Origin of the sequence: Rhodobacter sp. NTK016B, assembly GCF_017303295.1 — a bacterium.
Taxonomy (GTDB): domain Bacteria; phylum Pseudomonadota; class Alphaproteobacteria; order Rhodobacterales; family Rhodobacteraceae; genus Pararhodobacter.
Genome location: NZ_JAFKOK010000015.1, coordinates 112,646 through 156,740, shown reverse-complemented (window position 1 = coordinate 156,740; position 44,095 = coordinate 112,646). Strand labels below are relative to the sequence as shown.

Annotated in this window: 42 protein-coding genes and 1 tRNA gene; 19 read left to right on the top strand and 24 right to left on the bottom strand. The window is 64.5% G+C overall.

Annotation, left to right across the window (positions count from 1 at the left end):
- The first annotated feature begins 297 nt into the window (after positions 1-297).
- On the top strand, positions 298-1,812 hold the full coding sequence (locus tag JI664_RS19120) for a replicative DNA helicase (protein WP_207015374.1): 1,515 nt from the start codon (positions 298-300) through the stop codon (positions 1,810-1,812).
- 273 nt (positions 1,813-2,085) lie between these two features.
- Here JI664_RS19120 and JI664_RS19115 read toward each other — a convergent pair whose 3' ends face one another.
- Positions 2,086-2,931: an AAA family ATPase gene (locus JI664_RS19115; protein WP_207015373.1), complete on the bottom strand. Its 846-nt coding sequence runs from the start codon at positions 2,929-2,931 to the stop codon at positions 2,086-2,088.
- Between the two features lie 299 nt (positions 2,932-3,230).
- Between JI664_RS19115 and dksA the strand changes: the two genes are divergently transcribed.
- Positions 3,231-3,653, top strand: coding sequence for an RNA polymerase-binding protein DksA (gene dksA / locus JI664_RS19110; RefSeq protein ID WP_207015381.1), 423 nt, complete (start codon positions 3,231-3,233; stop codon positions 3,651-3,653).
- A 93-nt stretch (positions 3,654-3,746) separates the two neighbouring features.
- The gene (locus JI664_RS19105) at positions 3,747-4,973 is read left to right on the top strand and encodes an FAD-dependent monooxygenase (RefSeq protein WP_207015372.1); all 1,227 of its coding nucleotides are present in this window, start codon (positions 3,747-3,749) and stop codon (positions 4,971-4,973) included.
- A gap of 54 nt (positions 4,974-5,027) precedes the next feature.
- On the opposite strand, the gene JI664_RS19100 is transcribed toward JI664_RS19105, so the two are convergent.
- A complete protein-coding gene (locus JI664_RS19100) occupies positions 5,028-6,365 on the bottom strand; it encodes an ATP-binding protein (RefSeq protein ID WP_286174178.1) in 1,338 nt (445 codons plus the stop codon).
- Between the two features lie 73 nt (positions 6,366-6,438).
- Between JI664_RS19100 and JI664_RS19095 the strand changes: the two genes are divergently transcribed.
- Complete coding sequence (locus JI664_RS19095) at positions 6,439-7,350, top strand: MBL fold metallo-hydrolase (protein ID WP_207015371.1); 912 nt, start codon at positions 6,439-6,441, stop codon at positions 7,348-7,350.
- 94 nt (positions 7,351-7,444) lie between these two features.
- Positions 7,445-7,519 (top strand) — tRNA-Asn (locus JI664_RS19090).
- Positions 7,520-8,245: 726 nt separating this feature from the next.
- Here JI664_RS19090 and JI664_RS19085 read toward each other — a convergent pair.
- Genes JI664_RS19085 through JI664_RS19070 form a run of 4 tightly spaced genes read right to left on the bottom strand, consistent with a single transcriptional unit; the run spans position 8,246 to position 10,612 of the window.
- Positions 8,246-8,722: a hypothetical protein gene (locus JI664_RS19085; RefSeq protein ID WP_207015370.1), complete on the bottom strand. Its 477-nt coding sequence runs from the start codon at positions 8,720-8,722 to the stop codon at positions 8,246-8,248.
- Between the two features lie 17 nt (positions 8,723-8,739).
- A complete protein-coding gene (locus tag JI664_RS19080) occupies positions 8,740-9,267 on the bottom strand; it encodes an anthrone oxygenase family protein (RefSeq protein WP_207015369.1) in 528 nt (175 codons plus the stop codon).
- Between the two features lie 55 nt (positions 9,268-9,322).
- On the bottom strand, positions 9,323-9,817 hold the full coding sequence (locus JI664_RS19075) for a hypothetical protein (protein WP_207015368.1): 495 nt from the start codon (positions 9,815-9,817) through the stop codon (positions 9,323-9,325).
- A 45-nt stretch (positions 9,818-9,862) separates the two neighbouring features.
- On the bottom strand, positions 9,863-10,612 hold the full coding sequence (locus JI664_RS19070) for an SDR family oxidoreductase (RefSeq protein ID WP_207015367.1): 750 nt from the start codon (positions 10,610-10,612) through the stop codon (positions 9,863-9,865).
- A 177-nt stretch (positions 10,613-10,789) separates the two neighbouring features.
- Here JI664_RS19070 and JI664_RS19065 point away from each other — a divergent pair, with 177 nt between their 5' ends.
- A complete protein-coding gene (locus tag JI664_RS19065) occupies positions 10,790-11,803 on the top strand; it encodes a helix-turn-helix domain-containing protein (RefSeq protein WP_207015366.1) in 1,014 nt (337 codons plus the stop codon).
- A 299-nt stretch (positions 11,804-12,102) separates the two neighbouring features.
- On the opposite strand, the gene JI664_RS19060 is transcribed toward JI664_RS19065, so the two are convergent.
- Both JI664_RS19060 and JI664_RS19055 read right to left on the bottom strand, forming a co-directional pair.
- A complete protein-coding gene (locus tag JI664_RS19060; RefSeq protein WP_207015365.1) occupies positions 12,103-12,627 on the bottom strand; it encodes a hypothetical protein in 525 nt (174 codons plus the stop codon).
- A gap of 951 nt (positions 12,628-13,578) precedes the next feature.
- Positions 13,579-14,469, bottom strand: coding sequence for a LysR family transcriptional regulator (locus tag JI664_RS19055; protein ID WP_207015364.1), 891 nt, complete (start codon positions 14,467-14,469; stop codon positions 13,579-13,581).
- Positions 14,470-14,612: 143 nt separating this feature from the next.
- Between JI664_RS19055 and JI664_RS19050 the strand changes: the two genes are divergently transcribed.
- The 4 genes from JI664_RS19050 to JI664_RS19035 all read left to right on the top strand — a co-directional run bounded on the left by JI664_RS19050 (position 14,613) and on the right by JI664_RS19035 (position 18,802).
- On the top strand, positions 14,613-15,926 hold the full coding sequence (locus JI664_RS19050) for a gallate dioxygenase (protein WP_207015363.1): 1,314 nt from the start codon (positions 14,613-14,615) through the stop codon (positions 15,924-15,926).
- A gap of 77 nt (positions 15,927-16,003) precedes the next feature.
- Positions 16,004-16,990, top strand: a complete 987-nt coding sequence (locus JI664_RS19045; protein WP_207015362.1) for a TRAP transporter substrate-binding protein — start codon at positions 16,004-16,006, stop codon at positions 16,988-16,990.
- Positions 16,991-16,995: 5 nt separating this feature from the next.
- Entirely contained in the window at positions 16,996-17,505 is a 510-nt protein-coding gene (locus JI664_RS19040) for a TRAP transporter small permease (protein WP_349768747.1), read from the top strand.
- A complete protein-coding gene (locus tag JI664_RS19035) occupies positions 17,498-18,802 on the top strand; it encodes a TRAP transporter large permease (RefSeq protein WP_207015361.1) in 1,305 nt (434 codons plus the stop codon). The genes JI664_RS19040 and JI664_RS19035 overlap by 8 nt, the downstream gene beginning before the upstream one ends.
- Positions 18,803-18,903: 101 nt before the next feature.
- On the opposite strand, the gene JI664_RS19030 is transcribed toward JI664_RS19035, so the two are convergent.
- Complete coding sequence (locus JI664_RS19030) at positions 18,904-19,215, bottom strand: ETC complex I subunit (RefSeq protein WP_207015360.1); 312 nt, start codon at positions 19,213-19,215, stop codon at positions 18,904-18,906.
- Positions 19,216-19,404: 189 nt separating this feature from the next.
- Here JI664_RS19030 and uvrB point away from each other — a divergent pair, with 189 nt between their 5' ends.
- Entirely contained in the window at positions 19,405-21,606 is a 2,202-nt protein-coding gene (gene uvrB, locus JI664_RS19025; protein WP_207015359.1) for an excinuclease ABC subunit UvrB, read from the top strand.
- Positions 21,607-21,670: 64 nt separating this feature from the next.
- Positions 21,671-22,138: a YdcF family protein gene (locus JI664_RS19020; protein WP_207015358.1), complete on the top strand. Its 468-nt coding sequence runs from the start codon at positions 21,671-21,673 to the stop codon at positions 22,136-22,138.
- A 22-nt stretch (positions 22,139-22,160) separates the two neighbouring features.
- On the opposite strand, the gene JI664_RS19015 is transcribed toward JI664_RS19020, so the two are convergent.
- From JI664_RS19015 to JI664_RS19005, 3 genes are all read right to left on the bottom strand, one after another.
- Complete coding sequence (locus JI664_RS19015) at positions 22,161-22,409, bottom strand: excalibur calcium-binding domain-containing protein (protein WP_207015357.1); 249 nt, start codon at positions 22,407-22,409, stop codon at positions 22,161-22,163.
- Entirely contained in the window at positions 22,406-22,807 is a 402-nt protein-coding gene (locus tag JI664_RS19010) for a universal stress protein (RefSeq protein ID WP_207015356.1), read from the bottom strand. The genes JI664_RS19015 and JI664_RS19010 overlap by 4 nt, the downstream gene beginning before the upstream one ends.
- 111 nt (positions 22,808-22,918) lie before the next feature.
- Positions 22,919-23,521: a rhodanese-like domain-containing protein gene (locus JI664_RS19005; protein WP_207015355.1), complete on the bottom strand. Its 603-nt coding sequence runs from the start codon at positions 23,519-23,521 to the stop codon at positions 22,919-22,921.
- A gap of 152 nt (positions 23,522-23,673) precedes the next feature.
- Here JI664_RS19005 and gyrA point away from each other — a divergent pair, with 152 nt between their 5' ends.
- The 5 genes from gyrA (at position 23,674) to gluQRS (ending at position 29,351) form a co-directional block, all read left to right on the top strand.
- The gene (gene gyrA / locus JI664_RS19000) at positions 23,674-26,370 is read left to right on the top strand and encodes a DNA gyrase subunit A (protein ID WP_349768746.1); all 2,697 of its coding nucleotides are present in this window, start codon (positions 23,674-23,676) and stop codon (positions 26,368-26,370) included.
- Between the two features lie 53 nt (positions 26,371-26,423).
- Positions 26,424-26,774: a DUF6614 family protein gene (locus JI664_RS18995; RefSeq protein ID WP_207015353.1), complete on the top strand. Its 351-nt coding sequence runs from the start codon at positions 26,424-26,426 to the stop codon at positions 26,772-26,774.
- A 50-nt stretch (positions 26,775-26,824) separates the two neighbouring features.
- The gene (locus JI664_RS18990) at positions 26,825-27,067 is read left to right on the top strand and encodes a hypothetical protein (protein ID WP_207015352.1); all 243 of its coding nucleotides are present in this window, start codon (positions 26,825-26,827) and stop codon (positions 27,065-27,067) included.
- 75 nt (positions 27,068-27,142) lie between these two features.
- Positions 27,143-28,501: a methylenetetrahydrofolate--tRNA-(uracil(54)-C(5))-methyltransferase (FADH(2)-oxidizing) TrmFO gene (trmFO, locus tag JI664_RS18985; RefSeq protein ID WP_207015351.1), complete on the top strand. Its 1,359-nt coding sequence runs from the start codon at positions 27,143-27,145 to the stop codon at positions 28,499-28,501.
- Between the two features lie 10 nt (positions 28,502-28,511).
- Positions 28,512-29,351: a tRNA glutamyl-Q(34) synthetase GluQRS gene (gene gluQRS / locus JI664_RS18980; RefSeq protein ID WP_207015350.1), complete on the top strand. Its 840-nt coding sequence runs from the start codon at positions 28,512-28,514 to the stop codon at positions 29,349-29,351.
- A 192-nt stretch (positions 29,352-29,543) separates the two neighbouring features.
- On the opposite strand, the gene hisI is transcribed toward gluQRS, so the two are convergent.
- Entirely contained in the window at positions 29,544-29,903 is a 360-nt protein-coding gene (gene hisI / locus JI664_RS18975; protein ID WP_207015349.1) for a phosphoribosyl-AMP cyclohydrolase, read from the bottom strand.
- 34 nt (positions 29,904-29,937) lie between these two features.
- On the opposite strand from hisI, the gene JI664_RS18970 reads away from it, so the two are divergent.
- A complete protein-coding gene (locus JI664_RS18970) occupies positions 29,938-30,390 on the top strand; it encodes an iron-sulfur cluster assembly scaffold protein (RefSeq protein WP_349768745.1) in 453 nt (150 codons plus the stop codon).
- Between the two features lie 140 nt (positions 30,391-30,530).
- On the opposite strand, the gene JI664_RS24070 is transcribed toward JI664_RS18970, so the two are convergent.
- The 5 genes from JI664_RS24070 to JI664_RS18950 all read right to left on the bottom strand — a co-directional run bounded on the left by JI664_RS24070 (position 30,531) and on the right by JI664_RS18950 (position 36,238).
- Positions 30,531-30,659, bottom strand: coding sequence for a hypothetical protein (locus JI664_RS24070; protein WP_286174177.1), 129 nt, complete (start codon positions 30,657-30,659; stop codon positions 30,531-30,533).
- Positions 30,660-30,736: 77 nt separating this feature from the next.
- On the bottom strand, positions 30,737-32,824 hold the full coding sequence (recG, locus tag JI664_RS18965) for an ATP-dependent DNA helicase RecG (protein WP_207015347.1): 2,088 nt from the start codon (positions 32,822-32,824) through the stop codon (positions 30,737-30,739).
- Positions 32,821-35,061 carry an NAD-dependent DNA ligase LigA gene (gene ligA, locus JI664_RS18960; protein ID WP_207015346.1) on the bottom strand — a complete coding sequence of 747 codons (2,241 nt, stop codon included), beginning with the start codon at positions 35,059-35,061 and terminating at the stop codon, positions 32,821-32,823. The genes recG and ligA overlap by 4 nt, the downstream gene beginning before the upstream one ends.
- Positions 35,062-35,154: 93 nt before the next feature.
- Positions 35,155-35,868 carry a response regulator transcription factor CtrA gene (ctrA, locus tag JI664_RS18955; RefSeq protein ID WP_207015345.1) on the bottom strand — a complete coding sequence of 238 codons (714 nt, stop codon included), beginning with the start codon at positions 35,866-35,868 and terminating at the stop codon, positions 35,155-35,157.
- A gap of 91 nt (positions 35,869-35,959) precedes the next feature.
- Positions 35,960-36,238, bottom strand: coding sequence for a DUF1153 domain-containing protein (locus tag JI664_RS18950; protein ID WP_207015378.1), 279 nt, complete (start codon positions 36,236-36,238; stop codon positions 35,960-35,962).
- 154 nt (positions 36,239-36,392) lie between these two features.
- On the opposite strand from JI664_RS18950, the gene mnmA reads away from it, so the two are divergent.
- Positions 36,393-37,532: a tRNA 2-thiouridine(34) synthase MnmA gene (gene mnmA / locus JI664_RS18945; RefSeq protein WP_207015344.1), complete on the top strand. Its 1,140-nt coding sequence runs from the start codon at positions 36,393-36,395 to the stop codon at positions 37,530-37,532.
- A gap of 197 nt (positions 37,533-37,729) precedes the next feature.
- Here the strand turns inward: mnmA and lpxB are convergent, their stop codons facing one another.
- From lpxB to bamA, 6 genes are all read right to left on the bottom strand, one after another.
- Positions 37,730-38,890: a lipid-A-disaccharide synthase gene (gene lpxB, locus JI664_RS18940; RefSeq protein ID WP_207015343.1), complete on the bottom strand. Its 1,161-nt coding sequence runs from the start codon at positions 38,888-38,890 to the stop codon at positions 37,730-37,732.
- Positions 38,887-39,690 carry an LpxI family protein gene (locus tag JI664_RS18935; RefSeq protein ID WP_207015342.1) on the bottom strand — a complete coding sequence of 268 codons (804 nt, stop codon included), beginning with the start codon at positions 39,688-39,690 and terminating at the stop codon, positions 38,887-38,889. The genes lpxB and JI664_RS18935 overlap by 4 nt, the downstream gene beginning before the upstream one ends.
- The gene (gene lpxA, locus JI664_RS18930; protein WP_207015341.1) at positions 39,687-40,484 is read right to left on the bottom strand and encodes an acyl-ACP--UDP-N-acetylglucosamine O-acyltransferase; all 798 of its coding nucleotides are present in this window, start codon (positions 40,482-40,484) and stop codon (positions 39,687-39,689) included. Before lpxA ends, JI664_RS18935 begins: the two co-directional genes overlap by 4 nt.
- Before the next feature lie 4 nt (positions 40,485-40,488).
- The gene (fabZ, locus tag JI664_RS18925) at positions 40,489-40,974 is read right to left on the bottom strand and encodes a 3-hydroxyacyl-ACP dehydratase FabZ (RefSeq protein WP_207015340.1); all 486 of its coding nucleotides are present in this window, start codon (positions 40,972-40,974) and stop codon (positions 40,489-40,491) included.
- Between the two features lie 107 nt (positions 40,975-41,081).
- On the bottom strand, positions 41,082-41,762 hold the full coding sequence (locus JI664_RS18920) for an OmpH family outer membrane protein (RefSeq protein WP_207015339.1): 681 nt from the start codon (positions 41,760-41,762) through the stop codon (positions 41,082-41,084).
- Positions 41,762-44,095, bottom strand: coding sequence for an outer membrane protein assembly factor BamA (gene bamA, locus JI664_RS18915; protein WP_286174176.1), 2,334 nt, complete (start codon positions 44,093-44,095; stop codon positions 41,762-41,764). Before bamA ends, JI664_RS18920 begins: the two co-directional genes overlap by 1 nt.

The following is a 44,095-nucleotide window of genomic DNA, read 5'->3' as shown; positions in this document are numbered from 1 at the left end:
CCCCCTCTTCGGCAAAGCCGAATTCACCCCCCAGGATATTTCCGGATCAAAGATGAGGCAGCGCGCGTGGGAGCAAAAATCTTTGCAAGCGGCCTCAGTGACTTGGCTGTCATGGGTGCGGCTATGCGTCGGCGCTGGCCCGAATTCGTCCCGGGGACGCGTTGCTTGACGAGCGGGAATTTGGCATAACGGATCGGTTCTCATACCCCGTGCCGTGACCCGCGCCATGATCCACGCCGCCGTGATCGGCCGCCAGCGGATCCGGCGCCCCGCCGTTCAGCTCAACCGGAATCGCTCATGACCGAAATCGCCGCTCTCCGTTCGACCAATCCTCAGGCCGCCAACCCGGCGGAAACCGAGGTCGGGCCTGAGCTTCTTCCGCATAATATTGAGGCTGAACAACAGCTTCTGGGCGCGATTCTGACCAATAACGACATCTATGACCGTGTCGCATCGCTGGTGCGCGCCGAGCATTTCTTCGAGCCAGTCCACAAGCGAATTTTCGAGATCACCGCCGCGCGGATCCAGAAGAACGCGCTCGCCTCGCCGGTGACGATCAAGGCCTTCATGGAGGATGACGAGGGCCTCAAGGAGCTGGGCGGCGCGAATTACCTCGCCCGGATTACCGGTGCCGCCGTCGCCTCCTATGCCGCGCGCGATTACGCCCAGATGATCTACGATCTGGCCGTCCGGCGCGAGCTGATCCGTCTGGGCCGCGATATCGCCGCGCGCGCCAGCACGGTCGAGGTCGCCGACGAGCCCAAGGAGCAGATCGTCGCCGCCGAGCAGGCGCTCTACCAACTGGGCGAACAAGGGGTGGCCGAGAAAGGGTTCCAATCCTTCCTGCGCGCCGTGACCGAGGCCGTCAATGTCGCCGCTGCCGCCTATCAGCGGGATGGCGGGCTTGCCGGGATCTCGACGGGGCTGGTCGATCTCGACAAGAAGCTCGGTGGCTTGCACCCGTCTGACCTCATCATCCTTGCCGGCCGTCCGTCGATGGGGAAAACCTCGCTTACGACCAACATCGCCTTCAACATCGCCAAGGCCTATAAGCGCGGCATCCGCCATGACGGGACCGAGGGCGCGGTGAATGGCGGCGCGGTCGGGTTCTTCTCGCTCGAGATGTCGGCAGACCAGCTGGCGGCGCGGATCCTGTCCGAAGCGGCCGAGGTGCCGTCGGAGCAGATCCGCCGCGGCGACATGTCGGAAGAGGAATTCCGCCGCTTCGTCGAAGTCGCAAAGACGCTGGAAAACTGCCCGCTTTATATCGACGACACGCCCGCCTTACCGATCAGCCAGGTCGCGGCGCGCGCACGGCGGCTGAAGCGGACGCATGGGCTCGATGTGCTGATGGTCGACTATCTGCAGCTTCTGCGCGGCTCGTCCAAGGAAAGCCGGGTGCAGGAAGTCTCCGAGATCACGCAGGGCCTGAAGGCGATCGCCAAAGAGCTGAACATCCCCGTCATCGCGCTCTCGCAGCTGTCGCGCGCGGTGGAAAGCCGCGACGACAAGCGGCCGCAATTGTCGGACCTGCGCGAATCGGGCTCGATCGAGCAGGATGCCGACGTGGTGATGTTCGTGTTCCGCGAGGAGTATTACCGCGAGCGGGAAAAACCCTCGGACCACGATCTCGAAGCGATGGCGAAATGGCAGGAGGTCATGGAGCGCACGCATGGCAAGGCCGAGGTGATCATCGGCAAGCAGCGTCACGGCCCCATCGGCACGGTGGAACTGAGCTTCGAAGGCCGCTTCACCCGATTCGGCAACCTTGTTCAGAGCTGGCAGGAAAACGGCGGCGACAGCGGGTTCTGACGTTTAGTCGCTGCGGTGGCGCGAGTGGGGGGCTCTCCCCCCCGCCTTCGGCTCCCCCCGGGATACTTAAGGACCAAAGATGCGTGAAACCGGGACGAAGCCGGGCGCGGTCCACGTCCTTGCACGCCCGCATCTTTGATCCGGAAATATCCTGGGGGGTGAATTCGGCTTTGCCGAAGAGGGGGGCAAAGCCCCCCTGCCCGGTCGCGCGAGATCTCGGCGCCGGAGGCGTCGCGGGCGAGGGCGAAACCGCTCACCCGCGCCTGCGCGGGTTCAGCGTCCCTGATTGCGGCGCGCCATGAAGGCCAGACGCTCGAACAGATGCACGTCCTGTTCGTTCTTCAGCAGCGCCCCGTGCAGTTTGGGCAGCGCGTTCGCGCCGTCGCGCTTCAGATCCTCGGGGCCCAGATCCTCGGCCAGCAGCAGTTTCAGCCAGTCTAGCATTTCCGAGGTCGAGGGCTTTTTCTTCAGCCCCGGCGTTTCGCGCAATTCGAAGAATTGCGTGAGCGCGGTCGAGAGCAGCTGTTCCTTGATCCCCGGATGGTGGACCCGGACGATCTGCGCCAGCACTTCGGGTTCGGGGAAGCGGATGAAGTGGAAGAAACAGCGCCGCAGGAACGCGTCGGGCAGCTCCTTCTCGTTGTTCGAGGTGATGATGACGATGGGCCGCACCGCCGCGCGCACCGTCTCGCCGGTCTCGTAGACGTGGAACTCCATCCGGTCGAGTTCCTGCAACAGGTCGTTAGGGAATTCGATATCCGCCTTGTCGATCTCGTCGATCAGAAGAACCACTTTCTCGGACGCCTCAAAAGCCTGCCAGAGCTTGCCCTTGCGGATGTAGTTCTTCACGTCATGCACGCGCTCGTCGCCGAGCTGGCTGTCGCGCAGGCGCGAGACCGCATCGTATTCGTAAAGGCCCTGATGCGCGCGGGTGGTCGATTTGATGTTCCACTCGATCATCGGCACGCCCAGCGACGCCGCCACCTGCCGCGCCAGTTCGGTTTTCCCGGTGCCGGGCTCGCCCTTGACCAGAAGCGGCCGCTCAAGCGTTACCGCCGCGTTCACGGCCATCGTCAGGTCGTCCGTGGCGATGTAGCTGTCGGTTGAGGAAAAACGCATGTTCGTTCCGTGTGCTGGGCCCATTTCGCGGCGACCCTAGCCGCGCGCCTGCCAAGCCGCAAGAGAGCGGGACGCCCCGCGCGCAGGCGCCGCGCCCATGGCAGCGGCGCGAACCGCGTCCCGGCGGCGACGGTTTCCCGCTGCGGCGCAGAGGTCACGGCTGCTGAAATGTTACCTTTTCGCGCGTGACATCGCGGGTGGCACAGGCTATTGCCCTGCGCAGGGGGCTCGGAATGACCGCACAGAACGAAATCGTCGGGTCGGTCGTCTACAGTTCCGGGCAAACAGGGGATGCGCCTATGAAACCGGAAACCTTTCTTCCTGATAACTACAAACCGGCTGAAGACGAGCCGTTCATGAATGAACGTCAGCTCGAGTATTTCCGCCGCAAGTTGCTGGCATGGAAAGAGGGAATCCTTGCCGACAGCAAGGAAACCCTGAACGATCTGGCCAATTCCAACCGCAATCTTCCCGACATAGCCGACCGCGCCAGCGAAGAGACCGATCGCGCGCTGGAATTGCGGACCCGCGACCGCCAGCGCAAGCTGGTCTCGAAGATCGACGGCGCGCTGCGCCGGATCGAGAATGGCGAGTTCGGCTATTGCGAGATGACCGGCGAGCCGATTTCGCTCAAGCGTCTCGATGCCCGCCCGATCGCCACGATGACGCTCGAAGCGCAGGAACGCCACGAGCGCAGCGAGCGCGTCCACCGCGACGATTGATCCCGGCAGCGCGGGCGCCTGTGCCCGCGCGCCCTTGGCTAACCTGCGTAGCCCCCGTTTGATGCTCCTGTGACTGGCAGGCCTGTGACAGATATGTCCAAAGACAACCCGCCCACGACAGAACGGAACACGCAGGACCGCCCCGCCCCCGATACTGCCAGACCCTTGTCCGGTCGCCCGGCCCTCGTTCTGGGCGCGGGCGTCGCGGGTCTTGCGCTGGCCACCGCCCTGCGGCGCTTCGGGGCCGACGTGTCGATCCTGGAACAGGCGCCGCAGATCACCGAAGTGGGCGCGGGCCTGCAGATCAGCCCGAATGGCGCGCGCGTTCTGGCCGCGCTGGGGCTCAACCCTGACAGCATCGGCGACCGCACCGAGGCGGTCGAGCTGCGCGATCACGGCGGGCGACTTGTTACCCGGCTTGCCATGCCGCAGGACGGCCCCGGTTTTTACCTGTCCCACCGCGCCGACCTGATCGCCGCGCTGGAACAGGCGATGCGCGAGGCCGGCACACGCGTGCAGCTGTTGCAAAAGGTCGAGCGGATCGCCCTGACCGATACCGGCGCGCGCATCCGCACTGCAATCGGCACCGATCACGACACGCCGCTGGTGCTGGGCGCCGACGGACTGCATTCGGCCCTGCGCACCACGCTGGACGGCCCGCGCGAGCCGTTCTTTACCGGGCAGGTCGCCTGGCGCGCGCTGATCCCCGGCGATGGCGGTGCGCGCGTCGCGCAAGTCTTCATGGGGCCGGGTCAGCATCTGGTCAGCTATCCGCTGCGCGGTGGCACACTGCGCAACATCGTCGCCGTGCAAGAGCGCCGGGTCTGGGCCGAAGAGGGCTGGAATCACTCCGACGAGCCCTCAGCCCTGCAAAGCGCCTTCCGGGGCTTCGGCGGACCCGTGCCCGGCTGGCTGGACGCCGTGCGCGAGGTCTATCTATGGGGTCTGTTCCGCCATCCCGTCACCCGCAACTGGCATGACGGCAAGGGGCGTGCGGCGCTTCTGGGTGACGCGGCGCATCCGACGCTGCCATTCATGGCGCAGGGCGCGAATATGGCGCTGGAAGATGCTTGGGTTCTTGCCCGGTCGCTGGCCGCAAAGCCCGATGACAGGACCGCCGCGCTGCGCGACTACGCCGCCGCCCGCCATGAACGGGTGTCGCGCGTGGTCGGCATGGCCAATGCCAATGCGCGCAACTACCACCTGCGCGCGCCCATCGCACCCTTCGCACATGGCCTGCTGCGCCTTGCCGACCGGGTCGCGCCGACGCTGGCGCTGAAGCGGTTTTCGTGGATCTACGATCACGACGTGACGCGCTGAGCGCACGGGCAGCCCGGCGCAAGCGTCGCGCTACAAACCGCCGTCGCGGGAAAATCAGCCCTCGGCAACCGGCAGAACCAGCCGCGCCAGCAGCCCGCCATAGCCCTCGCTTGTCCCGGTGCCCAGCTCAAGTCGCCCGCCATGCGAGCGCATCGCATCCGCGACGATGGCCAGCCCCAGCCCGGCCCCCGACCCGCGCGAGGCGCCCCGTGCCAGATCGAGACGCACGAAGGGCCGGGTCGCGCGGTCGCGGTCTTCGGGATCGATGCCGGGGCCGTCATCCTCGATACAGACCGCGACCTCGGCCCCCTCGGCGGTGATCCAGACCCGCGCGCGCGTGCCATAGCGCACCGCGTTGCCGATCAGGTTGTCAATCGCCCGCCCCATCAATTGCGGACGCAGGGCGACCGACGGGCCGTTCCAGCCCGGCTCGAAGGCGACTTCCCGGCCCGCGCGCCGCGCCTCGGCCACGCGGGATGCGAGCAGCGCGCCCAGATCGGTCTCGTCCATCGGCTCGACCGCCTCGGTGCGCGCGAATTCCAAAAACCGGTCGATCAGGCTTTCCATCTCGGCCACGTCGGCCATCAGCGCCGCCGCCTCGGGGTCGTCTTCCATCATCGACAGCGCCAGACGCATCCGCGTCAGCGGTGTGCGCAGGTCGTGACTGACGCCCGACAGAAGCAGCGTTCGCTGTTCGATATGCCGCTCGATCCGCTCGCGCATCTCCAGAAACGCCTTGCCCGCCGCGCGCACTTCGGTCGCCCCGCCGGGCCGGTAGCGTACCGTCTGCCCGCGCCCGAATGCCTCTGCCGCAAGCGCGAGCCGCGCCATGGGGCGCATCTGATTCTTGAGGTAAATGAAGGCGATAACCCCCATGACGATGCCGATGACAAAGGTCAGGACCAGCATCTGATGCGGGTTGCGCGCCGAAATCCGGCTCAGCCCGAAATGCAGCCGCAGATAGCCGTGGCGCGATTCCAGCCACAGCGTCAGATCCCCCGTGGCCAGCGCCACCTCGCGCATTTGCGGCAGGCCGCGCTGCAACTCGGCCACGGCAAGCGAGCCTGACAGGTCATAGAACGGCAGTTTCAGGTCGATGGGCGGCGGCAGCGATTCGTCGATCTGCGCGGTGAACAACCCGAAGCGCGCCCCCAGCGCCTGCGCTTCGTCCTGCGCGCTGGCAAGATCGGGCTGCGCGTCGACCTGATCCAGAATGTAGCGCGCCACCAGCAGGAAATTCCCCGTCATCTGCCGCGTCACGCCGTCGTAATGGCGCTGGATGAAAGACAGCGACACCACCAGCAGGATCACCGAGACCGGCACGAAAACGATCAGCGCCGCGCGCCAGTACAGGCCGCGAGGCAAAAACGGTTTGAGAAGGCGGCCCAGCATGGCGATACTCTAGCCCCGACCGGCGCGCATGGCGAGAGCGCCCGCGCGGCCCGGACAGCAAGAAAGGACCTCCATGCCCGATACCCCCTTCGACCCGCGGCCCGGTCAATCCCTGCCGCTGGCCCCCGGTCTGCGGCTGGTTCTCGCGCCCAACCCCTCGCCGATGACCGAGCGCGGGACGAACACCTACCTGCTGGGCGAAGGCGCCGTCACGGTCATCGACCCCGGCCCCGCCGATCCCGGGCACCTGCGCGCAATCCAGGAGGCGCTGGCACCCGGCGAGCGGATCGCGCGGATCATCGTTACCCACGCCCACAAGGACCATTCCCCCCTCGCTCGCCCGCTGGCCGAGGTGACCGGCGCCCCCGTCGCGGCCTTTGGCGATGCGCGCGCGGGACAATCGGCGCGGATGGCGGCCCTGATGGCCTCGGGCGCCGAGGTCGGCGGCGGCGAAGGCGTGGATGCGGATTTCGCGCCCGACGAGTTCCTCGCCGATGGCGAGACGCTCGACGCAGGCGGCCTGCCCCTGCGTGCGGTCCATACGCCGGGGCATCTGGGCAACCATCTGTGCCTGCTGTGGAACGGAGCGCTGTTTTCGGGCGATCACGTGATGGGCTGGGCGCCAAGCCTCGTTTCCCCGCCCGAAGGTGACCTGACCGACTTCATGGCCAGCCTCGACCGGATCGAGGCACTGGGGCGGCTGCGCTATTATCCCGGCCACGGCGCACCGGTCGAAGACGGGCTTTCCCGTACCCGCGCGCTGCGTGATCACCGCCGAGGCCGCGAGACCGCGATTCGCGCCGCCGTGGTCGCTGGCGCGGGCGATCTGCCGGCGATCACAGCCGCGGTCTATACCGATGTGCCCCCGGCCCTGCTGCCCGCTGCCGCGCGCAACGTGCTGGCCCATCTCATCGATCTCGACACCCGCGGACTGGTCCTTTTCGACGGCCCCCCCGGCCCCCAAACCCCTGTAATCGCACCCTGATTTCGGGCCAGAGGAAGAATTTACATTTCCGACAAAAAAAACCGTGCCCACCCTCTGGACGCCGTCATACCCCATTGCTATACGGCCCACGTGTTCCGGCGTAGCTCAGCGGTAGAGCAGTTGACTGTTAATCAATTGGTCGTAGGTTCGATCCCTACCGCCGGAGCCAACTAACCTTCTGAAAATTAGACAAAATTTTTCGGTTAGTTGGCGACCGTGCGTGGCCTTCCCGGAAATTTGTGCGCAAACTGTGTGTCAGACTGTGCGCTTTGTGGCCTTCATGGTACGGCATTTTGCGTCTTCGTCGAAGTGTGATTGACGGTCGACCATGCGCAAATTCGGATTATCAAGCACCTTCTTCAAAGCAGCGAAATTGCCGCCCCGCCGGATCCGGCAAGAGCCCGAAGCCGTCCTATATCACTGTTTTTATTATTCTTTTTTTCTCGGAAGGCGTACTCGGCTCCATCAAGATAAGAACGTCATTCAGGGAACTACCTCCCCGTTTCCCGTGCGCAGTGCATGAAAACACCCTCGTCAGGGCTCCGCGCACACTACACCTCGACTGTGCGCAATTGAAAAACAATCAACTGAGCCTGGCGCGTATGACCGCATACAACCACAAAGACTGTCCGCAGAGTGCAGCCCTTGAAGCGACGTCGAGACATGAGGGCGAGAGGAAAGCTCTTCAAAGAACCTCAATGTATCGCGGAATGTGGGGAGTCAGCCTTCGCCGCGGCTTGACCATTGGCAGCTACGGGCGGAAAGCGGCCGTTCGCTGCGGTTGCGAATTGACTTGAGCCGCTGCACGAAATCGGACGTTCGAAGAGGCAGGCCGGAGCAGCGGCCTAGACCCCCAAGCATAACGGCGAGTTGCTCAATCTGCGAGCCTCGTGGCTCACCGCGCCTCCGCCCGACGAATAACCGCCAGATACGCATAGACCGGCACGGCAGCCGCAATGACAACCCGCAGGACATGCAACCCCAGCCATGTCGCCCGGACCTGCGACGCCTGCGCCGCAGTATAGCTGTCCCAGATCAGAAGGATATTCTGCGGAATGAAATAACCCAGCGTGAACATGGTGTTCGCCACATAAAGCCAAATCGCGATCATCCAGGTTCGCCGGATGGGCCGGTCCTGCCAATCGAGCCGCGCTGACAGCACCAGCCCGACCAGTGTGATCATATTGAGCGGAATGATGGTGAGGGCGAAGTTCACGAACTCGTCCCAAAACCCTGCCCGCCAGACCAGCGGATCGGTCCCCAGCCAGCGGATGCCGTAGGATAGCAGGATGAGCAGGCCGCCGCCCGCGAAGGCCGCAGAAGCCAGGATGGCGATCATATTGACGGTCCTGCGATAGGTGGCGTCGGTCATGGGCGTCGTCTCCGCGTTCAGCGCGTGGGGCCAGCGGCAAGCGCGCGCAGGGCGTAGAAGGGGATGGCAAGCGTGAGCAGGACGCGGGGTATATGGCCCAGCAGCCAGAGCGTCCGAATGGTCGCAGCGTTGTCATCTGTCACCGGACCCGTCAGCGCGATGGTCTTGTAAAAGCCAAGCGCGTCCCCGAGGGGCGACCCGACCGCCGCCGCAAGGCGCACATTGAGCGGCATGTGGAAAAAGACCGTGATCGCTGAGAGGGCCAGGTAAAGCCACAGCGCGATGACCCAGTTGCGCCGCGCCGGGGCATTGCGCCAATCGAGCCGGGCCGACAGGATCAGGCCCACCAGCATCAGCAGAAACAGCGGCATGATGGTGAACAGGAAGTTGCTGAACTGGGGGAAGAATTGCGCGACAAAATCGGCGGGCGCGAGGCGCAGCCAGTAAACTCCCATCGACAGGCCGATAAAGGCATTGGCACCAAAGAAGGCGGCTGAGGTAATAATGGCCAGCGCGGTGACGCGGCTGCGGTAGGCTGCGGTCATGCGGATTTTCCCAAATGTTGATTGCGGCAAGTGTCGGCTTCGCAGGTCTGCACCTTCACCCCGTCACCAATCGGTAAAGGACAAAGATTTCTCCCATCACCATCGGAACCGACAAAAGCACCTGAAACAGCCAGACGACGCCCATCTTCTTGTCCCAGAACTGTTCCCTGATGAAGACCCTTTGGATGACTGCCATATCAGCCAGACAGGTGATCACGAAGAGCCAGGCAAGCGCGCGGATTGCACCAGCCGAAAAGCCCTCAACGATAGCGAACGTCAGCAGCAACGCCGTCAGGGCCACCGCCAGATCGCCGACCGCGATCTGAACCTTGGCCCTATAGCTGATCGCGTCGTCCAACTGATCGGGCATCACGACGGTCATGCCGATGAACCGAAACATGTGCAGGACGGCGACCGGCAGAACAGCGACCGCGAACTCTGCCTGGGCGATGCCGGGGAAAAGCCAGCGAATCAGAATGATCGTCGTCAGCAGACTGACCGCCATCTGAACATTCATCACCAACAGGTTGCGGCGTGCGGAAAGGGTCATTCGCGTATCCTAGGATGGGCAAAACAGAGAATTTTGCAGCGAAACTTAGTGAAACTCGGTCTTTGCGAACTGGCGAAACAGGAAGGCAGGGGCGATCCGGCTCATCCACTTGATCTGGCTTGATTGTCCCAGCAGCATCTCTGTCTGGTTGCGGCGTAACCCCTCGAGAATGTCGCGCACGAGATCGGCGGGCTTCATCTTCTTGAAATTGCCGGATTTCAGCACCTTGGCCATGTCGGTATCAACGACGGGCGGCAGGGCTTCGAAAACGGTGATGCCATGGGGCTGCAACTGGTGGCGCAGGGTTTGCGCGCAGTGATGGATCAGCGCCTTGGTGCCGGAGTAGACCGGCGTTCCGGGTGAAGCGACAAAGGCGATGCCCGATCCGATGAACAAAACCCCGGGCTGTGCGCTTTTCTCCAGAAGCGGCAAGGCGCGCCGCGTCAGGGTCAGCGGAGCCGCTGCGTTGATCGCGATCTCGTTCTCGATCTTTTGCAGCGCGTCGGGATCGTTCCGGAAATGATAAGCGAAGAACACGCCCGCATTGTTGATCAGCAGATCGAGCCGACCATGCTGCGCCTGAACATCTGACAGTATCCGCTCCTGATCCTCCGCAACCGTCACATCCCCGGCGATCGCCTGTGCGCCGGTCAGCCGCGCGGCCTCGGCCAGCTTGCCCGCGTCGCGCCCGCAGACGATGACCGTGTTGCCGAGCGCTACCAGCTGCCGTGTCAGTTCAAGGCCGATGCCGGAACCGCCGCCGGTGACGAGTATGATCTTCGATGTCAGGTCCAAGCCGATCTCTCCATGCGATCGTGTCATCTTGTAGCTAGTCGTGTTGGGCGGGCGTTTGCCACCGCTTGTGACTTGCAGATCGTATCAATGACTTGCAGATTCGTTCAGCGCTGTTGCGTCGGACAGGGGGAGCCGCTCTAGTGATAAGGGCGGTCCCGCCGCGCGAAAGGTCCCGGCATGCAGAGCTGCGAGCGATCCCCAATCTACACATCTGCCGTCCTGTCCGGCCCGATCTGTGGTATTCTGGGTATCGGCTGGGATGTGGTTCTGACACGTGCGGGTATTGACGCGACGGAGCGGAACGACCGGTCTTTTCTCGTGACCGCCGAAGAGTATCTGCGCCTCTGGTCCGCGATAATGGACTTGTCAGGACAGCACGATGTGGCGCGGCTTCTCGGGCTGCGGATGGCGGGTGGTCCGGCAATCCCAGTTCTTTTCGCGCTATCTACAGCGCCGGATTTAGAGACCGGCATCACGCGCATGGCACAGTTTAAAAGCCTGTTCGGGCCAATGCAATTCTTGGTGTCGCGCAGCGCGTCCGAGTTCACCGTGCGCGTTGCGCCGGACGTTGCCTCCGCCCCTTTGCCCGGAACCTTCAGCAGCCCCCAGATCATCTATCTGCACGCGCAGGCCAATGCGCTGGCGCGTCATGCGATCCGGCCTCTGCGGGTGTTCTTGCCACTGCCGCAGGACGAGCGAGAACGTCTGGTTGACGTATTCGGCAGGGTCCCCGAGCAGGGTGACGCCACGCTGATCTATACCCGCACCGACGCGCACACTCCGTTTATTTCGGACAATCCCGAGCTTTGGGAGGCCACGGAAGCTGACCTTCAGAGCCAGGCCATGATCCAATCCAAAGGCTTGCCCTTATCGGACCGGGTCCGCGCGACGATGCTGGAGGCGTTCTCGATCACCGAACCCAATATCGCACATGCGTGCGGGCGTCTTAGATTAAGTCGGAGTACCCTTTTGCGGCGTCTCGCGGATGAGGGGTTGACCTTTCAGTCGTTGCTGGACGAAACGCGAAAAGATCTGGCAATCCGCTATCTGCTCAAGAGCGACCTCAACAACCAGCAGATCGCGCACCTTGTGGGGTACCGTGATCCCAACGCGTTCCAGCGCGCGTTCCGGAAATGGACCGGAATGACTCCTCAAGCCCTGCGCGCAGATAGCGCACAGTGGGACGCGTAACCGGCGCAAGCTACTTTCGCGCTTCAGAAGTCCGTAGATGTATTCAATTCTCGAAGGCAGCGAATGTCGGCTATTCGAACTGCTGCCGCAGGACGCAATTGCTGTTTTGAATGGCCGCAATGGGCCGTGAGCACCCGCAGGCATTGCGCGCCAGGGCGAGGGGCCTGCCGCACTGCCGCAGGTCTGCTTCAAGCCCATACTATTGGGCGCTGCTCTGTGCGCCAATGTCCACTCTTCGGAGTGCGGCCAAGAACGGGACAAAATCAATGGCGGGTTTGCCATGGGTGTGCGGCGCCTTCTTAGAAAAGCGCTTCGCATTCCTCGTCCAGGGTGGCGGTTCCTGTGAAAAAGGCGAATGCGCGTTCCGGGGTGAGGTCGAATCTGAAAATTCTCTCCAACGCGCCAAAACTGGCGATCGCCTGATCCGGAGCCCCGGCGATATCGGCCTTCAAAGCACCCCCTTCGACAGGGGTTTCAGACTCTCCCAGCCCCTCCACCAGGAAGAAATGCTCCGGCTCCGGGCCACCGACCCGAAAGAGCGGCGGCCCGGCCAGCTCTGGCGGCACCGGGACGTCCGCCAGCTTGATGGCCTCGCCCGCCCGGATCATGATGGGCAGGTTGACAAAGACCGACGTCAGCAGAGGCTGCGAGAGGATTGCCGACACGTCCTCGGGCACTTCCTGCGCGACCCCGCGGAAGAGGCGCATTAGCTGTCCCAGCCGTGGCCCGATGCCGCCGGTCTCCTCGTGGGTGCATAGGCCGAATGCCACATGCGACCCGAAGTGAAAGGCATACACCCCACCGACCAGCGATTTTCCCGCCATCTCGTCACCTCTCCGGTTTCCGCCGCCCCGGAACGGGTAGGCATAGGTCGGGACAGATCGGCTAGGCAATATCCAGACCGAACGCCCGGAGGGGACTGTTACATGCGACGAACTTTGAGCCAAGAAGGCTAGGTGGCGAGCGCATGAGGTGACGTCCAAAGTCGCGCTTCGACCAATGAGAATGTTAGAACGCAACCGTTATCGTGATCGACGCCGGCCAGCGTGCTTCACTGCGACATATCCGAAAACGGAGCTTGGCAGACCTGCAGTGAAGAGCATTGCTGTCCGCCCTGCATGCCTTGGTCGAAGGGTCACTCCGCGGTCCCCGAGAATCTGCTTGATCCGGCGCTCTGTGAGCCCGTTGATCCGGGCAAGCTCAGAGACTTCCTTCCCTGCCCGACAGTCCTGCACGATTTAATCGTCTCGTTTGGTGAGTTCGAAGGCTTCCAAGTGTTTCTCGCTCGGAAGTTGTATTTCTTGTGATTTCCGGACTGTGCGCCAGCTGTACGTCACAGACGCGCTCAACTGGCGTAATCAGCCCGACTGCTGCGAACACAAGTTCGCCTGTTTTCAGTGGGTTAGCTCGTTCTCGGCGGGTTGAGTGCCGAACTGTTGATCAATTGGTGGTAGGTTCGATCCCTACCGCCGGAGCCAAATCTTCCTGATAATTCAGCGATTTGTGAGCAAGCCCCCCAAGGGGGCTTTTCTCGTTTTCGCTCCTGGGGAACAGCGGGGGAACCGCGCTTGCCGCACTAATCATTCGGGGCGGCTACATTCCCGGAGCTCCGGCCCGGAATTGGTTCACATGGGGCGTCCCCGTGAGTCCTGGTGGCGTGCAGCAGAGAGTCTAGGAGCCGGCGTTATTCCTCCGCTATTCATACGCGACGCCTCAGGTACCAAGGACATGCCATCACAACGCTGCGTGGTGATGGCGGCAGAACGGCCCAGACCCTACCGCGACGCCTCGGTCAGGAAATCGAGGAACACGCGGGTGCGGGGGGACATGAGGCGGCGGCTGAGATAGACGGCAGAGAGGGTCGAGGCCTCGATATCGAAGGTCACGTCGGGGCGCACTTCGACGAGCGAGCCGTCACGGAGCTGGTCGCGGACGTAATGGCGCGGCAGCGGGGCGACGCCTGCGCCGTTCAGCACCGCCGCGCGCACCACCAGCGGGTTGTTGACGTGGCTGATGCCGGTTTCGAGATCCAGCGTCGCCGCCTGTCCCGCCACATGCACAGGCACGCGTTTGCTGCCGTAGCGCGTCTCGCAAAGCTGGATATGGCTGCGCAGCGCCTCGAGCCCGTCAGCCACCGGGTTCCGGGCCAGATAGTCGGGGCTGGCGACGCAGGTCAGCGCGCCCGCGATCAGCACCCGGGCGACGAGGTCGCTGTCTTCCATCCGCCCGACCACCACCGCCATATCCACCTGCTCGCGCAGCAGTTCGACGCCGTGGCTGGTGATCAGGATGCGCAGGTCGATCTTGGGCCATGCACGGCGAAAGGCCGGAAGGCGCGGTGCGACGATCTCCTGACAGAAAGCCGGCGGCAGCGCGACCGACAGCCGTCCAGCCGGATCGGCCCTGAGTCCCGCCACGATGGCATCGGCCTCGCGCGCCTGTTCGATGATCATCAGGGCGTGGCGATAGAAGGTCTCGCCCTCGGCCGTGATCCGCTGGCTACGCGAATTGCGCTGCAAGAGGCGGACGCCCAGCGCCTTCTCCAGACGGGCAATGGCGGTCGAGACGCTGGATTTCGGTCGCCCCAGCAGCGCGGCGGCCCCGGTCATGCCCCCCTGCTCTACCACCGCCACATAGACCGGCACGTCATCCAGGCTCCAGCGCATCCTATCCTCCACATCGTTCAATTAACTGAACGCTGCGGCCAAGATACGGTGATTGTTCGAACATAGGAAGGGCTCTATCCCCTTTCTATCCGGCCCGGTCCGCGCGTCTTCGCGGGCGCGGCTGTTTGGACAGGAGGAACCCCATGGCTCGCATCATCGGCGGCATCGGCGCGTCGCATTCACCCACCATCGGCTTCGCCAAGGATAACGGCAAACGCCACGATCCGGCATGGGCGCCGATCTTCGCGGGGTTCGATGTCGTGCGCGACTGGGTGAACGCCAAGAAGATCGACGTGCTGTTCCTGATCTACAACGATCACATCACATCGTTCTTCTTCGATCATTACCCGTTTTTCTCGCTGGGCATCGACAGCGCGTATCACCCGGCGGATGAAGGCGGCGGCCCGAGGGACGTGGCGCCCGCCATGGGCCATCTGGGCCTGTCCCAGCATATCGCCACGGCACTGACGGCGGACGAGTTCGATATGTCCTTCTTTCAGGGCAAGCCGGTCGATCACGGCTTCCTGTCGCCGCTCTCGATGCTGGGCGATGATACCGGGCCTTGGCAGGGCAAGGTCGTGCCACTGCAATGCGGACTGCTGCAGTTCCCGATCCCCACGCCCAAGCGCATGTGGAAGCTGGGTAAATCGCTGCGCAAGGCGATCGAGAGCTATCCCGAGGATCTGAACGTGGCGATCATGGCCACCGGCGGGCTGTCGCATCAGGTCCATGGCGAGCGCGCGGGTTTCATCAACGAAGACTGGGACAACGAATTCCTCGACCTGCTCGAGAAGAATCCCAAGGCTCTGGTGGACATGCGGCTGGCCGATTACGTCACCAAGGGCGGCATGGAAGGCGCCGAGGTCATCATGTGGCTGATCATGCGCGGCGCGTTGTCCGATGACGTGACGCTGGTCCACAAGCAAAGCTACGCGCCCTCGGTGACCAATATCGCCACGCTGGTCTTCGAAGATCAGGGTGCCGCTCCAGATGCGGACGAGGTCGCGGCATACCGCGCGCATATGGGCTACGAGTTGCAGGGCGTTGAAAAGCTCGGCGGCACCTATCCCTTCACGCAGGCCCGCAGCCACGAGAACTTCCGGCTCAACGATTTCCTGCACGACCTGATCAAGCCCTCGCATCGTGAACGCTTCCGCAAGGATTTCGACGCGCTTGCCGCCGAGCGGGGCCTGACCGAGGACGAGATCGACCTGATCCGCAACCAAAAATGGATCGAGATGATCCGCCGCGGCGTCAGCTTTTTCATGCTTGAGAAACTGGCCGCTGTTCTGGGCGTGTCCAATCCCGAAATCTATGCCGCATTCCGGGGTGAGACGCTCGAAGACTTCCTCGCCACGCGCAAAGTGCCGATCACCTATTCGGTCGCGGGCGGCAAGAGCGCCGACAAGACCGCGCTTGAGGGGGCCGCGCTTGAGGAGGCCGGCGACAAAGCCTGAGCGCCGGAACGCCCCCGCCAATTCCCGGCCCGCCCATCCGGACCGGGACAATTCCAGCCATTTCACGGGAGAGAGACATGACAATCGCAAAGACCTTCGCCGCGGCCACTCTGGCCATGGGCCTTGCGCAGGGCGCACTGGCCGAAGAGCTGAAACTCGCGGACTTCCAACCGCCAACGCATTTCATCGTCGACTCGGTCTACACGCCCTTCGGCGAGGCGATCTCGCAGGCGACCGACGGCGATGTCACGCTGCGCGTCTATATGGGCGGCGAGCTGGGCCCGGGCCCGGCGGAGCAGTATAACCGCGTGCTGGACGGCGTGACGGATATCGCCTTCTCGCTGCCCGGCTACACCGCGTCGAGCTTTCCGATGACCTTGCTGGCCGAGCTTCCGGGCGTGCTGACCGCCGAGACCGGCACACAGGCCATCGTCGACAATCTCGACATGCTGGCGCCCGAATATCGCCGCGCGCAGCTGGTGGGTCTGTGGAACAACGCGCCGAACCTGCTGCTGATGGGCTCGCGCGAGGTGGACAGCCTCGATGATCTGGCGGGTCTCAATATCCGCGTGCCGTCGCGCAATGCCGGTCTGATCGTGCAAGCCTGGGGCGCGAACCCGGTCTCGATGCCCGCGCCTGAGATCTACAACGCGATGCAGACGGGCGTGATCGACGGCGCGATGATCGATGCGACGACGCTGGGGGCCTTCCGGCTGGCCGAGGTCACGCAATCGGTCACCATGGGCATGGACACGACGATCTCTCTGTTCTTCATGGTGATGAACCGCGACACGTTCGAGGGCCTCTCGGACGACGCACAGGCCGCCATCGTGGAAGCCGGGCGCACCGCCTCGCTGACTGGCAGCGCGCAATGGCTGGAGGTCGCCGCGCGCGCCCTCGCCGCGTTCGAGTCCACCGACGGCAAAACCGTGATCACCCTGTCGCCCGAGGAAGCCGCCCGCTTCAACGAGGCGTCGGCCCCGGTGGTCGAGCAGATCATTGCCGAGACCGAGGCCAACGGCATCCCCGCGCAGGCTTATGTCGCGGCCCTGCGCGGCGAGTGATCCCCGTGCGCAACGCAACGCTCAAGACCTGGTCGGCCCGCGCCGGCCAGGTTCCGCTCCTTCTGAATATCGGTGCGGGACTGTGCCTTGTCGCAATGGTCTGCGTGATCGCGGCGGGCGTGGTGATGCGCTATTTCCTCGGCAATCCGCTGATGGGCGCGAACGAGATCGTGCAGACGATTGCCGTCGCACTGGTCATGCTGGCGCTGCCGCAGGCGACGGCGACGGGCGCCCATATCCGTGTCGATCTGCTCGACCGGACGCTGGGTCGGTGGGGGCGGCTGGCGGGCGACATTCTTGCCCGCGTGCTCTCGATCACGGTGCTGGGCCATCTGTGCCTGCGCGCCTTTGCCAAGGCTACCGAGGCCGCCGAATACGGCGATGCGACGAACATGCTGCAGCTTCCGCTCTGGCCGGTCTATGGCGCGATCCTGATCGGCATGGGCCTGTGCATCCTGGTCTTCGCGGCGCAGATCCTCGGGCGGCTCATGGGATGGACCCCCGATCATGAGTGACCTTGCCATCGGTATCTTCGCCATCGGCGGCATGTTCGCGCTGATGCTGATGCGCACGCCCGTGGCCTTCGCCATGCTGATCACTGGCTTTTTCGGCATCTGGGTCGTCGAAGGCCTGCGCCGCGCGGGCGCGATCCTGTTCACCGAGACCTATTCCTCGGTCGCCAATTACAACCTGATCGTGCTGCCGATGTTCGTCCTGTTGGGCAATATCGCCTCGGAAGCCGGGTTCTCCCGCGCTTTGTACGACGCGGCCCATGCCTGGGTCGGTCGGTTTCGGGGCGGCTTGGCCTCGGCCTCGGTCATCGGCTGCGCGGCGTTTTCGGCGGTATCGGGATCGTCGGTCGCCACCGCCGTTACCATCGGCAAGGTCGCCCTGCCCGAGATGAAGCGTCTGGGTTATGCCGACGGGCTGTCCACCGGCGCCATCGCGGCGGGGGGCACGTTGGGCTTCCTGATCCCGCCCTCGACAGGCTTCGTGCTTTACGCGATCCTGACCGAGGAATCGATCGGCCGGCTGTTCATGGCGGGCATCCTGCCGGGCCTGTTGATGATGCTCATGTTCATCGGGGCGATCTGGCTTGTCACGCTGCGCCGCCCCGAGGCAGGCCCGGCGGGCGAGGCGCAGCCCTTTGCCCAGCGCTTTCGCCTGTTCCTGACCGCCGCCCCCCTGATCAGCGTGATCGTGGTGTCGATCGGCGGCATCTATCTGGGCGCCTTCACCCCGGTCGAGGCCTCGGGCATCGGCGCCGCGATGACCACGCTTCTGGCGTTCGGCACCGGCAGAGTGTCGATGCGGGGTTTCGCCAATGCGGTGGGCGAGACGGTGCGCACCTCGGCCATGCTGTACATGATCGTCATCGGCGCGAATGTACTCAACCCTTTTCTGGCGCTGACCGACATCCCGGCGGCGCTGGGTGACGGGCTGACCGGGCTTGGCTTTGGCGCCTATGGCACGCTGGTGGTGATCCTGCTCAGCTATGTGGTGCTGGGCATGTTCCTTGACGGTCTGGCGATGTTGGTCGTCACCGTGCCTATCTATTACCCGATCATCCTTGCCCTCGGCTTCGACCCGATCTGGTTCGGGGTCGTTGCGGTGATCGTGATCGAGATGGGCATGATCACCCCGCCCGTGGGGCTGAATGTCTTCGTCGTGCGCTCGGTGGCGCAGAATGTGGCGCTGAAAACCGTCTTTGCGGGTGTAACCCCGTTTCTGCTGGCGATGTTGGTGACGCTGCTTCTCATCATCGCCTTCCCGCAGATCGCGCTGTTCATCCCCGATTCGATGTTCGGTTAACCGGCGCGACCGGTCTGGAAACACAAAAGGCGCCCCAACGGGCGCCTTTTCATCGCTGACAATCGAGTCCGGCCACCAAAAGCGACCCCGGGCTCACCCCGTCAATGCGTCCAGACCTGCCGGCGGTTGGTGGCGAAGTTCTCGCCATAGCCGCCCGCGCGGATATTGGCGGCGCGGTCCTTGGGTTCGCGGACCACGTAATCGATGCCCTTGGCTTTCGCATAAGCCTCGGCCTCGGCCTGCGAGTCGAAGCGCAGCCGCACCTGCGCCTGCGTGTCGCCCGAGCCGGTCCAGCCCATCAACGGATCTTTCTGCTTCGATTCCGCCGGCGCGAAATCGAGGATCCACTGCCTGGTGCGGGCCATACCCGACTGCATGGCGTTGCGGGCGGGACGATAGATGCGTGCGCGCATGAAGAACTCCGTCTGGCTTGGGGCCTTATCCGAAATTGCACCCGTCCTGACAAGTGGATTCCAAAGCGCGACAGGGTCGCACCCCCTGCCCCGTCGCCGCGCCGCTGCGGAAAACAGCCGCGCCCCTTGCAGAAGAACAAAATAGGCACAATTGTAGGGCAACAGCCCAGATCGCGCGGTGGACGCCCCATGCACAACAATCGCCCGGACGCCTTTTCCGAGATGCCGATGACGACCGCGCCGCTCAAGCGCGAGAAGCTTGAAGGCGGTAAGCGTTTCGTCATGCAGACCCCGTTCAAACCGGCGGGCGACCAGCCCAACGCCATCGCCGAATTGTCGGGCGGCGTGGTCGCGGGCGAACGCGATCAGGTGCTTCTGGGCGCGACCGGCACCGGCAAGACCTATACGATGGCGAAGATCATCGAGGAAACGCAGCGTCCGGCGATCATTCTGGCGCCCAACAAGACGCTGGCCGCGCAATTGTATGGCGAGTTCAAGGGCTTCTTCCCCGACAACGCGGTCGAGTATTTCGTCAGCTATTACGATTACTACCAACCCGAAGCCTATGTCCCGCGCACCGACACTTTCATCGAGAAGGAAAGCCAGATCAACGAGGCCATCGACCGGATGCGCCACTCGGCCACGCGCGCGCTGCTGGAGCGCGACGATGTGATCATCGTGGCCTCGGTCAGCTGCATCTATGGTATCGGCTCGGTCGAGACCTATTCGGCGATGTCGCAGGACCTCGTGGTGGGCGACATCTACGACCCCCGGCAGGTGATCGCGGATCTGGTCGCCCAGCAATACAAGCGCAACGATGCGGGCTTCCAGCGCGGCGCCTTCCGGGTGCGCGGCGATGTGGTCGAAGTCTGGCCCGCCCACCTCGAGGACCGGGCATGGCGGATGTCGTTCTTCGGCGAAGAGCTCGAGGCAATCACCGAATTCGATCCGCTGACCGGCACCAAGACCGACACGTTCGACAAGATCCGCGTCTACGCCAATTCGCACTATGTCACGCCCCGGCCCACGCTCAATCAGGCGATCAAGGGCATCAAGGACGAGCTGTTCCACCGGCTCAAGCAATTGAACGAAGACGGGAAACTGCTGGAGGCACAGCGGCTTGAGCAACGCTGCAACTTCGATGTCGAGATGCTGGAAGCGACCGGCGTATGCAACGGGATCGAAAACTATTCGCGCTATCTTACGGGCCGCGCACCGGGCGAGCCGCCGCCCACCCTGTTCGAATTCATCCCCGACAACGCCATCGTCTTCGCCGACGAATCCCACGTCACCGTGCCGCAGATCGGTGGCATGTACCGGGGCGACTTCCGGCGCAAGGCGACGCTGGCCGAACACGGGTTCCGGCTGCCGTCCTGCATGGATAACCGCCCCCTGAAGTTCGAGGAATGGGACGCAATGCGCCCGCAATCGGTCTTCGTCAGCGCCACCCCGGCAGCGTGGGAGCTGGAGCAGGCGGGCGGGGTCTTTACCGAACAGGTGATCCGCCCCACCGGTCTGCTGGATCCTTTGGTCGAGATCCGCCCGGTCTCGATGCAGGTCGATGATCTGCTCGACGAGGTCCGCCGCGTCGCCGCCGAGGGGATGCGGGTGCTGGTCACCACGCTGACCAAGCGCATGGCCGAGGATCTGACCGAATACCTGCACGAACAGGGCATCCGCGTGCGCTACATGCACTCGGATATCGACACGATCGAACGGATCGAGATCCTGCGCGACTTGCGGCTGGGCGCCTTCGACGTCCTGATCGGCATCAACCTGCTGCGCGAGGGTCTCGATATTCCCGAATGCGGGCTGGTGGCGATTCTGGATGCCGACAAAGAGGGCTTCCTGCGCTCGGAAACCTCGCTGGTACAGACGATCGGCCGGGCCGCGCGGAACTCCGAAGGCCGGGTCATCATGTATGCCGACCGCATCACCGGCTCGATGCAGCGCGCGATGGACGAAACCGACCGCCGCCGCGCCAAGCAGATGGCGTATAACGAAGAACACGGCATCACGCCGACGACGGTCAAGAAGAACGTCGAGGACGTGCTGGCGGGGCTGTGGCAGGGCGACACCGATCAGTCGCGCATCACCACCAAGGTCGACAAGCCGATGGTCGGCGCCAATCTGGCCGCGCATCTGGACGGGCTGCGGGCCGATATGCGCAAGGCGGCCGAGAACCTCGAATTCGAGGAAGCGGCGCGTTTGCGCGACGAGGTGAAGCGGCTGGAAGCGGTGGAACTGGCCGTCGCCGACGACCCGCTGGCCCGTCAGGCTGCCGTAGACGCGGTGGTCGAGGACAGCGTGAAGACCCGCGGCCGCTCGACCGCGGGCAAGGCGGGGTCGAACGCGAAACAGGCGGCGAAGTCGAAGGGGCGAAAGCGATGAAGCGCGATCCAAACAAGGTCGCCAACCCGCTTCATCCGGGCTGATAAACCACCGCGTGCCCGAAATGCTCCCCACCGCCCTCATCCTCGGCGCTGCTGTCTGGCCCGGTGGCCTTCCCTCGCCCACGCTCAGCCGGAGGGCCGCGCATGGGATTGCGCTTTTCAAGGCCAGTGAGGTGGGCGCGATCATGGGGTGTGGCGGGGTCGGGCGGCACGGGCCGAGCGAGGCTGAGGTGATCGCCCGGCTTTGTCGCGAGGCGGGCCTGCCCGAAAGCGCGATCCTGCTGGAAGACCACTCTACCAGCACGCGCGAAAATCTCGTGAATGCCAAGGCTTTGCTACCCGAGGGTACGCCGGTGGTGATCGTCACCGATCCGTATCACGCGCCACGTGCGCGGGTTATGGCGCGGCAGATCGGACTGAACGCGCGCTTGTCATCGCCACCATGGCACGAGATCGGACCGCGCCAACGACTGCGCAACATCCCGCGCGAGGCACTGGGGCTGGCGGCGGCGGTGTTGAGGCTGCGCTAGCGGCGACTCACTAGCGGCGGTTCTAATCGTCATCCGGAGGCTCGCAGGCGATGCCGTCACCATCGCGGTCGAGGTGGTAGATATCGTCGCCGATCACCTGAACCGGCCCCTCGACATAGGCAGGCCCGTCCCCGGACCCGCCCGCGCAATCGACATCCGATGCGACCGGCACGCAGACCTGCGCGTAATTCGGGTCGCATTCCTGCGCCCTCGCAGGCCCGGAGGCGAGGACCAGAGCCAGCGCTGTGGCAGCCCCGGCCCCGCTTTTCATCGCATCAGATGCACCGCACAGGTGGCGTTGCGCGCGACCCAAGTGGCGGTCGAGCCGATCAGCGTGCGGTCCGAGCGGTGCGAGGCCAAGATGATGCAATCGGCGTCCTCGGCCTGCGCATGATCGAGGATCATCCGCCCCGGTTCGCCCTCAAGAACGGCGACGCCGGCCTGATCGAAGCTTGCCGCCTGCCGCGCCAAGTCTTCGCGGATCGCTTCGGTCAGATCCTCGCGCCAGCCCTGCGGCATGTAGTCAATGGCGTAGAACGGCACCTTCTCCATCACATGGATCAGCATCACCAGAGCGCCGGGCGCGGACAGCGCGCGGGCGATCTGCAGCTCGCGGCTGATGTCATAGCCGGGCTCATAGGCGACGGGCACAAGGATGCGGGCATACATGGTCGGTCCTTTCAGAGTGTCACGCCGGAGCACCGGCGCGCTATGAATGTAGGACGGAGCGGGCCAAGACCCAATCCCCGGCGGCCCGCGCAGACCGGATGTCGCACCCGCTCAGCCCTGCGGCACCAGAACGCTGAGACCCAGCATCCGCCAGACCTGCATCCCGCCGCGATAATAGCGGATACGCTCGACCGGATAGCCCGCCTCGATCATGTTGCGGATCGCGGTGGGCGACTGACCGCACCACGGCCCGTTGCAAAACAGCACGACCTCGCTGGCATCGGTGCAGTCGAAGCCGTCGAAATCCAGCGCGCAGCCCAGCACATCCAGCCGGTCGGCAACCTGATTATAGGGCAGATGAATCGCGCCCGGGATCGTGCCGCCCTGGTAATCGGCATCGACCCGGCTGTCGGTGACGATCACGTCGGGGTCCTGCAGCGCCTCGATCATCTCAAGCTCGCCGATCGTGACGACGCCCTCGGCGGGGCTCATCGGCTGGATGCAGAAATTCGGACAGGGGCGCGAGGTGCGCGCCCATTCGCCTGAAAGCTGGTTGTCGTTGTCCTGCACACGCGCGATTTCGGCCGGGCCTGCATCGGTCTGCACCGTGACGCTGGCGATGCCGGGGGTGATGTTGACCGGCTCGGCCAAAGCAGCGCCGGGCAGCACGAAGGCGGCGAGCGCAAGCGCGCACCGGAAAGACACGGGTTTCATGCAAATCCTCCCATCTATATTCGCATCTTCGAATGATAGCAGGTTGGGCGGGTTTGTCTGCCCCAAAGAGACGCCGCCATTGCACCTGCCAGTGGCGTTCGGCTATAAGGCGGACAACAAAATCTAGCGCGATACACGCCTGCGAGGTCCTTGTGAGCGACGACACGGAAATCCCTGACGAAGCCGAGAAAACCCCCGGTAGCCCCGGTGTCTCGATCGTACAGGAAATGCGCACGGCTTATCTCGATTACGCGATGAGCGTGATCGTCAGCCGGGCGATCCCGGATCTGCGGGACGGGCTGAAGCCCGTGCACCGCCGGATCCTGTTCGCGATGCACGAGACGAACAACACTTTCGACAAACCTTACCGCAAATCGGCGCGTCCGGTCGGCGACACGATGGGTAAGTACCACCCGCATGGCGACAGCGCGATCTATGACGCGCTGGTGCGGATGGCGCAGGATTTCTCGATGTCGCTGCCGCTCTTGGATGGGCAGGGCAATTTCGGCTCGATGGACGGCGATAAAGCCGCGGCCATGCGCTATACCGAAGTGCGCATGGACAAGCCGGCGAACTTTCTCCTGGCCGATATCGACAAAGATACCGTCGATTTTCAGGACAACTACGACGGCAAGGACGAAGAACCGACGGTTCTGCCCGCGCGCTTTCCCAACATGCTGGTCAATGGTGCGGGCGGTATCGCCGTCGGCATGGCGACCAACATTCCGCCGCACAATCTGGGCGAGGTGATCGACGCCACCAAGGCGCTGATCGAGAACCCGGATCTGACCTCGGAAGACCTGATGCAATACGTCCCGGCCCCGGATTTCCCGACGGGCGGGCTGATCATGGGGCGTTCCGGCGCGCGCAAGGCCTATCTCGAAGGGCGAGGCTCGGTGCTGATCCGGGCAAAGACGCATATCGAAGAGCCGCGCAAGGACCGCTACGCGATCGTCGTCGACGAGGTCCCCTATCAGGTCAACAAGGCCATGATGGTCGAGAAGATCGCCGATTGCGTCCGCGAGAAGCGGATCGAGGGCATCAGCCATGTCGCCGACGAATCCGACCGGACCGGCGTGCGCGTGGTGATCGAACTCAAGCGCGACGCGACGCCCGACGTGGTGCTCAACCAGCTTTACCGCTTCACCACGATGCAGGTGAGCTTCGGCTGTAACATGCTGGCGCTGAATGGCGGTCGCCCCGAACAGCTGACGCTGCGCGATTTCCTGCAGCATTTCGTGACCTTCCGCGAGGAAGTCGTCACGCGCCGCACGGCGTTCGAGCTGAACAAGGCGCGCGAGCGCAGCCATATTCTGTGCGGCCTGGCCGTCGCTGTGTCGAACGTGGACGAGGTCGTCGCGACGATCCGCTCGTCGCTGGACCCCGCCGATGCGCGCGAAAAGCTGATGACGCGCCGCTGGCCGGCCGAGGAAATCGCCGCTTACATCCGCCTGATCGACGACCCCAGCCACACGATGAACGACGACGGGACCTATAACCTGTCCGAAGCGCAGGCGCGCGCCATCCTCGAATTGCGGCTGCAGCGCCTGACGCAGATCGGCGTCAAGGAAGTCACCGACGAGCTGGAAGAGCTGGCGGCGAAGATCAAGGATTACCTCGACATCCTGCGCTCGCGCTCGCGGATCATGGCGATCATCAATGCCGAGCTGGACGAGGTGCGCGAGATGTTCGCGGTGCCGCGCCGGACCGAGATCGTCGACTGGGCCGGGGATCTGGACGACGAGGCGCTGATCGAGCGCGAGGACATGGTCGTGACCATCACCTCGGGCGGCTACGTCAAGCGCACCCCGCTGGCCGAGTTCCGCTCGCAGAATCGCGGCGGCAAGGGGCTGGCGGGCGGCGCGCTCAAAGACGACGACGTGGTGACGACGCTGTTCGTGGCGAATACGCACACGAACCTGCTGTTCTTCACCACCGACGGCATGGTCTACAAACTGAAATGCTGGCGCCTGCCGATGGGCGGTCGCGCGGCACGCGGCAAGGCCATCGTCAACATCCTGCCGATCCCGCAGGGCGTCTCGATCGCGGCGATCATGCCGGTCGACAAGCCCGAGGACGAATGGGAAAACCTGCAGATCGTCTTCGCCACCTCGCAAGGCGATGTGCGCCGCAACGCGCTGTCGGATTTCACCAATGTGATGCGCAACGGCAAGATCGCGATGAAACTGCCCGAGGATGTGTGCCTTGTGAATGCGCGCATCGCGGACGAGGATGACGACATCATGCTGGTCACGCGGCTGGGTCGCGCGATCCGCTTCCCGACGACCGATGTGCGCGTCTTCAAGGGCCGCGATTCGACCGGCGTGCGCGGCATCCGGCTGGCCGAGGGCGACGCGGTCGTCTCGATGGCAGTGGTCCGACACTTCGAAGCCACGCCCGAGGAACGCGCCGCCTATCTCAAGCAGCGCCGCCTGATGGCCGGTGCGCCCGAAGAGGCCGAGGGTGACGAGGACGATGCCGTCGAGGCCGGCCAGCTGTCGACCGAACGCTATGCCGAGATGTCCGCGATCGAGGATCTGATCCTGACCGTGACCTCCGGCGGGGCGGGCAAGCTGTCCTCGTCGCACGATTATCCGGTGCGCGGGCGCGGCGGTCAGGGCGTGATGGCGATGGACAAGGCGATGCGCGGCGGTGAGCTGGTCGTGGCCTTCCCGGTCGATCCCAGCGACCAGATCATGCTCGCCACCTCGACCGGCCAGTCGATCCGCACGCCGGTGGATCAGGTGAGCTTCCGCTCGCGTTCGGCCGGGGGCGTGCGCGTCTTCAAGACGGCTCCGGGCGAGCATGTCGTCTCCGTCGCCCGCGTGGTGGAAACCGACGAAGAGTAAGCCTTTCTTCACCTGAAGATGCTTGCATGGCCGGGTCTCACAAGGGCCCGGCCATGAACATTTACCACTGTATGATCGATCTCAAACCGACCGCGAAGGCGCTGACCTTCGCCCATGCGCTGGACCAGTGGTTGTCGCTGCTGCAGCGCGAAGGGCGGATCATCGGCTGGCGCCTGATGCGCATCAAGTTACGGCTGGGCGGCGACGATTGCGCCGATTTCCTGTTGGAGATCGAGGTCGAAGATCTGGCGATGCTGGATTCCGCCTTTCGCTATCTCGGCCGCGCGAATGAAGAAGCGGTGGAGCTTTATGAACAGATGCGCCAGCATATCAATCACGTCGATACCGGGCTCTACCGCCCCTATCCCGATCCCGAACGCGTGGAACGGCTGAGCCTGCTCTAGTCGGAACTTCATAGCGCGTTGTGCGTTGAAACATGGAAAGGAGAATTTCCATGACCGCACCGCATACCAATGTCGAACGCGAAGCCAAGCGTCACAGCCCCGCGCTGATGGGGATTTCAATTGCCGTGGCGCTGGCTGTTCTTGCGGCCATCGTCTTCGCCTTCTGGCCCAATCCCGACGACGCCACGCCGAGCGCGTCCACCATCGAACAGACCGGAACGCAGGCGGGCGGGATCGACTCCACCGCCACAGACCCGGCGGGCACGACCCAGACGGCGCCTGCGACCGAGTAAACCGATCCGACACGAACACGAAGGGGGCGCCACGCCCCCTTTCCTTTGTGCCCTTCCGTCGCTATCTGACCGGGCATGACACAGGAACTTCACATCGTCGGCGGCGGCATGGCCGGGTCCGAAGCAGCGTGGCAGGCAGCACAGGCGGGGATCCCCGTCGTGCTGCACGAAATGCGTCCCGAAACCGGCACTTTCGCCCACCAGACCGGCAATTTCGCCGAGATGGTCTGCTCGAACTCTTTCCGGTCGGACGATGACGAGCGCAACGCTGTGGGCCTTTTGCATTGGGAAATGCGCGCAGCGGGCGGGTTGCTGATGGACATGGCCGACCGCCATTCGCTGCCGGCCGGTGGCGCGCTGGCCGTCGACCGCGAAGCCTTTGCCCAGGCCGTCACCGAACGCCTGCGCGCGCACCCGCTGATCCGCGTCGAACCCGGCGAGATCGCGCAGCTTCCGACCGATGGCCATTGGATCTTCGCGACCGGACCGTTGACGTCCGACGCCTTGGCGCAGGCGATCCGCGCCGAGACGGGGACCGAGTCGCTCGCCTTCTTCGACGCGATCGCCCCGATCGTGCATTTCGACACCGTCGATCTGAGCAAGGCGTGGTTCCAGTCGCGCTATGACAAGGGCGATACCGAGGAAGAGCGAAAAGCCTATCTCAACTGCCCGATGACCAAGGATCAATACGAGGCCTTCATCGACGCGCTTCTCGCCGCCGACAAGGCCGAGTTCCGCGAGGGCGAGACCGCCGGTTACTTCGACGGCTGCCTGCCGATCGAGGTCATGGCCGAACGCGGGCGCGAAACCCTGCGCCACGGCCCGATGAAGCCCGTGGGCCTGACCAATGCCAACGATCCCGCCAATAAGCCCTATGCTGTGGTCCAGTTGCGGCGTGATAACGCTTTGGGAACGCTCTATAATATCGTGGGCTTCCAGACCAAGATGAAATACGGCGCGCAGGTCGAGGTCTTTCGCATGATCCCCGGGCTGCAGGAGGCGGGCTTCGCGCGGCTGGGCGGCATTCATCGCAACACCTTCCTGAACTCGCCCACCCTACTGGACGAACAGATGCGCCTGCGCTCGCGTCCCAACCTGCGCTTCGCCGGTCAGGTGACAGGGGTCGAGGGTTATGTCGAAAGCGCCGCGATGGGTCTGATCGCCGGACGTCTCGCCGCGGCCGAAATCCAGGGCCGGGTCCTGTCGCCCCCACCGCGCGTCACCGCGATGGGCGCGTTGATCGCCCATATCACCGGCGATGCGGATGCAAAGACCTTCCAGCCGATGAACGTGAATTTCGGCCTGTTTCCCCCCATCGACATGAAGGGCGGTCGCCGCGGACGCAAGGATCGCTACAAGGGCTATACCGACCGCGCGAAAGAGGCATTCTCGGACTGGGTCGCCTCGGCTACGCTGGCGGATATTCCGGGCTGAGGGCGCGGGCGTGATCACCCGCTTCGCCCCCTCGCCCACCGGCCCGCTGCATCTGGGCCATGCCTTTTCCGCCCTGACCGCCGATGCGCTCGCCCGCGCCGCTGGCGGTCGTTTCCTTTTGCGGATCGAGGATATCGATACCGCCCGCGCGAAACCGGCCTTCGAGACGCAGATCTATGACGACCTGCATTGGCTGGGCCTGTCCTGGCCCGAGCCGGTGATGCGTCAATCCCAGCGGCGCGACGCCTACGACACGGCCGTCGCTCGGCTCGAGGCGATGGGCGTGACCTATCGCTGCACCTGCACGCGCGGCGATATCCGCGCGGCCCTCGCCGCGCCGCAGGAGGGCGCCCCGGTGATTGGCCCCGATGGCCCCGTTTATCCCGGCACCTGCCGCCATGCCGGCCACACGGATCCGGGCGCGGCGATCCGCCTCGACATGGCGCGCGCCGTCGCGTTGACCGGCCCGGTAAGCTTCAGCGAAACGGGCCCGCTTCATCCCGGCCAGCACGATTACGCACCCGACTGGCTTCGCGCGCGGGTGGGCGACGTGGTCTTGGCCCGGCGCGATATCGGCACGTCCTATCATCTCGCCGTCTGCGTCGACGATGCGGCGCAGGACATCACGCTGGTGACCCGGGGCGCGGATCTATTCGAAGCCACTGCGATCCACGTTGTGTTGCAGCGGCTTCTGGCCTTTCCAGTCCCGGCCTTCCATCATCACCGCCTAATTCGCGACGAAGAGGGCAAGCGGCTGGCCAAACGCGACGATTCCCGCGCCATCGCCCTCTATCGCGCCGAGGGTGCGACGCCAGACGATATCCGCCGAATGGTGGGCCTCGGCGCATAACCGAATGCCCGCGCCGGCGCCTCACGCCTGTCGTTGCCCATTCCGACCCGCTGGATCTGGTCCGGGACCAGTCCGCCCGCGCGCTTCACGGCGGCTCAGTTATACCCATCACCGGACGCGCCGTTGAAACCCGCCTCCGCCGTGCAGGGTCCACTGACCTTCGGCCCCCGGAATGTACCGCACTCACAAAGCTCAGCTTTCCGGCTGCATCAACTCGACAGGCTTGCCATCCCGAATCGCAGTATAGAAGCAGCTCCGCCGGTTGGTATGGCACGCCGGCCCCGTCTGATCGACCAGCACCAGCAGGCAATCACTGTCGCAATCGACCCGCAGATCCACAAGGCGCTGCACATGGCCCGAGGTCTCGCCCTTGACCCAGAATGCCTGCCGCGAGCGTGACCAATAGGTAACCTTCCCGCTCTGCAAGGTCCGGGTAACGGCCTCGGCATTCATCCAGGCCATCATCAGCACGTCGCCATTCGCGTGATCCTGCGCGATGACCGGTATGAGACCATTGTCGTCAAAGCGCAGGGATTGCGGATCGAGGGGCATGGCTTATATCCTTTGCTCAACAGGAGCGCATGAAGTGTCTGAATCCTCCGATCTGATCAAGCTGTATTCGAACAGGATTCTCGGTCTCGCAGCCGAGATCCCGCATCTTGGGCGGCTGGACGACCCTCAGGCGAGCGTGAAGAAACGGTCTCCTCTGTGTGGATCGACGGTTACGGTCGATCTGGACATGACGGACGGCCGCGTCAGCCGCTTCGCGCAAGAGGTCAAGGCCTGCGCGCTTGGACAGGCTTCGGCCGCGGTTCTGGGCGATGCCGTGATGGGCCGCAGCGCAGCAGAGCTTGCGGCCACGGCGCGCGACCTGGAAGCCATGCTGAAAAAGGACGGTCCCGTTCCCGCCGCGCCTTTCGACGGATACGAGGCCCTGATTCCCGCCCGCGAATTCAAGAATCGCCACGCCTCGATTCTTCTTTCAGTGCAGGCCGCTGCCGAGGCCGCCGCCGAAGCGGACCGCACCACGCAAGCCTGACGCTTATTTCCTAAGAAAAGCTAAAAAAAAGCCGCCGCGTGGAAACGCGGCGGCAAGTGGCGTGTCTGGATGGGTCGGGGCACCGGGACAGGCGGGCCGCGCCAGACCGCTGGGCAGAAAAAGCGGTGAAAAGAGAGCGGTCAGCCCAAAAGGGGCAGGTGAAGCGCCGCGTAGAACAGCACGAACAGCGCCACCACCCCGACGGCATCCGAGGCCATCGCGAAACGCTCATCACGGGGGGCAGAGATCTGACGAAGAAGGTGTCGCACGGCGTATCTCCCTTTTGTTAGCTATTTGTTCTCATTTTCGCGCGATCATTGCAAGAACTTTTGAGAACAAAAGGGGATTATCCGATTCGCATCAGCCGTATGGCCTTGTCCTGCTCCATCAACCACAACAGCATCCGCGCCGCCTGACCGCGCGGCGAGATCAGCTCGGGATCGTCCGCCATGAGCTTGCGCGCATCACTCTGCGCGGTCTGCATCAGCCCCGCCTGTCGCTCCAGATCCGCCATCCTGAAGCGGGGCAGACCCGATTGCGCGGTGCCGATCACATCGCCGGCACCGCGGATCGCCAGATCCTCGTCGCTGATGCGGAAACCGTCATCGGTGTCGCGCATCAGTTTCAGCCGCCGCGACGCGGTTTCACCCAGCGGCGGATCGTAGAGCAGAAGGCAGGTCGATGCCCCTGCCCCACGTCCGACGCGACCGCGAAGCTGGTGCAATTGCGCGAGGCCGAAACTCTCAGCGCGTTCGATCACCATGATCGTTGCGCTGGGTACATTGACGCCCACCTCGATCACCGTAGTAGCGACGAGGATCCGCGTCTCGCCCGAGACGAAACGCTCCATGGCAAGGTCTTTGTCGGCCGGGGCCAGCTGACCATGGACCAGCCCCACGACATCGCCCAGCTTTGCGCGCAGATCCTCGAAACGGGCCTGCGCGGCGGTCAGGTTGACGGTTTCGCTTTCCTCGACCAGCGGACAGACCCAATAGGCCTGCCGTCCTTCAGCAATGGCGCGGCCAAGATGCGCGATCACTTCATCGAGCCGATCGGTAGAGGCAAGCGAAGTTACCACGGGCATGCGCCCCGGCGGTTTTTCATCGAGCAGCGACAGGTCCATGTCGCCATATTGCGTGAGCGCAAGCGAGCGCGGGATCGGCGTTGCAGTCATCACAAGGATATCCACCGCCACGCCCTTTTCACCCAATGCCATCCGCTGCGCGACACCGAAGCGATGCTGTTCGTCAATCACCGCCAGACGCAGATCGCGGAACGTGACATCGCGCTGGAACAGGGCATGCGTGCCGATCAGGATATCGGTGCGGCCCTCTGCCAGGTCTTCGAGCTTGCGTGCGCGCTCGCGCCCCTTGTCGCGGCCGGTCAGCAAAGCGATCATGACGCCCGCTTCTTGCGCAAGCGGGGCCAGGGCCTCGACATGCTGGCGCGCGAGGATTTCGGTCGGCGCCATCAGCGCAGCCTGCCCTCCGGCTTCGACCGCAGTCAAAAGCGCCGCCATCGCCACCAGCGTCTTGCCGGCGCCGACATCGCCCTGCAGCAAGCGGGTCATCTTGCGCGGGGACGCCATGTCCACAGCGATTTCGCCGATGGCACGGTTTTGAGCACCGGTCGGCGCATAGGGCAGAGCGGCCAGCACTTTGCCAACGAGCCGGCCGTCGCCCTTGGTCCCCACGCCCGGCGCCTTGCGCTGCCGCGAGCGTGCAATGGCCAGCGTTAACTGATGCGCGAACAATTCATCATAGGCCAGCCGCTCGCGCGCCGGGGCCCCCGGCATGATGTCGGCCAATGCTTGCGGTGCATGCGCGTCAGTCATCGCGGCGTGCCAGTCCGGCCAGCCCCGCTGCGCTTTAAGCGTCGGATCGATCCATTCGGCAAGCGTCGGCAACCGCGAAAGCGCGCTTCGCATCGCCTTTTGCACCTGCCGCTGCGACAGGCCCGCGACCAAGGGATAAACCGGCTCCCATTCCGGCAGCGTGTCGGCCTCGTCCGGACGCAAGACGTGGTCGGGGTGGACGATCTGGAAGACGCCGTCGAAGCTTTCGACCCGTCCGGAAACGATCCGCCGCTCACCGACGGGTAGCAGCTTTTGCAGATAGTCTCCGCGCGCGTGGAAGAAAACGAGCTGAAACTCCTGTTCGGCATCGGTGACGACGACGCGGTACGGGCGCCCACGCTGCCGAGGGGGCACATGCGCGCTGATCTCGACCTCGACCGTCACGGTCAGCGGCGGGGTCAGGCCGCGCAGCGTCGGGCGCAGGCGGCGATCAATGCCGGAATGCGGCAGGACGAACAATAGATCGCGCGGCGTCTCGACACCCAAACCCTTGTAAAGTTTCGATGTCTTAGGCCCAACTCCATCGAGCCCTTCCAGACTCGCGAACAGGGGAAACAGGATCTCGGGCCGCCCCGTCATTCGCCGATCAGCGCCAGCCAGGCATCTTCGTCGATCACCTCGACGCCCAATGACGTCGCCTTGTCAGCTTTCGACCCGGCCCCCTCGCCCGCGATCAATAGGTCGGTCTTGGCCGAGACCGAGCCCGCGACCTTCGCGCCGAGGGATTCGGCGCGCGCCTTGGCCTCGGCCCGGGTCATCCGGGTAAGGGTACCGGTGAACACCAATGTCTTGCCCGCAACCGGGCTGTCGTTGGCCTGCGCTTCGGGCGGCACTATCTCGGTCAGTTCGGCGATCAGCCGGTCGACCGAAGCGCGTTCGCGCGGCTGGTTCAGCGTCGTCACCAGCGAGGTCGCCAGAACAGCCCCCACGCCATCGACGCCGATCAGGTCTTCCCATGCCGACCGAGCGCCGTCGGGCAAGGGCGGATCGTCCCAGACCGCGTCGCGCGTTTTCTTCAGTTCCGCGCGTCGGCCTTCATCGGCAGCGCGCGCGCGTTCCGCGACCTCGGCCTCTTCGGCGGCGACCGCGCGCGAGGCGGCGGGCGCGGCCGCGTCGACTGCGGCGATCAACGCATCCCAGCTGCCATAATGGCGCGCGAGATCCGAGGCAGCCACTTCCCCCAGATGTCGGATCCCGAGGCTGAACAACAGGCGCGACAGAGCGATCTGCCGCCGCTGGTCAATCGCGTCGAAGAGCTTTTCGACCGACCGGGCGCCGAAGCCATCGCGGTTCTTCAGTTTCGCCAGATTGCCATCGTCGCGTTGCCGAAGGGTAAAGATATCCGCCGGCTCACGCACCGGCAGCAGGTCATCGCCGAAGAACAGCTCCACCTGTTTGGCGCCCAGCCCATCGATGTCGAAAGCGTTCCGGCTGACGAAATGCTTCAGCTTTTCAACCGCCTGCGCCGGACAGATCAGGCCACCGGTGCAGCGGTGGGTGGAATCGCCGGGCTCGCGTACCGCATCCGATCCGCATTCGGGGCAACTATGGGGAAAGTGGTAGCGCTCGGCATCGCCGGGGCGACGGGCGAGGTCGATATCGGCGATTTTCGGGATGACGTCGCCGGCGCGATAGACCTGCACCCAGTCGCCGACCCGAATATCGCGGCCGTCACGGATCGGGTCGCCATGCGAATCGCGGCCGGCAATGTAATCTTCGTTATGCAGCGTCGCGTTCGAGACCAGAACACCGCCGACATTGACCGGGGCAAGCCGCGCGACCGGGCTGAGCGCGCCGGTGCGGCCAACCTGGATGTCGATGGCTTCAAGCCGGGTCCAGGCCATTTCAGCAGGGAATTTATGCGCGATAGCCCAGCGGGGTGTGGTCGCCCGAAAGCCGAGCCGCCCCTGCAGCGCAAGGTCATCCACCTTGTAGACCACGCCGTCGATATCGTAGCCCAGATCCGGGCGCTCGGTTTCGATATGGCGATAGTGATCGAGCATCTCGGTCGGGCCGTTGCAAAGCCGGGTCAGCGGATTGACACGGAAGCCCAGCGTTTCGAGCCGCTCGATCGAGCCCATCTGCGTCTTCGCCAGCGGTGACGACAGCACGCCCCAAGCATAGGCGAAGAATTTCAGCGGCCGGGCGCGGGTGACCTCGGCGTCGAGCTGGCGCAAGGATCCGGCGGCGGCATTGCGTGGATTGGCGAAGGTGCGCGGGCCCGTCGCGTTGAGCGTCGCGAAATCGGCATGGCTCATATAGACCTCGCCGCGCACTTCGAGGATGTCCGGCGCGTCGATCAGAGTCTGCGGAATGTCGTCGATGGTGCGGGCATTGGCGGTGACGTCCTCGCCGGTTTCCCCGTCGCCGCGCGTGGCGGCGTAAACCAGTTTTCCCTGCGCGTAGCGCAGCGACAGCGAAAGGCCGTCGATTTTCGGCTCGGCCGTGTAGGCCAATGGCGCGTCGTTAGCGAGGTTGAGATAGCGGCGCACGCGGGCGTCGAAGGCAGTGACATCCTCATCCGCGAAGGCATTGGCAAGCGAGAGCATACGCTGCTCATGGCGGATCTTGGCGAAGCCGTCAGAGGGAGCGGCGCCGACGCGTTCGGACGGGCTGTCAGCGCGTTTCAGCTCGGGAAAGCGCGATTCGAGGGCTGCGTTGCGACGCTTGAGGGCGTCGTACTCGGCGTCCGTCAGCTCGGGCGCATCCTTCTGGTGATAAGCCGCATCGGCCTGCGCCAGAAGATCGGCAAGACGTTCAAGTTCCTGCCTGGCTTCAGTTTCGGACAGTTCTTCGACCGGACGCTCTTGCGGCATCGCCCACTCCTGTTGCGTAGCCCCGTGATACGGCGCCGCTTGAGGATTTTCCAGTCGCGATGCGCGGGTTGGCCGCCCCGTGGATCGGGGCTGTTACGCGCTGGCGGCCTGATGCGCGCGCGCCGCCCCGGCCACCGGGTCACGCAGCACATAACCGCGGCCCCAAACGGTTTCGATATAGTTCTCGCCCCCGGTCGCTTCTGCGAGCTTCTTGCGCAATTTGCAGATGAACACGTCGATGATCTTCAGCTCGGGTTCGTCCATGCCGCCGTAGAGATGGTTGAGGAACATCTCCTTGGTCAGCGTGGTGCCCTTTCGCAGGCTCAGAAGTTCGAGCATCTGATACTCCTTGCCGGTCAGATGCACCGATTTGCCATCCACCTCGACCGTCTTGGCATCGAGATTGACCGATATCCTGCCGGTATGGATGATCGCCTGCGCGTGTCCCTTGCTGCGGCGGATAATGGCCTGAATACGTGCCACGAGTTCATCGCGGTGGAAGGGCTTGGTCATGTAATCATCCGCCCCCTGCCCGAAGCCCTTGAGCTTGGCATCGGTGCTTTCCTCGCCCGTCAGGATCAGAATCGGGGTGCTGACTCGGGCCAGACGGATCTGGCGCAACACTTCGAGCCCCGCCATGTCCGGCAGATTGAGGTCGAGCAGGATCAGATCGTAATCGTAGAGCTTGCCGAGTTCGATCGCTTCTTCACCAAGATCGGTACAATATACGTTGAAATTGGCGTGGCCGAGCATCAGCTCGATGCTGCGTGATGTCGTTGGATCGTCTTCTACAAGCAGAATTCGCATGGCTCGGCCTCCACTATTAATTCATGAAACTAACCATCACCCGAAATCGTTAACGCGCAGTTACCCTTACTGCTGAGGATGACCTTTACATCTAAATTTGTCGATATTTTTGCAAAGCAGTCACTTTCAGCGCGTCGACCCCATGCGTGGCAACGGCGTTCGACCAGCCGTCGAACTCTTCTTCCGACAGGCTGTAGCGATCGAGCGCCTCTTCACGGGCGATGAGGCCGTGCAGCACGGCCTTCACCACGATAGCCTTCCGGCTGGCAACCCAGCGCCGTGTGCTGGCAGGCGGCAGGTCTGCGCGGCTGATCACGCTGCCGTCGGGCAGTGTCACCGCGCGCGGTCCGTCGATCTTCTTCAAGAACATAGGCATCACCCCTTTCCTTCATCCCGCCCGAAGGGTGGCAAGTCAGGCTTAAGGAGCTGTTGATCAGAACCCGGCTCAGGCCTTGAGAGTGTGCAGCATTTTACTATATGTCGCGCGAACGCCCTCAAACCCTCCGCAACCGATCGGGATCAGCATGGCACGCGACATTGGCGTGAACTCACTGGGATTTGCCAAACCGCCCTCGGAAACCCGCGTGGTCGTCGCCATGTCGGGGGGGGTCGACAGCTCGGTCGTGGCGGCGGAACTGGCCGCCGAAGGTTATGACGTCATCGGCGTGACGCTGCAGCTTTACGATCACGGCGCGGCACTCGCCAAGAAGGGCGCCTGCTGCGCCGGGCGCGACATCCATGATGCGCGCCGGGTGGCCGAGACGCTGGGCTTCCCGCATTACGTGCTGGATTACGAGAACACCTTCCGCGACGCGGTGATCGAGGAATTCGCCGACAGCTATCTGGGCGGCGCCACCCCCGTGCCCTGCATCCGCTGCAACGAGCGGGTGAAGTTCCGCGACCTGCTGGAAACCGCGCGCGATCTCGACGCCGATTGCATGGCGACGGGCCATTATATCCAGCGCCGTCAGGGCGACGCGCGCGCCGAGCTGCATATGGCCGCCGATCCCGCGCGCGATCAATCCTATTTCCTGTTCTCGACGACGCAGGAACAGCTCGATTACCTGCGCTTCCCGCTGGGACATCTGGCCTCGAAGGCCGAGACGCGCGCGCTGGCTGCGAAACACGGGCTGGGCGTGGCCGACAAACCCGACAGTCAGGATATCTGCTTCGTGCCCAATGGCGACTATGCTGCGGTGATCGAAAAGCTGCGCCCCGGCGCAGCCGATCCCGGCGAGATCGTCGATATCGAGGGGCGGGTGCTGGGCCAGCACCGGGGGGTGATCCATTACACGATCGGCCAGCGCCGCGGGCTGGGCATCGGAGGCCTGAGCGATCCGCTCTACGTGGTGCGGCTGGACGCGGACAACAAGCGCGTGGTCGTCGGCCCGAAAGAGGCGCTGTCCACCCGGCTGGTCCCGGTGCGCGAGATCAACTGGCTGGGCGACACGCCCTTTGACAGCGCGGCGGAATGGCCGGTGCGGGTTCGGATCCGTTCGACCAAGCAGCCGAGCGAAGCGATCATCCGCCCGACCGGCCCCACCAGTGCCGAGGTCGAGCTGTTGACGCCCGAAGACGGTGTGTCACCCGGACAGGCCTGCGTGTTCTACGCGCCCGAGGGCAGCCGGGTGATGGGCGGCGGTTGGATCTGGCGCGGATACTGAACGTCGCGCAGGCGGAAGGCCCGGAACAGGGGGCTGTCTGCCCCCTCTTGGCCTGCGGCCAATTCACCCCCAAGGATACTTTTGGATCAAAGATGCGCGTAAGGCTTTGTTACCCTAGCATCTTTGATCTTCAAATATCCTCGGGGGGATCCAAGGGGGGCAGACAGCCCCCCTTGGCCACGCTCAGCCAGAAACGCTCAGGCCGGAAGGGCGCAGGCCGTTAGCACCGATTGCGCGGCGCGCAGCCCGGGGGGCGGGCCCTCGCGCCCGAGCCGGCTCATCGTCAGATGCATCGCCTCGAGCTGCGCTGCGCGCGCGGCGGGGTCGGTAAGAAGGCCCTGCAGCGCGGGCGCGATCCGGTCGGGCCGGCAATCCGGGCCGAGGAATTCGGGCACAGCGCGGCTTTCCGAGACCAGATTGACCAGCGTCACCGTGTCGATGCGCAGCATCCGGGTGATGATCGCGCTCGTCAGTGCATTCATGCGGTACGCGATCACCATCGGCGTGGAGGCCGCTGCGAGTTCAAGCGAGACGGTCCCCGAGGCCGCGAGCGCCGCATCGGCGGCGCGGAAGGCCGCGCGCTTGATATCGGGCGGCGTGCTGGCAGCGTCGAGGATCACCGGCGCGCCGGGCCATGCGTGGCTCAGCGCGCGGACTTGTTCGGCGCGTGCCGGCACGGTGGGGATCACGACCCGCAGTCCCGGCACCGAAAGCCGGGCGAGCGTGTCGGAAAAGACCGGGCCCAGCCGCTCGATCTCGCCCCGCCGCGAGCCGGGCAGCGCAAGCAAGAGCGGCGCGTCGGGCGCAATGTCATGGGCGGCGCGAAACGCCTGTGCCTCGGCCACCGAAGCGACGGGCTCGGCGGCGATCGGATGCCCCACGAAATCGCAGGTCATGCCCGCCGCTTCCATATAGGGCGGCTCAAAGGGCAGAAGCGCCAGCACATGATCGACATGACGTGCCATTTTCGCCGCGCGTCCCGGCCGCCACGCCCAGACCGAGGGGGCGACATAGTGGATCGTCTTCAGCCCCGGCGCCTTGGCGCGGGCCAGAGCGAGGACGCGCAGGCAGAAATCCGGGCTGTCGATTGTAATAACCGCATCGGGCGCCTCGGCGGCGATGGCGTCGGCGGTTTCGCGAATCCGGCGCTTGAGGTGAAAATACTTGGGCAGGATCTCGGCCAGCCCCATGACCGAAAGGTCATCCATGGGAAAGAGGCTGGAGAGGCCCTGCGCCTCCATCTGCGGTCCGCCGATGCCGGTAAAGCGGGTGTCGGGTGCCAGCGTCTTCAGCCCCGCCATAAGCGCGCCGCCGAGCGCGTCGCCCGAGGGTTCGCCGGCGATGACGAAGAGCTTCACGCGGCCCCCCAGAGCGCGATATCGGCGGCCTCGGCCCGCGCAAGCACATCCTCGCGGTCAAGGACGATGACATGCCCGGTCTGCAGCGCGATGGCGCTGAGCCCGGCCTGTTGCGCGGCGTCTATCGTGGCCGGGCCGATGGTCGGCAGATCAACGCGCAGATCCTGCCCCGCCTTGGCGCGTTTGACGAAAGTCCCGCCGTTATGCGGCGCGCGGTCTGGGCGGTGGCGCGCGACATCGGCGAGCATCGCGTCGGTACCATAGAGCGTTTCCAGCCCGATGGCCTGTCCTTCGCAGATCACGCAGCCCTGCCCCACATCGACCGGCGCGAGCGCGGCAAGGATCGCCGCCCCGCGTGTGGCGTCGGCGATCTCGGCCTCGGTAGGGGCGCGCGCGGTGGCGGGGCCGTCGGCGATCAGCAGGTCAGGCGCAATTTGGGGCACGCCCGCGACGTTCAGATCGAACTCTTCCATCAGCGCGATGACCCAGCGCAGTGCGCCGTCATCGCCCGACTGGATCGCCCGTAGCAGATCAGGGACAAGCTGCGCCGTGTCCCGGTCGAACAACGCGGGGTCGAGGCGCGGACGCTCGATGGCGCCCGCCATGACGACGGTCTCGATCCCCCGGTCGCCCAGATCGCGCAGAAAGGGGACCAGCCGCTCGAAATGGAAGCTCTGGCCTATCGTGAGGCCGGCGGTCGCGACACCGGCGGGCGCACAGATCAGCGCTTCGGGCAGCGCGCGCGCCAGCGTGGCGGGCAGACGCCCTGCCCCGGCGATGATGGCCGTGCGGGGGCTCATTTCGGCGTCAGGAACGAGCGGTCCGTGGCGCCAAGGATGAAATCCGTGATCTCGCGCACATGGCGGCTTTCGGTTTCATCGGACAGGCGCCGCGCGCGGTCGAGGAAGGTCCCTTCGCCCTGTGCCAGCATCTGATATGCGGCGCGCAGGGCGGTAATCTCGGTGCGCTCGACACCCTTGCGCTTGAGGCCCACGAGGTTGAGCCCGTCCAGCTCGCCGCGCGGAGCCTGCACAAGACCGTAGGGCATGACATCGTTGGTCACCATGGTTACCGCACCGATGATCGCGCCCTTGCCGATGCGGACCCATTGATGCACGCCCGACAGGCCGCCGATGATCACGTCGTCGCCGATATGACAATGGCCCGCGACGGCCACCTGATTGACCAAAATCACGCGGTCGCCGACCTGAGCGTCATGGCCGACATGGGCGCCGGTCATCAGCAGACAATCGTCGCCCACGCGGGTCACGCCGCCACCGCCCTCGGTGCCGGTATTCAGCGTGGCGCCCTCGCGGATGCGGGTGCGCTTGCCGATCACGAGGCGTGAGCGTTCGCCCTTGTACTTCAGGTCCTGCGGGATTTCACCGACGCTGGCGAAGGGAAAGATCACCGACTCGTCGCCGATCTCGGTCCAGCCGGTGATGACGGCGTGCGACTTGACCACGACGCCGCGCGCCAGCGTCACCTCGGCGCCAATCACGGCGAAGGGGCCGATCTGGCATTCGGGGCCGATAACCGCGCCCTCTTCGACCACGGCCGAGGGGTGGACCTGCGCTGTCGGGTCGATACCCATGGCCTCAGCCCTTCTGGCTCAGGTCGATCATGGCCATGAATTCAGCCTCGGCCGCCATCTCGCCATTGACGGTGGCGCGGCCTTCCATCTTCCAGATCTTTGTCGAGCCGCGCAGCACCTTGACGCTGAGTTCCAAAACGTCACCCGGCACCACCTTGCGGCGGAACTTGGCCTTGTCGATGGACATGAAATAAACGAGCGGGTTCTTGTCGACGAGATCAAGCGACAGGCCAATCAGCACGCCCGAGGTCTGGGCCATCGCTTCGATGATCGTCACGCCGGGCATGATCGGCGCGCCGGGAAAATGGCCCTGAAAATGCGGCTCGTTGAAGGTCACGTTCTTGATGCCGACCGCGCCCTTGTTCACTTCGATGTCGCGCACCTTGTCGATCAGCAGGAACGGATAGCGATGCGGAATGATCCGCGTGATCAGCGACAGGTCGGCGGTGGTCGTGGTGGACCAATCGCGGCTTTCGACGGGCTCGGACATCGTGCAACTCCGCAGGAAATACGTAACCGGCGCCTTGGCCGGGTCCGCCAGACCTAGCAACTCCGCCAATCGGCGACAAGGGAAAGTCCCGTTGCCGCCGCCGGCGCTCAGTCGGCCGGAGCGATGGGAACGATCGGGCTGTCGGCGGGCGTTTCGGCAGGCGGTCCGTCCGGTTCCCGCGGCTGGGTTTCCAGCGGTGCCTCGGGCGCGTCGTCATCAATCCCGGTGCCGGATGCATCGAGCAGCGCGATCGCATCATCGGTGACGTCCAGCATGTCCGAGCCAAGGATCAGCGTATCGGGCTTCAGCAGTGCCAGAATGCCGCGTTCGTTCATCATCTGCACCAGCACCGGCAGCGCCGCGTCGAAAAAGCGCTGCGCCTCGCCTTCCGACCAGCGGGCCAGCGCTTGACTGGCCCGCGCGCGCTCGGACCGGATGCTTTCGACCCGCGCGTCGAACTCATCGGCGCGGGCGCGGAATTCCTCGGGCGTCAGGCTGGCACGGGCGTCGGTGAGCGCACGCTCTTCGGTGGCGAGCTGGTCGAAATATTGCTGGTTCTCGGCCTCGAGCTCGGCCTCGGCGGCGCGGATGCCGTCAAGGATTTCCTGCCCCAGCTCGGATTCTCGCAACAGGCGATCCTGATCGAGAATCCGGTAGGGCACGGGCGAGACACCCTGCGGCAGCCGCGCGCCGAGGCTGTCGGACGCGCCCCCCGCAGTCTGCGCAGCGACGCAAACGGGGGCGCAAAGAAGCGCCCCCGCAAGCAGGATCGTTGAGAGCCGGACCATCAGAACCGGGTGGCGACGGTCAGGTCGAAGCGGCGCTCGCGGTCATAATCCTCGATCATGATCGGCACCGCGAAGTTGAAGCGCAGCGGACCCAGCGGCGAGGACCAGAACAGCGACACACCGGCGGCGGCACGCAAAGCGGCCTCGTCGATGACGCAGTTCTGCGTCACACCCGGTGCGCACAGGGTGCCCGGATTGTCGATGCCCCAGATCGAGCCGACATCAAGGAACGCGCCGCCATGCAGGTTGTACTCCTGCGGCAGACCCAGCGGGAACTCGGCCTCGAAACGGGCAACGGCGAAGAAGTTGCCGCCCAGACCGTTCCGGGTACCGCCACCGGTGGGGCCACCCATGTTGGAATAGCCGACCGGACCGATCCCGTACGAGCTGAAGCCGCGGAACTGCTCGGACGAGAGGACGAAACGCTCGTTGATCCGGCTCGCGCCCGAGCCGTGAACGATGGCACCGGCTTCGAATTCGACGCGCAGCGTGACATCGCCGTTCATGATGTCCTGCTCGTAGCCCGCCATCATCGTGCTGCGCAGCCAGTTGCGGTCAACGCCCGCCAGATCCTGGCTGAAGCGAAACACGAAGCCCCGATCCGGGTCGATGCCGGTGTCGCGGGTATCGAAGCTGTAGGTATAGCCGATCGACGCGGTCGTCGCCGAGCCACGGTCCCGCAGGATGCGCGGTGCGGTCTGGCGACGCGGCGACGCGGGCGTCAGCGAATAGCGGCTGATCGAGGTGCGCACGCTGAGTTCCCCGTACTCGCTGACCGGGAAGGTGAGCGAGGGCGAGAATTGCGCCACTTCGGTACTGAAGAACGCCGTGTCGCTGGCCGTCGAGGACGATACGCCCAGATCGAGCCCCAGCGCGACGTTCCGGCCAAGGAACGCGGGCTCGGTGAAGGACAAAGCGACGCTTTGCGCGCTTTCCACCGTCGACAGCGTCACGTTCAGGCGCTGACCACGACCGAGGAAGTTGTTCTCGTTATAGCTGATATTGCCGCCGACGCCGTCATCGGCGCCGTAGCTCAGACCGAAGCCCAGCGAGCCGGTCGTAGCTTCTTCGACGCGCACATCGACCACGGCCTGATCGGGGGTCGACCCGCCGACCGGGTTGACCTGCACATCCGAGAAGAAACCGGTGCGCTGGATCCGCGCCGCTGCTTCACGCAGTTCGCGCGGGTTGAGCGGATCGCCCTCGGCCACGTCGAACTGGCGACGGATCACTCGGTCTTCGGTGGTCGCGTTGCCCTGAATGTCGATACGCTCGATGAAGACGCGCTCGCCCCGGATGAGCGTCAGCTCGACATCGATCGTGCCCGCACGCTCGTTGCGCACCAGTGTCGGCTCGGCGCGCACGAAGCGCTCGCCCGACTGGTAGCCCACGCGCTCGGCCTGCTGGATCAGGTTTTCAAGCAGCGTCGGCGTGAACAGGCTGCCGGGACGCTCGACCAGACCGGCCTGATAGGGCGCGGCATCGATGCCCGAAATCTGCGACGTCACCGAAACATTGCCCAGACGGTATTGCTGACCCTCACGGATGGTGAAGGTGACATAGGCGCCATCGCGCTCGGCATTGAGCTCGGTGATGCCCGACAGCACCTGCACGTCAAGGAAGCCGCGCGACAGGTAGAAGTCGTGCAGCGCCTGACGGTCGCGAGCGACGCGTTGTTCGTTGTAGTTGTCGACACGGAACAGGGTCGACAGACGGCCAGCCTGCGCGGTTTCGATCGCGTTGCGCAGACGGCGTTCGCTATAGCTGCGGTTGCCGACGAACGAGACGCGCTCGACCTCGACCACGGCGCCTTCCTGCACTTCGAAAACCAGATCGACGCGGCCGCCCTGACGTTCGATGATCACCGGGTTCACACGGGCCGACAGACGACCGGCATTGGCATAGGCCTCGGCGATTGCGTTGGCGTCGGCCTCGGCGGTGGCGGGCGAATAGACGCCGCCCGACCGCGACGTGATCGTGGCGCTGAGTTCGTCATCGTCGAGACGGCGGTTGCCTTCGATCGAGACGCGGTTGATCAGCGGGTATTCCTGAACCGTGATCACAAGGCGATTGCCCTGCGGCACGAAATCCACCTCTCGGAAGAAGCCGGTCGCTGCAACGCGCTGATACGCGGCGTTGAGATCGGCGGCGCTGAGGTTCCGGCCCCGAAGGATTCGCGCATACGAGATGACCTGGTCATCGTCGATCAGCGAGTTGCCCTGCACGTCAATCGACGAGAAGCTGTAGCTCTGAGCCCCGGCGCCCGAAACGGCGCTGATGGAAATAGCTGAAGAAAAAAGAAATACTGCTGCAAGTCCCCGCAGAGGTTTCAT

Excerpts from the sequence above, each read along its gene's own strand:
- JI664_RS19080 (WP_207015369.1), bottom strand. The coding sequence starts at position 9,267 with ATGACCGCAGCCTACCGCAGCCGCGTCACCGCGCTGGCCATTATTACC.
- JI664_RS18995 (WP_207015353.1), top strand. The coding sequence starts at position 26,424 with ATGAACATTTACCACTGTATGATCGATCTCAAACCGACCGCGAAGGCG.
- JI664_RS19075 (WP_207015368.1), bottom strand. The coding sequence starts at position 9,817 with ATGACCCTTTCCGCACGCCGCAACCTGTTGGTGATGAATGTTCAGATG.
- JI664_RS19015 (WP_207015357.1), bottom strand. The coding sequence starts at position 22,409 with ATGAAAAGCGGGGCCGGGGCTGCCACAGCGCTGGCTCTGGTCCTCGCC.
- fabZ (WP_207015340.1), bottom strand. The coding sequence starts at position 40,974 with ATGTCCGAGCCCGTCGAAAGCCGCGATTGGTCCACCACGACCACCGCC.
- JI664_RS18935 (WP_207015342.1), bottom strand. The coding sequence starts at position 39,690 with ATGAGCCCCCGCACGGCCATCATCGCCGGGGCAGGGCGTCTGCCCGCC.
- JI664_RS18920 (WP_207015339.1), bottom strand. The coding sequence starts at position 41,762 with ATGGTCCGGCTCTCAACGATCCTGCTTGCGGGGGCGCTTCTTTGCGCC.
- ctrA (WP_207015345.1), bottom strand. The coding sequence starts at position 35,868 with ATGCGAATTCTGCTTGTAGAAGACGATCCAACGACATCACGCAGCATC.
- JI664_RS19065 (WP_207015366.1), top strand. The coding sequence starts at position 10,790 with ATGCAGAGCTGCGAGCGATCCCCAATCTACACATCTGCCGTCCTGTCC.
- JI664_RS19060 (WP_207015365.1), bottom strand. The coding sequence starts at position 12,627 with ATGGCGGGAAAATCGCTGGTCGGTGGGGTGTATGCCTTTCACTTCGGG.
- mnmA (WP_207015344.1), top strand. The coding sequence starts at position 36,393 with ATGGCACGCGACATTGGCGTGAACTCACTGGGATTTGCCAAACCGCCC.
- JI664_RS19115 (WP_207015373.1), bottom strand. The coding sequence starts at position 2,931 with ATGCGTTTTTCCTCAACCGACAGCTACATCGCCACGGACGACCTGACG.
- JI664_RS19055 (WP_207015364.1), bottom strand. The coding sequence starts at position 14,469 with ATGCGCTGGAGCCTGGATGACGTGCCGGTCTATGTGGCGGTGGTAGAG.
- JI664_RS19120 (WP_207015374.1), top strand. The coding sequence starts at position 298 with ATGACCGAAATCGCCGCTCTCCGTTCGACCAATCCTCAGGCCGCCAAC.
- JI664_RS19050 (WP_207015363.1), top strand. The coding sequence starts at position 14,613 with ATGGCTCGCATCATCGGCGGCATCGGCGCGTCGCATTCACCCACCATC.
- JI664_RS19095 (WP_207015371.1), top strand. The coding sequence starts at position 6,439 with ATGCCCGATACCCCCTTCGACCCGCGGCCCGGTCAATCCCTGCCGCTG.
- dksA (WP_207015381.1), top strand. The coding sequence starts at position 3,231 with ATGAAACCGGAAACCTTTCTTCCTGATAACTACAAACCGGCTGAAGAC.
- JI664_RS19035 (WP_207015361.1), top strand. The coding sequence starts at position 17,498 with ATGAGTGACCTTGCCATCGGTATCTTCGCCATCGGCGGCATGTTCGCG.
- JI664_RS19085 (WP_207015370.1), bottom strand. The coding sequence starts at position 8,722 with ATGACCGACGCCACCTATCGCAGGACCGTCAATATGATCGCCATCCTG.
- JI664_RS19100 (WP_286174178.1), bottom strand. The coding sequence starts at position 6,365 with ATGCTGGGCCGCCTTCTCAAACCGTTTTTGCCTCGCGGCCTGTACTGG.
- lpxA (WP_207015341.1), bottom strand. The coding sequence starts at position 40,484 with ATGGGTATCGACCCGACAGCGCAGGTCCACCCCTCGGCCGTGGTCGAA.
- uvrB (WP_207015359.1), top strand. The coding sequence starts at position 19,405 with ATGCACAACAATCGCCCGGACGCCTTTTCCGAGATGCCGATGACGACC.
- JI664_RS19005 (WP_207015355.1), bottom strand. The coding sequence starts at position 23,521 with ATGAAACCCGTGTCTTTCCGGTGCGCGCTTGCGCTCGCCGCCTTCGTG.
- bamA (WP_286174176.1), bottom strand. The coding sequence starts at position 44,095 with ATGAAACCTCTGCGGGGACTTGCAGCAGTATTTCTTTTTTCTTCAGCT.
- JI664_RS18950 (WP_207015378.1), bottom strand. The coding sequence starts at position 36,238 with ATGTTCTTGAAGAAGATCGACGGACCGCGCGCGGTGACACTGCCCGAC.
- JI664_RS19045 (WP_207015362.1), top strand. The coding sequence starts at position 16,004 with ATGACAATCGCAAAGACCTTCGCCGCGGCCACTCTGGCCATGGGCCTT.
- JI664_RS19105 (WP_207015372.1), top strand. The coding sequence starts at position 3,747 with ATGTCCAAAGACAACCCGCCCACGACAGAACGGAACACGCAGGACCGC.
- JI664_RS18990 (WP_207015352.1), top strand. The coding sequence starts at position 26,825 with ATGACCGCACCGCATACCAATGTCGAACGCGAAGCCAAGCGTCACAGC.
- JI664_RS19010 (WP_207015356.1), bottom strand. The coding sequence starts at position 22,807 with ATGTATGCCCGCATCCTTGTGCCCGTCGCCTATGAGCCCGGCTATGAC.
- JI664_RS19030 (WP_207015360.1), bottom strand. The coding sequence starts at position 19,215 with ATGCGCGCACGCATCTATCGTCCCGCCCGCAACGCCATGCAGTCGGGT.
- ligA (WP_207015346.1), bottom strand. The coding sequence starts at position 35,061 with ATGCCGCAAGAGCGTCCGGTCGAAGAACTGTCCGAAACTGAAGCCAGG.
- recG (WP_207015347.1), bottom strand. The coding sequence starts at position 32,824 with ATGACGGGGCGGCCCGAGATCCTGTTTCCCCTGTTCGCGAGTCTGGAA.
- hisI (WP_207015349.1), bottom strand. The coding sequence starts at position 29,903 with ATGCCCCTCGATCCGCAATCCCTGCGCTTTGACGACAATGGTCTCATA.
- trmFO (WP_207015351.1), top strand. The coding sequence starts at position 27,143 with ATGACACAGGAACTTCACATCGTCGGCGGCGGCATGGCCGGGTCCGAA.
- JI664_RS19020 (WP_207015358.1), top strand. The coding sequence starts at position 21,671 with ATGCTCCCCACCGCCCTCATCCTCGGCGCTGCTGTCTGGCCCGGTGGC.